This window comes from Methylobacter sp. (genome assembly GCF_004322395.1).
Classification (GTDB): domain Bacteria; phylum Pseudomonadota; class Gammaproteobacteria; order Methylococcales; family Methylomonadaceae; genus Methylobacter_A.
The window spans coordinates 1-57,671 of sequence record NZ_SCTW01000069.1; the positions used below are offsets into that span (position 1 = coordinate 1).

The window sequence follows — 57,671 nt, forward strand, 5'->3', positions numbered from 1 at the left end:
AAAAGGCGACCCGGTTGCCGCTTTGTTCCTGTGCTCCTCGCTTTTGTCGAGGGTCAGCAGAAGGGGCTCCTGCCCCTCTGCTGACGTGCGGCCTCCCTGCCGCACCCCTCACGGGCTGTTCTCGACAAAAGCTCCGGTGCTCGGTGCGGCAAACGGGAGAAATATCATCTGTGCCGTAACACCAGTTATTAAATCATAAGCAATCAGCGTCATCAGCGTTCTATTTTGACTGCTGAGTAGTTACGAAAACTATACCCGGTAGCAAAAAAGTTTCGTCCTGAGCCGATCTTCAATCTGTACGATCGATTCCGGCTCCCAATCCGGTATCGGAAAGGATGAAGAGATGAACAAGCTGCCGGGGCGCATTTCACGCCTGGCTTTCTCGCCCAATTCCGCCATAACCGCAGGGGAAAGAAAGGCAAACACCACATCATAACGGGTAAGAACGCAGCCCCATAAGCTGGCGCGTTTTACGGTCGCATTCGACAGTCTGCGGCAGCGCCAGACGGTGATGAGCCACGGCAGCGGCGCATGTTCCCATGCATCGACTATCAGGGATCGATGCTGAGCCAGCGGCACTGCCACTGATCCGACTCCGGCGCCAAGATCGGCGAACACCCCGGCATTTTCCCGCTTAATAATGGCTGCTACAGCATCTGCTACGATAGCCGAGGACAAAAATAGCGGCACATCGCCCTTAACCGTACCCCAGAACACCAGTGCCAGCAGCAGCACGGTCAGCAGATATAGCCAGGAAGGCAACTGCAAGGTGTGCATGGCGATTGCCGTGGGCAGAAACAGTAAATGGATGGGAAACCACCAATAAGGCTGGCATAAAAAGCCGCTGCACAAGGCGGCTGCTATGCCTTGTGCCAATGCCAAACGCAACGCGCCATGAAACAATGCTGGAGACATCCATGTCAGCGTGATTGTAAATGTCAAGCCCAGAGTTTGTGCGACAAGCGCTTTGAGTAATGTTATCACGCCTGTTGTCCCGGCAATTTTTATCACAATTGTGGGCTATAGGGCGGATTCAGTTCGTGCTCTATGAGTCCCGCCCCTCATTCTTATTTATAAAATTTGGCGGTTTGCCAAACGCGAAACAGCCTTACTTCTGCGTAGAATTCGGTTTAGTCGGGGAAATATCAGGGACAGGGACAGGAACAGGAGTTGGAACGGGTGCAGAAGATGGATTCAAGTTTTTCAAAATAATTTCTTTACTAGCCTTTTCCTCTAAAGCTTTTTGCCGGTTGCCTTCCCCAAAAAGCGTGGCGGTAATCATAAACAAGACGGTCGATATAACCAGAATTAAAAATCTATTCGGTTTTTCCAAAAAGAATAAAGGCCATTTGGGTTTAATCATCCCAACTATAAAAAAAAGCAGGGTCCAGAGCCCTGTGTGAAAAGCGATGGTTGTCAGCATTATAATTACTCGTTAACTTACATTTAGATAGATTTATATTATTATTAGTTGAGCGGTTATTTGCAACATGCCGCGGTGTTATTTTAACGGTTTTACTTTATCGGGGCCTGAATTGTTCAACATTGATTTTTCAGCGGCCCGCAATAAACAATTATAAATTGACACATTTCGTGTCAAAAAAGCTCTCATCTGTAGAGTTTTTTTATATAAAATCAGGAGAGTTCTATGGGCGGTTTTGTTTTAGCATTATTGATTTTTGCTGTGTTGATAGTATTTATGAGCGTCAAATCGGTTCCACAAGGCATGGAATATACGGTTGAACGCTTCGGTAAATATACTAATACATTGACGCCCGGCTTGAATATTATCGTGCCGATTATTGACCGCATCGGCAAAAAAATGATTATGATGGAACAGGTGATGGACGTGCCGTCACAGGAAGTCATCACCAAAGATAATGCCATGGTTACTGTAGACGGGGTCATTTTTTATCAGGTCATGGACGCCGCCAAAGCCGCTTATGAAGTCAGCCAGTTGGGCTGGGCCATTCTGAACTTGGTAATGACTAATATCCGTACTGTGATGGGTTCAATGGACCTGGACGAATTGCTATCGCGCCGGGATGACATCAATGCAAAACTGCTGTCCGTCGTCGACGATGCCACAACACCGTGGGGCATCAAAGTTACCCGTATTGAAATAAAAGACATCGCTCCGCCCAAAGATTTGGTAGAAGCCATGGGCAGGCAAATGAAAGCCGAGCGCTTGAAACGCGCGTCCATTCTGGAAGCCGAAGGTTTAAGGCAATCCGAGATTTTACGTGCGGAAGGTGCACAGCAGGCGGCCATTCTGGAAGCGGAAGGCCGTAAAGAAGCTTCTTACCGCGATGCCGATGCCCGTGAACGTTTGGCTCAAGCCGAAGCCAGGGCGACATTAATGGTTTCGGAAGCAATCGGCAAAGGCGACGTCCAGGCCATCAACTATTTTGTCGCGCAAAAGTACATTGAAGCGTTAAAAGATATTGGCATAGCTAACAACAGTAAACTGGTTTTTATGCCGCTGGATTCATCGAGTGTAATTGGAGCCTTGGGCGGTATTAGCGAACTTGCTAAAGAAGCGATGACTAAAAAGAGCTGATATGGCTGAACTAGAGATTGTTTTTTGGAACTGGTGGGTACTAGCCCTTATCCTGCTGGTAGTCGAACTGCTGGCTCCCGGTTTTTTCTTTCTGTGGATGGCCGCCTCAGGCTTTGTAACCGGATGCCTGCTATTACTAATGCCTGCGCTCAGCATAGAATTGCAGGTATCGATTTTTTCCGTTCTGTCCGTTGTTTTTATCACCTTATGGAAGCTTTACGGCAAAAAGCATCCGATAACGACAGACCATCCCTTATTAAATAAACGAGGCGCTCAATACATCGGCAGAGTCTTTAGCTTGTACAAACCGATTGAAAATGGCGAAGGAAAAATAAAAGTCGACGATTCAATTTGGAAAGTTCACGGTGAAGATTGCGACATTAGCACCAAGGTAAAAGTCATCGCGATTCGCGGTACAGTGTTTGATGTGGAAAGGGTTAAGGAGTAGCAATGCTTTTTAAGCAAACCTATCCATCATATTTTTCGGACCGCCGCAACAACACAAAAACGGCCCCTGTCCCGCCGTCTTTAGGCGGTGCGGAACAAAAAGCCTGAATGTCTTTATGTTGTCTTAGCCATAAATTGAGATTGTTTTTAAGTACAGGATGGTTGTCGGCCGAACGATAGCCTTTGCCGTGTACAATATGTACGCAGCGGCAGCCATCTTGCACGCAGTCATGCAGAAAATGCAGCAGTTGCCGTTTGGCTTCATTGCTATTCAGCCCGTGTAAATCGATTTCCGCGTCCAGTCCAAACTGTCCTTTGCGCAGTTTCTTTAAAATATTGTGCTGTAGTCCCTGAGCCAAAAAGCTTAATGAGTCTTCAATGCCCAGTTTTTCATTATCAAATTCAGTCGCTTCGATTAAATGCTCCTCCATGTTAAGGGGCTGTAATTTAGGATAGGGCTTGGACTTGTTACCTAATGTTAATAGCACTTTATCGTTTTTTACGGCATTTACTTTACCGATAGTTTGACGAAATAACTCGCTGTCTTCTGGAGGGAGATTTTTTTTTGTCACGAAAGCTGATTTTGTTGTGTATTGTTGCTAATATGTTTGATTTTATAGACTAATCCGCTTCAAGGCGATTGATAATGCATATTTTGTTAAGTAATGATGACGGGTACTTGGCTGAAGGACTCAATGCATTAGCCAGTGCGTTGAGTCCATATGCCGAAATATCGGTAGTGGCTCCGGATAGAAATCGCAGTGCAGCGAGTAATTCTTTAACACTGGAAATGCCGTTACGCGCTTACGAGGCGGATAATGGCTTTATTAAAGTCGACGGTACACCCACCGATTGCGTGCATTTGGCAATAACCGGTTTACTGAAAAGTGAGCCCGATATGGTTTTTGCAGGGGTTAATCATGGCTCCAATTTAGGTGATGATGTGCTTTATTCAGGTACTGTTGCAGCGGCAACCGAAGGCCGTTTTTTAGGTTTACCCGCTGTCGCTATTTCGTTGGTGGGCAATAATCCAAGCCATTTTGAAACCGCTGCACAGGTTGCGGTGACATTGATGCGGCAATTGATTAATAATCCTTTGCCGCAAGATACTATTCTTAATGTCAATGTACCGGATGTCTCTATTAAAGATTTAAAAGGCTATCAGGCAACCCGGCTGGGACAACGGCATAAATCTGAGCCGGTCATTAAGAGCGAAGATCCTCGCGGACGTATTATTTACTGGGTAGGCCCACCAGGCGCGGAACAGGATGCAGGCCCCGGAACTGACTTTTATGCCATTAATGCAGGTTTCGTGTCGGTTACACCGTTACAAGTGGATTTAACTCGGTATGACCGGATCAATGATCTAAAGGCATGGTTACCCAAGGAGTATGTTTTATGATTCAAAGTCTGCAAGGAATAGGCATGACCTCCTTGCGCACTCGTGAGCGCATGATTAATCGGCTGATGGACCAGGGCATCAGCAGCAATAAGATCCTGGATGTGATGCGCAACACACCCAGACATATTTTTATGGATGAGGCCTTGGCAAGCCGGGCTTATGAAGATACCGCGCTGCCTATCGGTTACAATCAAACAATTTCCCAGCCTTATATAGTCGCCAAAATGACAGAGCTGCTGCTGGCGTCGTCAGATCGATTAACCAAAGTGTTGGAAATAGGTACAGGCTGCGGCTACCAAACAGCAATTTTGGCGCAGCTGGTCGATCATGTCTATTCCGTAGAAAGAATCGCGCCGTTGCAGAAAAAAGCCAAAGATCGCCTCTGGGGCCTCAAACTTAAAAATGTCAGTTTTTTGCACAGTGATGGTGGCTGGGGATGGCCTGATCATGCGCCCTATGATGGAATATTAGTTGCTGCCGCACCGCCCGAAGTACCGGTAATGCTGTTGCAGCAAATGGCTGTCGGAGGCGTGATGATAATCCCGGTCGGCAATGGTGGTAGCCAGCAATTACAGAGAATAACGCGTACGGAAAACAGTTATGAAGTTGAAAAGCTCGAGCCGGTTGTGTTTGTCCCTTTTTTATCGGGAAGAAAATAAACGCGTTTTAAAGCTGTACTGAAAAACAGGGCTGCGTCTCGGCATAAAACGACAAAAAAAGTTATCAGCTTGAAAGAACGAATCTGCTGATTTACTACGTGAACAAGGGTAGGATGCGTATGAGGGCGTAGCCAGGCAGACAAGCTGCCCGGCGTACCTTTTTAATATCTTACTTCTTTTTGTTGCGTTCGTTCACTTCTTTGATAACTTCTTCCGCTACGTTTTTCGGGCACGGTAAATAGTGCGAGAATTCCATAGAGAACTGTCCGCGACCAGAGGTCATGGTACGTAAGTCACCAATGTAACCGAACATTTCGCTCAGCGGTACATCAGACTTGATACGAACGCCTGTTACGCCCGCATCTTGGGATTTAATCATGCCGCGGCGACGATTAAGGTCACCGATAACGTCGCCCACATGATCAGCCGGCGTAAAAGTATCAACTTTCATGATCGGTTCGATCAGTTGCGGTCCTGCTTTTGGAATCGACTGACGGAAAGCCGCTTTCGCAGCAATTTCGAACGCAATAGCAGAAGAGTCAACCGCATGGAAAGCACCGTCGGTTAAGATAACTTTAAAGTCCAGGCAAGGGAATCCGGCCAAAACGCCTTTATCCAACATGCTCTTAAAGCCTTTTTCAACCGCAGGCCAGTATTCGCGCGGTACGTTACCGCCGGTCACCGCTGATTCAAATACAAAACCGCTGCCTGGCTCGCCTGGCTCGATAATGTAGTTGATCTTGCCGTATTGACCTGAACCACCTGATTGCTTCTTGTGGGTGTATTCGTCTTCAACCGATTTGGTAATGGTTTCGCGGTAGGCCACTTGAGGTTTACCGACGATAACATCAACGCCGTGAGTACGTTTCAAGATATCGACTTTAATATCAAGATGCAGCTCGCCCATACCTTTAAGGATGGTTTCGCCACTGTCTTCATCGGTCTCAACGTGGAAAGACGGATCTTCCTGAATCATTTTACCCAGCGCGATACCCATTTTTTCGGAAGCCGCTTTGTCTTTCGGTGAAATCGCCAGTGAGATAACGGGATCAGGGAAGACCATCGGTTCCAATGTTGCAGGGAATTTTGGATCACACAGCGTGTGACCGGTTTGTACATTCTTCATACCCAATACGGCAACAATGTCACCTGCTTGAGCTGAATCAAGTTCATTACGGGCATCGGCATGCATTTCCACGATACGGCCAATACGTTCGGTTTTGCCGGTGAAAGTATTCAGCACCGACGTGCCTTTTTCCAATTTGCCGGAGTAGATACGCAAGAACGTTAACGCGCCAAAGCGGTCATCCATAATCTTAAATGCCAACGCGCGTAGCGGTTTGTCGGCATCAACGACAGCAAAGCTGCCTGTTGCATTACCTTCCAAATCAACTTCAGGCTGTGGTTTAACTTCTGTTGGACTAGGTAGGTAATCGATAACAGCATCAAGTACCAACTGTACGCCTTTATTTTTGAAAGACGAACCGCAGTAAGTCGGGAAGAAATCCAAGTTAATTGTACCCTTGCGAACACAACGCTTGATGGTATCAATATCGGGCTCTTCGCCTTCAAGATATTTTTCCATGACATCATCATACTGATCGGCAACTTGGTCGATCAATTTTTCGCGCCATTTCTCGACATCCGCTTCCATACCAGCAGGAATATCCTTGATTTCGTAGTTCATTGGATCGCCTGAGTCATCCCATATCCAGGCTTTGCGAGTCAGCAGGTCGACTACGCCGGAGAATTGGTCTTCTGTTCCAATAGGTAAGGTCATAACCAATGGCACCGCGCCGAGTACTTCTTCAACTTGCTTAACCACGCGATAGAAATCAGCGCCGATGCGATCCAGTTTGTTGATATAGATAACACGGGATACTTCAGAATCGTTGGCATAACGCCAGTTAGTTTCCGATTGGGGTTCTACGCCGCCTGAGCCGCAGAAAACACCGATACCGCCATCAAGAACTTTCAATGAGCGATAAACTTCAATAGTAAAATCAACGTGCCCTGGGGTGTCGATAATATTAAAGCGATGGTCTTTCCAGAAACAGGTAGTCGCAGCGGACTGAATGGTGATACCGCGCTCTTGCTCCTGCTCCATGAAGTCTGTGGTTGCCGCACCATCGTGCACTTCACCGATTTTGTGGATTTTACCGGTGAGTTTTAAAATCCGCTCGGTAGTCGTTGTTTTACCGGCATCGACGTGCGCGAAGATACCAATGTTTCTGTAATGCGATAAATCTGTCATGTTTTCACTCTAAAGTTGGGCATAAAAAACTTTTTTGGTGACCTCTTTACATAAGCATTCAAATTATCAATACTTATCAAAGGCTCGTACCGGGGCAGTGGGCTACATACCCCAGTCGCAACCTAAGACCGCGGTAGCGGTAGCCATCAGATTAAATAAAATGCGTCGGATACATGGAGGCAGCTCAAAGCCGAGTGAGGTGCATTTATTTGAGTCACCATCGCTGCTCACTCGTCCAGCTTCGAAAGTCCGCTATTTTAACCTAAAAACTTTGTAAAAACATATAAAACCATGCGTTATGTTGCAGTAACACTAAAATAAACGAATTTACGTGACCACGTAATGACAATATCTCGGATAAGAACCTGCATAGAACCTTGTCGGGTATAGCCCAAAGTATCTTTTTAAAGGCTGAGCAACATTCTTGTAGTTCGCTGCAATAGTTTTGATGATTTTGAAATTGTCGAACGAAAAGAATAGCCTTAACTTAATTATTCCATCTTATAAATTAAAATCATTTCGGGTAAAAAGTTGCCCCTTATGTTTCGGCGGCCGTCCAGAAGCGGTGCTTAAAGAATCGTTTGAAACATGGAATTTATCAGTCATAAATAATCGGACGCCACCGTAAAAACAGCTATATTTACTGACATGTTATTGTAAAATATCCGCTTGAAAACGAGGTGCTCCATATTATGAAAGTCGCTGATATCATGACCGCCAATCCGGTTACGGTTAACATGGATACCGAACTGTTGTTGATCAAAGAAATTTTTGATCACGTCTATTTTCATCATCTGCTGGTTGAAGATGATTCAGACAAAACCTTTATCGGCGTTATTTCGGATCGAGATTTATTAAAAGCTTTGAGCCCCTATATTCATACAGCCGCAGAAACCTTGCGCGATAAAGAAACATTAACAAAGCGGGCTCATCAGATTATGTCACGCCAAGTTGATACTGTGACACCTGCAACCGATTGCAATATTGCCGTACAAAAAATGTTGGATGCCGATATATCCTGTCTGCCTGTCATTAACGATGACAAGATTATTCTTGGCATCGTGACCTGGAAAGATTTCTTAAAAAATTATTTAAAACAACAACCGTCCGCAAACATCTCATCATGAAAACAATAAAAATTATTTTTTGTCATCATGAGTAAATATTTGCTTTGGCAAGGGTTAGGTTAAATCAAGTTATTAAAGGTAAAAAACTAAATGTCATCGAAGAACGACCCTCTAGACCTTCATTTAATCGAAATGGACATGGAAGTAATTTCCCCCAAAATTATAGAGGGACCCCATTCTCTTAATGAATGGACTCATGTGTTGTGCAATGAAGAAATGCCTATTTTTTCCAATACTGCGTTATGTATCCATGATATTTTGAACGATGATAGAAAAGGTGCCATGGAATTGGCATCTGTTATTTTGCAAGACCCCAATCTGACAGTTAAATTATTAAAAATCAGTAACACTCCCCATTACAATCCATCCCGTCAGAAAATGGTTACCGTATCCCGAGCCATTATTATGCTTGGTTCGGAGGTTATTCGTGAATTAACGTTGGTTTGCTCGTTTTTTGAATCAATTTTATCGTCAATCAACAAACAACAAGCCAACGAAGAAATAGCCCAAGCTATTCATGCCGCAGTACACGCCAAGTCGATAGCGATGGCGACAAACGATAAATCGCCAGAGGAGGTTTTTATTGCCACGTTGCTTAACCACATCGGCAGTATTTCTTTTTGGTGCTTTTGCGGTGAACAAGGAGAGAGCATTCAAAATCTGGTAAGCAAAGGCGATTGCACGCGTGAAGAAGCAGAGAAAAAAGTTTTAGGTTTTAAATTGACAGAACTGGGAGCTTCTTTAAGTAAGGCTTGGAAATTAGGCAGCTTGGTTGAAGAATCGATCAAGCCAAATGCATTGTCCAAAAATTCCAGAGCAGGTTTGGTTCATTTAGGCTATGAAATTACTGAGGCATTAAAAGAGGGTATCGGTTCAAAAAAATACGAAACTTGTATCAGAAAAATTGAAGTTCTTACCAAACAATCTAAACAAGTTATAAAGGAAAAACTTAAAATTAATACGAGCACTGCGTCTGATATTGCTTGTCAATTTGGAGCCACTGACGCTGCCATGCTCATTCAAAGCCATTTAAATCAGACTGTTGATATTGAAGAACTCTCGCCAATTATCGACAAAAAACAATTACAATTTCAGATTTCACAGGATATAACATCAATAATAAGCGACCAAGTTGATATTAATCTATTGCTGGAAACGGTGCTTGAGGGAATTCATCGCGGTATCGGCATGGATCGAACTATTTTTTCTCTGTTAGCTACCGATAAACAGTCTCTTCGAGAAAAGTTGTCTTTGGGGTGGCGCAAAGAAATATATGAAGACAAGGTCATTTTCAATCTCTCGGAAACGCCGCCCAATCTTTTTTTTCATGCCCTAGCCGGTACTCATGCATTTTGGGCTAAGCCCTCGGATAATGAAAAATTGTATACACTCCGGGATATTAACGCGATTGGAAAAAATGAATGTTTTATGATGCCTATCTTTTCCAATAAAACGCCAATCGGTTTAATTTATACTGATCGTGGACTTAGCAGCCAACCATTAACTAAAGAAGATTTTGATGCCTTTAAATACTTTACGCAACAGGCAAACATCGGTCTCACAATTTATCGTATGCAGCGCAGTTAATAAAAAAGGAGCTACATTTAACCAAACGGCAGTTATTGGGTTTGCCAAGCAAACGGCTTGACAGGAGCTTCACAATATTGATCAAGTAACTTTATAAAATAGTTGCGGTCAATTTCCTGAGCACCAAAACTTTCCAAATGTTTTGTCTGCACTTGACAATCTATCAGCTGATACCCCCATAACTTAAGCTGATTAACCAGGGTAACGAAGGCCACTTTAGAGGCATCGGTTCTGATGTGAAACATGGATTCGCCAAAAAAAACCTGCCCCAGCGCAACACCATACAATCCACCAACCAATTCATCACCAAGCCAAGTTTCAACCGAGTGAGCAAACCCTGCTTGGTGCAATTGATTATAAGCCGCATAAATTTCTGCTGTTATCCAGGTGCCGGTAGCATCTTTGCGGCGATCCGCACAAGCAGCAATAACTTCATTAAAAGCTTGATCAAAGGTTACCGAAAAAATATTTTTATGTAGGGTTTTACGCAAACTGCGGGAAATAATCAATTTATCAGGAAATAAAACCAAGCGGGGATCCGGCGACCACCACAATATAGGTTCGCCTGGGTTATACCAAGGGAATATTCCGTGCCGATAAGCATTCAACAGCCGATGCTGGGACAAACAGCCACCGACTGCAAGCAAGCCGTCCGGCTCTCGAAGGGCTTTATTCACCAGCGGAAAATCTTGCTCCGGGTTATTCGGGTCAAGAATAATCAGGCGCATAAGTCTGGCTTAACTTAAAATGTCTATGGCCGTCTATTTTATAAGCTGAAACTGCAACTCAACCAGTTAGTTCATCAAGAAATTTTTCTGCATCCAGAGCCGCCATACAGCCAACGCCCGCTGAAGTAATGGCCTGTTTATAAACGGAGTCCATCACATCTCCTGCCGCAAATACGCCTTCAACACTGGTTGCAGTGGCGTTTCCGTGTATACCGCTTTTGACTTTGATGTAGCCGTGCTCCATATCCAGTTGACCCTCAAAAATACCTGTATTGGGCGTGTGACCGATGGCTATGAATACGCCGTGTACATCCAGCTCTTTGGTTGAGCCATCCTGAACATTTTTAATTCTAAGGCCTGTAACGCCCATGTCGTCACCCAATACTTCATCCAGTTGATGATTCCATTCGATGATGACATTGCCGTTTTGTGATTTCTCAATCAGCTTATCGGAGAGAATTTTTTCGGAACGAAATTTGTCGCGACGATGCACGACTATGACCTTTGAGGCGATATTAGCTAAATAAAGCGCCTCTTCAACAGCCGTATTGCCGCCGCCAATAACGGCAACGGGTTTGTTTTTATAGAAAAAACCGTCGCAGGTAGCGCAAGCCGAAACCCCCTTGCCTTTGAAAGCTTCCTCGGATTCCAGGCCCAAATAACGCGCTGAAGCGCCGGTTGCAATAATCAATGCATCACAGGTATAAGTGCCGGAATCGCCAGTCAATGTGAATGGGCGGGCAGACAAGTCGACGGTATGAATATGATCGAAAATTATCTCAGTATTGAAGCGCTCGGCATGTTTAAGCATTCTTTCCATCAGGGCAGGCCCTTGTAAGCCTTCAATATCGCCGGGCCAGTTATCCACCTCGGTCGTCGTGGTTAACTGACCGCCTTGCTGCATTCCTGTAATGATGACCGGATTCATGTTGGCTCGTGCGGCGTAAATTGCTGCTGTATAACCGGCGGGACCGGAACCTAGAATCAAAAGACGGCAATGTTTGGAATTACTCATTAAAAAACCCTTTGCAGCGAAAGACAAAAAATTAATTATGAAGATGAAAGCATGTTTCGTAAACAGTTTTATCGGCATAGTCAACGAATTATCGCCAAAATGCGCATTGAAGTTTATTGGAGGATTATTAATGTGAAACATCTTATTATTGATCTATAATCATGTTTTATGAGTAATTTATGTAACGAGTTGTTGAATATGGCTGCTGTAATGGAAGAAAAGACCTTTCGCGGCTTGCGTGAAGTTGCTTTATTAGGCTTTATTGCAAGCGCATTATTTTTTTTAATTTCACTGATCACGTTTAGTAACGAGGACGCGGGCTGGACGCATAGCGGATCCGTGCAAACAGTCTCTAATGCTTGCGGCGTTTTTGGTGCTTGGATCGCTGATTTCATGCTCAGCTGTTTTGGTTTGGTCGCTTACCTGTTTCCGGTCATTATCTTCTGGCAAGGTTATCTGATCTACACTCAGGGCAGACAAGGCCGCGAAAAAATGATTATCGCGCTACAATGGCTAGGATCTATAGCAACCATTATTTCCGGGTCGGCATTATTAAATTTGTATCTACTAAGAATAGGAATTGAACTGCCCAGCAATACCGGCGGTATTTTAGGCCAGGAAACCGGCAATGCGTTGCTGGTAGTATTCGGTAACTCAGGCGCGACATTATTCTTGTTAATGGTTTTATTGGCCGGAGTTACCTTGGTTACCGGGCTATCATGGATAGGGTTGATAGATGCCATCGGTAAATGTACGGTAGTTATCTGCCGAGTTTTGTGCAGTAGCGTCCTGGGCTTGTTACAGGATCACTCGGTCAAGCGCAGCCAGATGCCGACCGGAAATCTGGAAAAATCCGAACTAAAGAGAAAAACCAGCGCAAAAGCCATAGCCATTATCGAAAAGCCGATAGAAAAACCTGTCAAAAACAGCCCTCCTTCCAAAAAACAGCCGACTATTAAATACGATGCCAGTAAAGGCGTCTTACCTTCGCTGGAGTTGCTGGATCATCGCGATACTCGCGTTATAGGCTATTCGCAAACCGATTTGGAAGAAATGTCGCGCTTAGTGGAAGATATTCTGGCCGATTTTAATGTCGTCGTCTCCGTGGTTGGCTTTCATCCTGGCCCTGTTATCACCCGTTTTGAATTACAACCTGCTGCCGGCGTTAAAGTCAGTCGCATCAGCACGCTATCCAAAGACTTGGCTAGAGCCTTGTCAGTCACCAGCGTTCGTATTGTAGAAATTATTCCCGGCAAATCCGTAGTCGGTCTTGAAATCCCCAACAGGGAACGGGAAATGGTAACCCTGCGCGAACTACTGGTGTCGGCACCTTTTGAAAAGTCCAAATCACTGCTGACCCTGGCTATGGGTAAGGACATCTCCGGCACGCCGATGGTTGCCGATCTTGGCAAAATGCCCCATGCCCTGGTTGCCGGCACCACAGGTTCCGGTAAATCGGTCGCCATTAACACCATGATACTTAGCCTACTTTATAAAGCGACGCCGGAGCAGGTGCGATTGATCATGATCGACCCCAAAATGCTGGAATTATCGGTCTATGAAGGCATCCCGCATTTATTGACCCCCGTCGTAACCGATATGAAGGAAGCCAGCAACGCGCTACGCTGGGCAGTTGCCGAAATGGAAAGGCGTTACAAACTAATGTCCAAAATGGGCGTCAGAAACCTTGCCGGATTTAATCAGTTGATAAACGACGCGACCGAAAGAGGCGAAACAATTAGAGACCCTATGTTTCAAATGATCAACCCGCTGGAAGAAGGGGAAGAGTATCCCACCTTAAGCACTCTACCCAGCATTGTCATTGTTATCGACGAACTAGCCGACATGATGATGATTGTCGGTAAAAAAGTTGAAGAACTGATTGCCCGCCTGGCGCAAAAAGCCCGAGCGGCCGGCATTCATTTGATCTTGGCCACGCAACGTCCATCGGTTGACGTATTAACCGGCCTGATCAAAGCCAACGTGCCAACCCGGATTTCATTTCAGGTTTCATCACGCATCGACTCGCGCACCATTCTCGACCAAGGCGGCGCCGAAACTCTGCTGGGCAACGGCGACATGCTGTTTTTGCCCTCAGGCACTAGCATTCCGGTACGCGCTCATGGCGCTTTTGTCGATGACCATGAAGTGCATCGGGTGGTTGAATTTTTAAAACAAACCGCACCGCCTGATTATCTGGAAGACATTACCCGCGAACCGTCCGATTCCGGTGATGGCTATAGCATGAGTGGTGGCAGCAATGGCAATGGCGATGCCGAAAGCGATGCCTTGTATGATGAAGCGGTGCAATTTGTCACAGAAACTCGCAAAGCTTCAATATCGAGTGTACAAAGACGCTTTAAAGTCGGCTACAACCGTGCAGCAACCATGATTGAAACCATGGAAGCGGCCGGCGTTGTCAGCCCTGCGGAAAGCAACGGTTCAAGAGTCGTGCTGGCTCCGCCGCCTGTAAGAGATTAACGATAAATATTATGTTCTGGAGCTGCCATCATACCGATGGCAGCTCCGGCCGAAATTCTTATCGCTGATCTTAATTCTCCAAAGTAGCTAATATAAGTTAAAGCAAAACGTTTCGGCCTTTATTTCGGAACTAAACAGATAACTTTCATTGTGATGGCTTCTGGCTTTTTCTTTCTATTAAAGTCTATTCTACGATTCTTTTGTCTTAACCGGATAGATGGACAATCCGCGGCAAGAACTAACAAAAGCAGTTTAAAATCGGTTAAAATAATAAATTCTGATAATAATCCCGCAATGGGTTGATAGCTTTCATGCAAACAAAATATAACACCGATGACTTGAGAATATGCGAGACGACAGAAGTCATTCCGCCTGCTCAGGTTCACACTGAAATGCCGATTAGCGAGGCTGCGGCGCAAACGACTTCACTAGCTCGACAGGACATACACAAAATACTGACCGGCCTGGATGATCGTTTAGTCGTGGTGGTAGGTCCATGCTCCATTCATGACCCGATAGCTGCGCATGAATATGCCCGGCTTTTGAAAGTGGTTAAAGACGAGCTGGAAGAAGATCTTGTGATCGTGATGCGAGTCTATTTTGAAAAACCGCGAACTACGGTAGGCTGGAAAGGACTGATTAACGACCCCGACCTGGATTCCAGCTTTAATATCAACAAAGGTCTGCGCATTGCCAGACAGTTGTTATTGGATATAAATGAGGCGGGCGTTCCGGCCGCAACCGAGTATCTGGATTTAATTACACCGCAATATGTTTCCGACCTGATCGCGTGGGGCGCGATTGGCGCCAGAACTACCGAAAGTCAGGGACACCGTGAATTGGCTTCGGGCGTGTCTTGTCCTATCGGCTTTAAAAACTCTACCGATGGCACTATAAAAATCGCCATTGATGCGATAGGTGCGGCAATGAGCCCACACCACTTCATCTCTCTGAACAAAGCCGGTCATTCGGCTATTTTTTCAACCACCGGAAATGAAGATGTACATATTATTTTAAGAGGCGGCAATGATCGCCCTAACTATGATGCAGTCAGTGTAGAGCAAGTCGCTGAAGGCTTGGTAAATGCAAAGCTAAAGCCGAATATCATGATTGACTTTAGTCATGCTAATAGCTTGAAACAATGCCAGCGGCAATTGATAGTCGGTGATGATGTCGCCAGACAAATCACCAATGGCGACCATCGGATTATGGGCGTGATGATCGAGAGCCATCTTAGGGCGGGCAGTCAAAAGGTTGTTGACGGGCAGCCGTTAGTCTATGGCCAAAGCATTACCGATGCCTGTTTATCTTGGGATGATACCGTCCCGTTGTTAAGAGAGTTGGCGCTAGCGGTGCAAAAACGCAGAACCGTGGACACCAACCGGAGTTTAAGCAAATGATAATCTATGTTAACGGCGAGACCCGTGACTGCGCCGAGAACAGCCGGGTTGCCGATATCGTTGCCGACTTGGGACTGACCGGCAAAAAAATTGCAATTGAATTGAATAAGGAAATTTTACCATTCCAGCAATATGATGCTCAGGTCTTACAGACCGGGGATCGTTTGGAAATTGTCCACGCGATTGGCGGCGGGCAAGATGATTCTTTTTTGCTTGCCGGAGTCAAGTATCATTCAAGATTGCTGGTCGGCACGGGAAAATATAAGGATCTGGAAGAAACACGTCTGGCTATTGAGGCCAGCGGCGCACAAATTGTGACGGTAGCGATCCGCCGTACCAATATCGGTCAGAATCCCGGCGAGCCTAATTTACTTGATGTCATTTCGCCGGATAAATATACCATCCTGCCTAATACCGCCGGTTGTTATACCGCGGAAGATGCGGTAAGAACCTGTCGTTTGGGCCGGGAGTTGCTCGGCGGCCGTAAGCTGGTCAAGTTGGAAGTGCTGGCTGATCAACTTACCTTATTTCCTGACGTGGCAGAAACTTATGTAGCCGCTGAACTGCTGGTTAAAGACGGCTTTGATGTGATGGTATACACGAATGATGATCCGATTGCCGCCAAAAGACTGGAAGATATCGGTTGTGTGGCAGTAATGCCGCTGGCCGCGCCGATCGGTTCGGGTTTGGGTGTGCGCAATCCCTATAATATTTTAACTATAGTTGAAAATGCCACCGTACCAATTTTGGTCGATGCCGGTGTCGGTACGGCTTCTGATGCAGCAATTGCGATGGAGCTGGGTTGTGACGGGGTCTTGATGAATACAGCGATTGCCGCCGCTAAAAATCCGATATTGATGGCCTCAGCCATGCGCAAGGGTATCGAAGCCGGCAGGGAAGCATTTTTAGCGGGACGTATGCCGCGCAAGCGTTTTGCTTCTGCATCATCGCCAATAGACGGTTTGTTTTTTAGTTAACTAGTGTAGGTTTGAAGCACTTGCTGCAAACCTGCTGTCAATATCTTTTATGCTCTCTCCCGAAAAAAATACCCCGCACAGAATCCGTAGCTTTATCCGTCGACAAGGACGAATCACCCAAGGCCAACAATTGGCTTTAGATAATCATTGGGACAAGTATTGCCTAGATCCTAATGCCGGCTATGATTTTAACCAGGTTTTCGGCCGTACTGCACCGTTGATTGTTGAAATAGGCTTCGGTACCGGCGACAGTTTGGCAAAGATGGCTGCCGCTAATCCCGATAACGATTATATCGGGATTGAAGTGCATAGACCGGGTGTTGGGCATTTAATGCTGCTGCTGGATCAGCAAGGCCTCACCAACGTCAGAATTTATTGCCATGATGCTATTGATATTATCGAGCACAAGATTGCCGACAATAGCTTAGCTGGCGTGCATTTATTTTTTCCCGACCCGTGGCCGAAGAAGAAGCATCACAAGCGACGTATCGTCCGTTCCAGTTTCGTTGAATTATTAGTCAGGAAATTAAAGCCGGGCGGCTATTTTCATGCAGCCACAGACTGGCAAAACTACGCAGAAAACATGTTACAAGTGCTGTCGAGCGGCGTCGGCATCAGCAATGCCAGCCATACCGGCGACTATTGCGAACGGCCTGAATACCGGCCATTAACAAAGTTTGAACAGCGCGGCATACGCTTGGGACATGGCGTATGGGATTTGATTTTCAGAAAAGAATGAAAAGAGGCTCAAAATTCGAAAAATTTGAATCTTATATCGCTTAACTCTCTGCATCCAGTTGCATGTCTTTAATAATGAGAGCCAATTCGTCGCGCTGCCGTTTTAACGGCTCCAATTCCGCTTCAAGGTGGGCAATGTTTTCAATAATGCTGCCTTTTGATTCATTAATTTTCCTCAGCATTTGCAGACGGCCTTCAATTTGTTTTTTATGATCCTTAATTTGATGCATCAATGGCGTTAAAACCCCATTACTCCAGGTTGTCGCATCCGCATGTGCTTGCCTGAGTATGTTTCTGGCCTTAGCAATCAAGGTGCTGTAAAGCTTGTTGATGACGATGCTTTGTTCTGACATCGTGGTTCTGGCACTGGAACGAAATGCTTCACCTTCATCAAAAATCTGTTCCAGTTCAATCTGGTATTGTTTGATTGAAAACAGCTGGGGTTCGATCTCTTTAAAGCCGTACTCGTCCTTAAATTTTTTGTGTATCGCTTTTACCAGACGCCGGGTTTCATTGGTAATATCAACAGAATCCTGCAATAGATCCCGTAATTCATCAAATAATTTTCGGATATTTTGCTTCATGCCGTAAGTTGTCAGACTCTTAGACATATCCTGTTTGGTAGTTTTGATGATTTCATCAACTTTTTCTTTGGCAAATGAGTCAATCAGCGTCTGGGCTTGGACAGCAAAAACCCGGCGACTGGCCTGGAAATTTTCGACATTAGCCATATAAAGATTTTGTCGATCCCGTGTTTCGGCCATCAATTTGCCAGTCATATCCTGGTTTTGAAAGTCGATTTTTTTAAATTCGTCAAGCTGTGCAACGGCATTGGCTAATGAAGCATTTGTTAAATTGGATGACTCATTAACTAAAAAACCGATGTCGCGAGCAATGGTTCCGAGAAGAATGTTTTTACGCTGTTTTAAAATATCATTGGCAAGGTAGTTTTCTAATGCCGCCAGACGACTTTTTACCAACAAATCCTCATCCGCCTTAACCTTAGCAAGCAAAGCTTGTTTGGCAGAGACAGGAAAAATGACACTCTCATCTATTTTTAACGTGGTCGCCGAGGTTTTTATTTGCGAGCGGATAGAATCATCATAGCCGTTTTCGCCAGCAAGGTCATCCCACATAGCATCAATTTTATTCATCACCACGGCTAATCCTTGTCTACTACCGCCGCGATTATGGCAAACATGATTATGCCACATTTCCAGGTCGCTTTTGGTAACGCCAGTATCGGCAGCGAGCACAAAAACAATAGCCTGAGCGCTGGGTAGCATGCTTAAGGTTAATTCCGGCTCGGTTCCCAAAGCATTTAAGCCGGGAGTATCCAATATCGATAAGCCTTCTATTAATAACGGATGAGGAAAACTGATTAAGGCATGACGCCAGCAAGGAATTTCAACTTTCTCCGGATTGATAATGCCTTGCTCCGCTGCCTCACGCTCATTCCACAAGCCCAGTTTATCGGCCACGTCCCGCTCAACCAACTTGGTGGCGACCAGTTCCTTAAACGCTTCCTGCATTTGCGTGGGCGAGTCGCAGTCTAAGTCGATCTGTGTCCATCGGTCTGGATTTTTTTTAAATTCAGACAGAGAAATATCTTCAAGACGGCTTTCAATATTAAGCAAACGGATATAATTACCGCCTTTTTCATCATGAAAAAGTTCGGTGGGTGACATGGTGGTACGCCCTGGTGAAGACGGGAGTAATCTGACGCCTGTTTCGGCAAAAAACAGGGAATTGATCAATTCAGTTTTACCGCGCGAAAATTCAGCAACAAAAGCCAGCGTAATCTTGTCCGATTGCAAGCCATTAAGAATATTTAAAATGGTTTCGTTACTGTGTGGATCGTTCATACCATAGCGGTTACGCCATTGGTGATACATTTCTATAGCTTGAACCAGTTTTGCACGCCACTGCGAATATTCGTGCATTTGCTCTTTAAATTCCATATTCCTCATGGCAGGCCTTTTGTTGCTAACATGATTTTATTTAAGTTAGTAGAAATGTCGGGTGACGATAATTTTGGGGTAATTGTAGTCTATATCCAAAGAACTGTTAGCTTAAGACAATTTTATTTTTTAGCCAAACTTATGTATTCGTTAAATACCGTAAAGACGCTGATAGGCTTGTATTGCTTCAAGTAGAGATGCGTCCACCTCGGCATCAACCGTTAAATATTCAATGATATTTGTCAAGCTGATGATAGCAATCACCGGCATTGCAAATTGATCTTTAACTTCCTGAATAGCCGAAACATTATTTTGGCCTTTTTCCTGTCTGTCCAAAGCAATTAATACGCCTGATGGTGTTGCATGTGCATTTTTTATGATGTCTACGGATTCCCTGACTGAAGTGCCGGCAGTAATCACATCGTCAAGAATGAGTACTTTACCCTGTAGCGACGCACCTACCAGACTACCGCCTTCACCATGATCTTTTGCTTCTTTACGATTGAAAGCAAAAGGAATATCTTGTCCAGTTAGCTGGGCATAGGCAATCGATGTTGCGCTGACCAATGGGATGCCTTTATAAGCAGGTCCGTAAAGAATATCCGGTTTAAGACCGGATTGAATCAATGCCTGAGCATAAAACTGCCCCAGCTTTCCAAGCTGAGCACCGGTATTGAACAAACCTGTATTGAAAAAGTAAGGACTGGTGCGGCCTGACTTTAGCTGGAACTCGCCGAATTTTAATACTCCGCACTCCAAGGCGTAGGAAATAAAGTCTTTTTGATAATCAAGCATGAGAATTATGAGTAGTGAGTTTGCAGGGGATTAAGGAATAAATTGTAACCACTCAACACCGTTAAATACAATGGAACGCAGATGACGCGGATGAATATAATAAACACAGATAATTTAAGAAAAATCTTATTTAATCATAATTATCTGCGTCATCTGCGTTCTATTTTTGTCGGCTAAGTAATAACTATGAATTTCTCTAAAATATTATCCAGAAAGTTCCAACCTTGTTCCGAGCAATAATAATGATTATATTGTCGGACAAGCAAGCTTTGTTTCACACAATCGGATAACGCAGGTTCCAGCGTAGCCACCCCAAGCCCGGTGGCAGCTTGATAAGCTTCCAGAGTAAACCCCTGCTTTAGACGCAAATGGTTCATGATAAATTCCAAAGGCAACTCGCTCATATCAATAACTTCTGTTCCGCCGCTTTGGTGAGAGTCGATCAAATATTTTTCCGGGCTTTTAGGCTTAAAACTGCGAATAATTCGATGCGGTAGCTCTTGAGTGATTTTCCCGTGAGCGCCCGCGCCTATGCCCAAATAATCGCCGAATTGCCAATAGTTTACATTATGTCGGCATTGCGAACCTTGTTTGCTGTATGCAGAAATCTCATATTGCTGATAACCGTGTTCCGCCAATATTTGCTGACACTGTTTTTGTGTGCTGAAAATTGTTTCATCATCGGGCAATTTGGGCGGAAACTTATGAAACCACGTATTAGGTTCCAACGTTAGCTGGTAAAAAGAAATATGCCTAGGCTTGAGGTCAATAGCGGTTTCTATATCTATTTTGCTGCTGTCAGGATCGGCACCCGGCAAACCAAACATTAAATCCAGGTTGAAATTATCAAAACCGGATTGGAGGGCAATCTCGGCTGCACGAATAGCTTCCTGCGCGGAATGAACCCGGCCCAGATTTTTTAGTAAGGAATCGTTAAAACTTTGTATGCCTATCGACAACCGGTTGATACCCAGCGCTCTGAATTCGGCAAACTTATGACTCTCGAAAGTGCCGGGATTGGCTTCAAGGGTGATTTCCAAACCCTCTTTAAGTTCCAGCTGTTGGCCTATGCCCAGTAATAACCGTTCAATCGATTCGGGTGAAAACAAACTGGGCGTACCACCGCCGATAAAAATACTGCTTATCGGTCTAGTGATGCTATACCGCTGTATATCGAGGGCCAAATCATTCAGCAATGCGGCGATATATTCAGTTTCAGGCGTGTCGGATTTAATCGCATGCGAATTAAAATCGCAATAAGGGCATTTTTGAATACACCAGGGAATGTGAATATAAAGGCTAAGCGGCAACAAGAGATTTTTTGCTATATGGTTTAAAATACTTGCCAGTTTAACACGCGAGCCTTTGATAGATAAAACGCTAGCCGGCTTTCAAAAACTTAAGTAGAACTTAATTTTGCTGAGTTACGCTGGGCCTATTTGTGGATAACTAACTATTTTAGCGAGAATATATGCGATTGTTATTGGTTGAAGACGACGAAATATTGGGCGATGGACTGGTTGAAGGCTTAAAAATGGAAGGTTATGCCGTTGACTGGCTAACCAACGGCAAGCTGGCCGACGAGGCGCTGAAACTCAACAGCTACGAACTGGTCGTGCTCGACCTGAACCTGCCGGATATGGAAGGCCTGGATATTTTGAAAGCGTTAAGAGCGCGCAAGGATGAAACGCCGGTGATGGTTTTGACCGCTAAGGATACCGTTCCTGATCGCGTACTGGGCCTGGATAGCGGCGCCGATGATTTTGTCATTAAACCGTTTGAACTGGATGAAGTTTGCGCACGATTAAGAGCATTGGCGAGAAGAAACGAAGGCCGTAGCGCCCCTAATATTGAATATAAAGGCATTGTTTTGGATCCGGCCTCGCATCAGGTTACCTGGAACGAGGAAAAGGTCGATCTATCGCAAAAAGAGTTCGAAATATTGAGCTTTTTAATGAGCAATATCGGCCGGGTCATTTCCCGCGCCCGGCTTGAAGAAAGCTTGTATTCATGGGATTCGGACGTGGAGAGCAACACCGTCGAAGTTCATATTCACCACTTGAGGAAAAAACTCGACCCGTCCATTATCCGCACCGTCAGGGGGGTGGGTTATATTATCGATGAAGATTAGGATTAACTTTAATAATGGAACGCGAATAAAAAAGGCGAAAGACAAAAAAACAACTTTTTGCCTTTGTCTTTCGCCTTTCGTCTTGTGCCTTTTATCAGAGTACTTACCAACCTAACCCGCATCATCCCTATTCCATTTTTCTAACCATCCAGTAGTCACCACCGAGAATTAATGAATTATTCGCTACGCCAACTGCTGTTATTTAGCCTGCTTTCCGCATCCATGTTGATCTGGGGAGTAACAGCCTATATGAGCTACAAAGTCACCCGCGACGAAGTCGCCAGTTTGTTTGACGCAGAATTGGCGCAATCGGCAAAAGTGCTGCATGTGTTTGTAGAAAGTCTGGTGCGTGAAGGTTCATTATCCAAACATTGGGCGCAAACACAGACCGATGAGCGGTTACATCCCTATACCGGGCGTAAAAATAAAAGGCAAAGCGCGTTTCAACTCTGGGCTAAAGAGGACGACTTGTTGATGCGCTCCGGCAGTTCGGCTGAATCCAAAGCGCACGTATTAAGCAAAAAAAACATTGATGATCAATTATGGGACGTATTTGACGGGCTTTTGGAAGCAAGTGCTTTAGGTCATAAATACGAAAGAAAAGTCGCTTTCCAGCTATGGTCCAAAAATGACGGACTGTTACTGCGTTCGGAAAGTGCGCCCACTTTCGCCTTTTCCTCTGCAACGCATGGTTTTAGCGAAACCGACATCGATGGACATGTGTGGCACGTGTTCAGTATTTCCAGCTCAAATGATGAATATATTATTCATGTCGGCCAAAAGGAAGAGATACGCGCCGAATTAACCGATGAAATATCGGCGCAATTGGTGATGCAATTCCTGGTCGGGTTGCCGATTTTAGGCATCGTTATCTGGATTATTGTCGGACATGCGTTAAAGCCGCTCAATCGATTGGAAATAGCCTTGTCCAGGCGGGAAGCCAGTTTTCTTAAACCGCTATCCAGTAAAAAACTGCCCAAAGAAATCATCCCGGTGGTCAATGAGATCAACAACTTGTTTGCCCAGCTAGAGCAGGCCTTTGAACATGAACGCCGATTTACCGCCGATGCCTCGCACGAATTAAGAACACCGTTGGCAGGACTGCTCACCCAGGCTCAGGTTGCAATGCGCACCGGTGACGAAAAGGTCCGCCATCAAGCGCTCAAGCGAATCGAGCAAGCCGTTAATCGCATGACTTATATGGTGCAACAGCTACTGACCTTTTCACGCATTGAATCCGGCACTGAGTATTTAGCCAAAGAAACCACCGTGCTCAGCCGTGAAGTACCGCGAATCATTGCGGAACTCGATCCGGAGGCGCATAAAAAAGGGATTCACATGGAGTACGATGAAGTCAATGCGGTAACTATCGTAGCAAATACCTTGCTAATCAATATCCTGGTTAGAAACATTATCGACAATGCGATCAAATATACGCCGATTCAAGGGACCGTAAAGGTTAGCCTGATAGGCACCGAACATCAATTACGGCTATGTATTGAGGACTCGGGACCTGGCATATCGCCGGATCAATATGAAAACTCGCTAAAACGATTCCATCGTTGCGTTGAAACCGCCAATAAAGTACAGGGTACCGGCCTGGGCTTTTCAATTGTTCAGCGCATTGCAACAATACATGACGCCGAGCTTGTCTTGGATGAATCCGAATTTGGCGGTTTAAAAGTAACGGTGATTTTTACTTTGCCGACCAGAGCCGCGGTTAAAAAGAATCTTAGTAAATTAAGTTTTTTTACTATCAAGAAAAGCGCTTGAGATGCTGATTATTCAAAAAGTGCAATGAACCTATGCTGGAAATCACCAACAGTCAGTCACGGGAAGAGCGGTTGAAATACCTCTAGCTCCGGTTTGCGTTAATGATAGCGTGCCGCATTTATCATTGGACTGAGCGCCGGTTGGCGCCGCATTCAAGGTGTAGCTGCTGGCAGTCACAGCATTAATAGTCAAATTATAATACGGTGTGCCCCCATCTACCGGACTGGTGACCGAGAAAATAGTTGGACTTCCGGTATTACCGTCAGTCGTACCAGCTCCTAAATAACTGTTCGTTTCTGTGAAATGGCGCTCCATTGCATTAGCGAACCCCAGTAACGCCCCTTTCGCATCCGCTCGACGCGATTTCATGACGCTATCCTGATAGCTGGGATAAGCGATACTTGCAAAAATACCCACGATTGCCACGGTAACCATCAGTTCAATTAAAGTAAAAGCTTGTTGTTTGTTCATGTTATTTAATAAATGAGTGAAAAATTAATATTGAGCACGAACGCTCTGTATTGCTTAACGTAATTGTCGCCAAGATTGGCGACTTCCACCGCCGGATGTCGACTCCGTCGTGCTCTCCAATGATCCCGAGGATCCACTGGTATATTTGTATTCAACAGTTCCCGCGCTTACTACACCAGGAGTCTTAATAATACCTACCGTTGATTTTTTACCGGATACCGATATGTTATCGTCACTACTGTTGACACTATTATCGCCGTTAGTATCAACAAGTTTAACCATATCTTCGATATTGATAATGCCATTACCTGTTAAATCGAAAGGCGTTTCATTAAGACGGTTACCTGTAAGCGCGTCCAACTCCATTAGCCAACTGCTGCCTCCAAAAGAGCATTTGCCGTTATCGGGCGTCATGGTGGCAAAAATAATTCGCCCGTTTCTTAATAGTGCCTGCACAACTACGCGCTCGCCGGCAGCGGTACTGGGCGGTGTTAGTAAATCCATGTACCAGCCTTTTTTGTCAGGATCGCCATGGACATTAGCGTCATTTTTGGATGTCACCCGTACACTAAAATTACCCTTGGTGCCTTCAACCAGAATGGATTGTTGTACCAGTTCTGAACGTACGGCATTGGGGGAGCTACTGCCGCATGTGTCGCTGGTGCCGGCGCGTTTTACGCAAAGGTCTTTAATGCCGTAAAAGCTTTGTGTTTGCGGTGATGCAGGTACGGTATTGTCACCGGTTTCAAAATATTTACCGGTTCCTACATAAACCAATACCCCGTATGTGCCTAATGAAGGTGGATGTAGACCTGCCTGCGGTTTGGCTGTAATAGGCTGGACAACTCCAGAGCTGTCTTTAGCTATAAATAGCGGCTTGGGGGTACTGCCGGTTTTGAATGCCACCTCCCACTGGCTTGCGGTGCTGCTACTGACATCGAATTTCCAGAGATTCCCTTTAAAATCGCCTGCGTAAATGGCATCAACGATACGATCGCCGTTAACGTCAACACAAATAGGCGTTGATAGACCATTCGGACTGCTGGCATCGCCGGTTTCCGTTGAGATTGATTTGATAAGCGCGCCGGTTTTTATATCGACAATATACAGTACGGCTTTTTGATTGACGCTGTTGTAACCATTACCGAATACCGCGGCAAAATTACCGTTCGCCATGCGCACGATCGAGGCTTGGCCTAGCATATAGCCTAAATGATTGGTAAAGCCATAGCGTTTATTACTGCCTGATAGATCATCTGTCAGATCAGTTGCCACGGGGGCGGAACTGGCGTTGATTTCCCATAACACTCTATTTGCAGTAAAGCTTGTTTCAGCGCTCGCATAGTTGGCCGGGTTCAGAAAAGTGACATCCAAAGCGAAGATGCCCTTGCCGCCGGCGCCCAAGGTTTCAACCAGTGCGGTCCGCCACTCTTTCTGACCGTTGCCATCGGCATCGAAATAAGCATCGCCGGCAATAGGAGCACCGTCGACAAAATATTTATGCTGACCGCTGCTTAAGTAGGTCGGGGAAGTGAATGCCGATAAATTGGCTAATACAGTGTGGGGCACATAAGCGAAAAGCTCGTTTCCGTTGCCGGTACCCGTGATATTGGCGTTAAAAACGTGCAGCATGCCATCGTTTCCGCCAATTGCCACCATCGGTGTTCTGGCCTTAAACGCAGCACTGTTACGAAAAGTTAAGTAATTACTGCCTTCGGCGCCAGGCAGTTTATCAAAGCCAAAATTGCGGTTACTGTTGATAAACCACGGGTCGGAATTAACCAAATCACCCAATAATGCGTTTGTACCCGTACGTTTGCGTAGCGAACCGAAGGGTTGTTCGTTAGTTTGGTCGCCACGCAGATAGTCGACTTGGTTTTCGGTAAGCAATGCCTGCTGAGTCGCATTCAAATTACTCCATAGAAATGAAATGCCCTTTGGTGTCGCTGTCGGGTTATAACTAAAAATCGAACGGTCATTCATGCCTTGTGCGGTTACCCGTTGCCCGGCATCCCAGGTTGGATTGCTGGCGATGCTGCCATTGGCATTGATCGAATAGGCGAGTAATTGGCCTGTCCAATCGCCACTGTTGAATTTAGCTTGGTAAACAACGCTGTTGGTGTCCAGGCGGGTTGAATTGGTGGTTACCGACGCTGATGACCCGGATTTGACCAGTACATCGTTAAGAATGGTATCCAGCGCATTTTCCAGAAGCGCGGGATTGGAAGCCCTGAAAAATGCATCGGGTATGCCATTGTTATCTTTATCCCAGGATTGGTTGGCAGGATTATCCGCCAAACTGGAATCGACAGTATCGAAACCGCCGTATTTGGCTGTGTACCACAGCGGGTTTTCCAGTAACTTGGTGCTGGGTGTGCCTTGGGTATAGCTGGTGGTCGTGGGACTTGTGACGCCGGATGGTAAAGCAGCGCCTAAATTGAAGTTGCTGCCTCCGGGACGCAAAATCGGCAGCACGACGCCATCGCTAGTGGTGCCGGTTATGGTGTAACCAAAGCGCAATGCATGCCCTGCAGCGGCTTGCAGTACGGAAGCTTCGACTTTGATGGTCGTATTCCCCGCACTGGGAGTGGCATTATTTGTGGCGCCCGGCGTGCAACTTGAACCTACACAGAATTTAAGTCCGGCGATGCCGTCCATGTCGTAATCATTACCCCAGGTTGAATCTTCCCAGTTGACTTTTAAACTGCCGGAAACCAATTTGCCGTCGGCATAGGTGAGGCTTTCCACCGTTAAATCGGTCATGCTGCAAATACGCCAGTTGCTGGTGGCGGCAGTTGCACTGGCCGTAGAATTGGCTTCGCAAGCAGGCAGCAAAGTGACGGTGCCGTTGCCGACGGGGATTTCAAACTTCGGTAAGCTTTCTGCAAGAGCTACGCTGTAGGTATTAACATTTTGTTTTCCGTCCCTATCGGAGCGCAAGTCGTGGGTGCGGGCGTAATAAGCCAAACCGGCGATATTATAGGTGCCTTCCAAACTGGGTACTTCAGGGCAAATGCCCGCCACCGACGATAAATTACTGACCGACTTGGAGCTGCACTGTTTATTGTTCGTAGTGCCATTGCTGCCGACCAAATAGTCGCCGCTAATGTTTTCTGCGGTGCCAACGGCGTCGGTTTCGGTTGCGGCATTGATGCCCAAATCGTTGCTGAGCTCATTGCCATCAAAAGAGTTAAGCCCCGTTGAAATCGCTATGACTGAATTGGTTGCGCACCATTCGGCGGCAGGCATCGGATCGACCCAGCTGACCTGGGGCAGTGAGGGAATGAAAGTGGAATCGCTGGTGTCAAAAGCCGTCGTCGGATTAGCCTTACCGGCCAGATAACGCAACGATTCCAAATAAGTTTCGCTTAAAGGGTTGCCCCATTCCACGCATTGCCCATTATTAAAACTGAGCAAACCGGGGCTGTTGCAGGAACTTTGGTAAACATGATTGGTGAAATCATAACTGCTGATTCTAAACCGGTTCAAGGCATTGATAATGCCGGCATCGGTAGTTGCCTGATTAAGAAATTGACCATTGGTTTTATCGATCTCGTTGGCGCTGCCGGTACTGTTGTCAAACATCTGGTTCACGTTGCGGCGTAACACACCGCCCGATTTGTTTTTATTCCAACTGCCGGTCATCAAGCCGAAATACACCGGTTTGCTGGCTTCGGCGTATTTTTGCAGCAAACCGGTGGGTTTCTTATTGCTGCCGTAAGTTTTGCAATTGGTTTCTTCCAGGCCCGATACGCAAACCTTGACCCGTACATTGAGTCCGGTGTCCGCATTTGCGCTTACCAAGTTGGCACTATTGGCCGGCCGTGTTCCTGAGCCCCACTGGCACTGGGTTACTTCGGAAGCTGCCCAGCTTGGAAAACTGCCGCTCGCTATCCGCAGCAGAGGGGGGTAGGTGGTGGTGCCGGCATCCTTGGCAAGGCCGGAGCCCTGAGTGAGGTTACACAAACTGATGGACGTTTGGGCATAAGGGACGTATTTTTGCATATCCGTTGTTGATGCCGCGGTAAATACCTTGGCGAAGGAATGCACATCGTAAGGTATCAAACTGCGTTCCAGTACCGTATCGGTAGTATCCGTGGATCGAAAACCGCCGTATAGCACTTTGCGGATAACGTCCATTCGCGTCATCGTGGCCCAGTTCAGGAAGTTGCCGCTCCATTGACTGCTACAGTGATGGCTGTTGGCGCCTATTGCGGCACTTGCCGGCTCAAAGCGGCTATTGGTGTAGGTGTAGCATTTTTGATTATCGAAATAGCCGTAGTAATCAAAAGTATCGATATAACTGGTGTCCAGTGTACCGTTGTTATCCAGATCGGAATAATCGGTATAAGCTTTGATGTAAAGCTGGTGATCGCGGGACATGGTGAGCATGACTCGTGGCGATGCCGCCTGCGAAATGGTCAATGGCGACTGGGCAATGTTTAAATCCACAGCAAAAGCTGTTGGCAGCATGCTCGAACAGGCGGCAAAGACAACCTGAAAAACGATATACAGGCATCTTTTAGTGTTGTTCGTTTTCATGAGAGCCGCTCCGATTGTGTGTGGCGATATTCGGGTTTGATAGAAGAATTAGCGTTTATAAACCGATTGCAGTACGACAACGGCAGTACTGGTACCACCAACTGCTCGCGCAGTGATCCGATATAATTCATTTTCGTTGTAATTCCCGGCATCCAGAGTGCTGCTGCCGATAGTGTTTAATTGTTGAATCACATAAAGAGGGGCACTGGCCGTATGGCTTAAAGAGGGCGCGCTGTAGGTTACCGTGTTGAAGCTTGACCAATCGTCGTTCTGTTGAGGCGGCGTGGCAACTTCATTGTATAAACCGTCGGTGCCTGTTGCTGTGAACGTGGGCAAAGTGGCTTGCTTCAAAAATGTTTCGCCGCCACGCAATGCCGCTTCTGCCGCTTGAAAAGCAATATTAGTGTCCCTGCTGTTTCCGGCCATTTTCTCTTCAAGGCCGGTTACTTGACTGGCGGTGATGCCGATTAAGGTGAGCAACAGCAACATAATCATACTGACGGGCAGCACCACGCCGGATTGATGCTTAAATGGGGAATATTTGTTTACCATTAATATCTTCCTTTTATGGCAACCGATTGCGTAACGCAATGGTTGAAGTAAAAACCCGCCTGATTCGTCGATCGGTCGGCGTGACCGTTGCGCCGTTGTATGTATAGGCTACCGGCTGAGCGGCTAATCCGTCATTCATGCTTCTTACTAAAACACTGACGCGGATGCTGACCACTTGATTCATATTGAGTCCGGCTGTGCCCGCAGGCACATAATAATTGGCCGTGCCATCCGGCGTTGCATCAGTATCTGCACCATATAAAATCTGCATATTCTCAACGCCCTCAATCAATTCGATAGGATTAGTTGTGCTTACAGATTTGGAATTATCCAACCGCCATAATGCCGGTTCACCGCTGGCATTGTTACGGATAAAAAAGCTGTATGATCGATATGCCAATAATTCTGCATCCGAACCGTAAGCCTTACTTAGTTTATTATCGGAATTTTGATTTTGGGCATGCGCGATAGTCTGGATTCCGCTGCCGGATGAGGCGTTCGTTGCTATGAAAATGTCCGTTGAGCTGCAATCGGAAATCATTAGCACATCATAAGCACTGATATTGCAGCTGTTAACTGCCGGTATTTGAATATTGGCGTTTACTGAAGCCAAATTACCGGTTAAGTAAGCGCAACTTGCGCCAAAATGATAAGTGATCGCATCGGTTCCGGCTACGCAATCATTGGAGGCACCGCATGCACTGGCGCTCCAATTATTGGCAACATTATTGATACCGATAAGCGGCGTGCTAAGACCGCCGGCAAGCGTAACAGGAGCGGGGTTCGGATTGGGATTTTGACGAGCGACTATAACGTTAGGAGTTATTGATCGGGTTGCACAACCCTGAAATCCCATCATGCGATTATCCCTTGTAATAAAATCCATTACAAACCGGCCATTTTCCTGAAGCCTGGACAGGTTTTCCTGCATTCTATAGGTCTGTCTGGAGCCGAGAAAAATTTGCATGATGCCGCCTATTAAGAACGCACCCAATAACATGGCTATCATGAGTTCTACCAGCGTAAAACCTGTTTGCGGGCTTTTAGGCCGTTTCATAACTGAAAGCTCACTGAGAAATTCGGGTCGGAAGTGTTGACTGCCCCATCACGGTTATCATCCCAATTAACGGTAATAGTAAAAACCCGAGTTGCAGCGACAACCGTTATCGTTCCTGTACCGCTGGGCAGGGTGCTGGTTAAGGCGGCATTCCACTGGAATAGGTCATTTTGAGCCATTTGCGCACCGGTACAGCCGGTCGTGGTTTTGCAGCTTGCCTGATCTGCGGCAGCTGTCGGGGCCATAGTTACAGTAAGGTATGTACCGGCTGTAATAACATTGCCGGTTGCCGGATTTATACTTTCATTTTTATTAGCCCGCATTCTGTCGGCCATGTCATAGGCCAACTGTGTAGCCTGGCTACGATTATAGGCGCTCAGGTTATTTTTGATGCTGGCAGCTTGAAGTCCTGCCAGCCCGAGTAAGCCGACAGCTAAAACAAGCGTCGCGATTAAAACTTCAATTAAGGTAAATCCGCTATTTTTATTCATAAGGCATCAGAGGCCAAAAGAGTTTTTGGTTAGATTAAGGACATGCTGTTGTTCCTTGATACGTTCTTGACCGACCTACAGCATTTATTTCAATTGCACGGGAATTCAGGGTGTCGGCTGAACTATCGCATAATCTGAATGTGTCGCCGATAGAGCTTAAGCTTAAGCCGCTGGGCAAATAAGCCGCAAAATCCTGATAGCCGGCAGTCCCGGTTCTTAAGGTAAAACCGTTCGTTAACGCCGGGTAGGTTTTTAATAAAGTATCTACAGTATCTAGTATGCCATCTCCGTCCAAATCGGTAAAAATATCCCAACCTGAATCCCAGTTTTGATTTGTACTTCCTTTCCTTCTGACGCTGACTTGCACACCTCGTTTAACGGCTTCACTACGCGCCAAATTTAACGAGGTAACCAGCTCATTGGCATAGGTCGTTAGCCGGGTGCTTCTTATGACTGAGCTAAAGCTTGGTATGGCTATGCCTACAAGAATAGCGACAATGGATATCGTGACTATGAGCTCAATCAAAGTAAAACCAAGGCTTTTTGTTAACTTGTTACTCATCAGCGATCAATCTCCATGCATTATCGGTTTTGAATACACCTAATCAAAATACAAAACATAGTATCTTTTATATTCAATTCTTAAATATTAGGCTAGGGCAAGCACAGCTAATCACAAGCTGTTGGTATTACGACGGCATTACTGCCGGTATCAAACGTCGCATTATAGGTTTTGAATAGAATTAATGAAGTAACTATTCAGCACATCAAGAAAAAAAGGAATAATTCCTGATTAGTAAAGCGCAAAACAAACTTGGCTCTGAAGTATCCCCACAAAATATTTATATGCCACCGAACGGCAGATCAAGGTCAATAGCGGCTCAAAACATTCGCCGTATTCGCTAATTTTTCTCGGCAAAATCGCCTGCCGCTATGTTGCGTTTGAACTATCGGATGATTATTTAAAACTGGCGCAGGCACTCTTAGTAGGCTATTTTGAAAAATTAGAGGAAAGATAATTCGTGGGAATACGTCAGAACCTGACCCCCTTTCTTTATGCATGCCGACGATTTCTGCCGGTTGCGGGCGCTCCTTGCTTCTCCCCTCATCCTTCCGTTTACCTTCTCCCCTGCCCGCTACCGCGACCGAGGCCTGCTTTCTGTTGGGCCCGGCCAACACACCACAACTATTTAGTTTTCAGATACTTGGCTTGAGCATCCCGTCATGGCGTTGGGGCTTCCCAACAATACCCGATCGGCCACGGTTCCACGATAAACTCGTATCCCTTTGTTGTTAATGGCGATTTTAATGTTGGCACGATCTTTTCACTTAGTTTGGGCATGGAGCGGAAAAACCTCTCCATGACACCTTAACAACATAATAACAATTCACCCCCAAACAGAGGAAAACGGTCATGAACATTCACACGCACCCCGGCATTTGCACATTCTCGGCCTGTTGGTCTAAGCGAGCATCGCAACGAGTTCCCACTTCGGAGACTCCGAAAAATACCATCCCAACATTTTCCGTCCTATGAGCACGAGGTCCCGAGTATGAAAAACGTTCATGAAAAATTAACGCAAGGATTTAGCGAACAACAGGCTTTCGCCTTGCTTTCTGCAACTGCGGAACATCTTGAAAACGGCCGCTCCCCGGAAGCGGAAACATTATTGACGTCGCTGATCGAAACCCAGGGCGCGCATTCCGTCTCGGCAAACGTACAAAGCCTGATCTTCGCCAAGGCATTGTTGAAAAATATCAACGAAGAAAAGGCCGAAGAGGCCAACCTGTATCTCAAGGAGTTCGATATGCCACAGATCGAACTATTCGATCTTTTGGCAAAACACGTGCCGCTGGTGAATATCCCGGGGCAAATCGTCAATGAGATGATCTGCCAGTTTCTCCGGCAAAGTGAAGAATATGTGCTTCTCGACATTGGCATCGGTTCCGGCCGGCAGGAAATCAGGCTGCTCGAAAAACTGGCCGCACATTCCTGCCGGAAATTGACTTTGATCGGTATTGAGCCGGCGGTTGAGGCCCTCAGGGAGTCCGAAAAAGCCATCCGGCAGAAAGCCGATGAACTCGGCATCGAATTGATGTTTTATCCCATCGGCAAGAAGATCGAAGATTTCAACAGGGAGGACTGGAATTTTCTGGAAAACTTCAGGGGAAAACTGGTCATCAACGAGGCGTTCTCTCTGCACCATGTGGTCCGTCACCACTCCCGAGGCGATCTCAAGGACCGGGTGATCGAGCGATTATATGGACTGGATCCGGTGTTCTTCGTCCTGACCGAGCCCCATTCCGATCATGAAACCCCGAGCCTGAGCCGGAGATTGGCCGAGGCTTGGTCCCATTTCGGCGCGACCTTCAGGTTCATCGACCAGTTATCCGAGCTGGATGAGCATCAAAAGGCTGCGCTCAAAACCCGGTTCTTCGCCAGGGAGATTGAGGATATTCTTCAGATGGATGATTCCCTGCGGGTGGAACGCCATGAAAAAGCCGAGCAATGGATTTCGAGGCTTCAGAAAACCAAGTTTCGCACTCTGGATTTGAAAGACTTCATGAGGAACGTCGGTCTTTCTGCCGGAAGCGCTCTGAAGCTCTCCGTCCGACAGGATTATCTGAGTCTCGATTTCGAAGATCAAACTATTGTCTCGATCATCGGTGCTCAAGCGGCGTAGGACAGGGGGTATCGACATGCGCGCCAAGTTATGAGATCAAGAAGCGCAGAATCCTAACTCCCTGCAAGCCTTATGGAGTTGAATCACGGGTTCTGGCAGGGTTTGCAAAGCACGCCGCCGGGGACGCTTCTTACTGACCTGCTGGCATAAAGGCCAGTTCGCTTCTTGCCGACGGTGAACTTCGAGGATCCAGGCATCCACTTGGTTCCTGACCATTTTCAGGAGGCGCCAAGGCTCGGCTGGTCGAGTCGGCCCCCTTGGGTGCCGAAGAGCTTCTGGATAACGAAACGGAACGGGTAGAACTTGAAAACGAGCTGGAGCAGGCTCCCTATCGAGCTCGGTTGTTGCCAGCACGGTTTCATGAGCGAACCGGAAAAACCGTGGCCTTTTCAACGATCAAGCGTTGGCTGAAAGAACGTCATTGGGTTTGGAAACGCTGCCGGCGAAGTCTTAAGACGAAACAAGATCCTGTTGCCTTCGAGGAAGGACAGCGTGCGCTGCAGGTCCTGAAAACCCAGGAGGTCGCTGGCGAGATTGATTTGTTTTTTCTGGACGAAAGCGGTTTCAGTGCCGGTACCTGTCTCCCTTACGCATGGAAACCCCAGGGAAAAACGCTTGCGCTACCGGCAAATAGTCCAGGCCGCGTGAACGCCATCGGATTGGTGAGCTTGCAAGGCGCCAGTTATTTTCATACGGTCGAAACCACGGTGACTTCGGCGAATATCACAGAGGCCATGGCCGGTTTTATATGTTTCCGAATCACCGAAAAATTGACGGTAGTGGTCATGGATAATGCACCTTTTCACCGAAAAGCCGAGCGAGAAAATCAAGCACTTTGGTTGCTAAGTGGCGTGTGGGTCTGGTTTTTGCCGCCTTATTCGCCAGAGTTAAATCTTATTGAAATTCTATGGAAGAAAATCAAATACGAATGGCTGCCCTGGGAAGCTTACGCCAGTTTTCAGACGCTTCGCTCCGCCTTGCTGGACGTCTTGCATAACTATGGCGAAAAATACCGGGTTAATTTTGTATGAGTGCTTACGTAGCTGTAAATTTCACTACATTGTTAATTTTTGCCCCCTTATTCAACTTTATTTCCAACAAATTTGAAGATCAAAAAACCGCAACAAGCCGAAATGACCAGCCTTAAGTGAGAGAACAACAAACTTGAAAAGGAAATATACAAGATATTTCAGGTTTCACCCGCTACAACTGCCTACGCCACATCATTCACTGAATTCGGTACTGTATAAATACGCCGAAAACATGATTGGCATAATTTTCAGGAACGGCATTTAGAAAAAGATGATTGCCGATCAGAGGCGAGAGTCCATCATAGTGCCAGTCTTGTGTACCGCTGTGTTCATAACGATGGTAGAACCGCATTGATACATCCTTGTGCAGATTCCACCTTAAGCCGGTTTCCAAAACTTGCCGGGTAAAAGTAATGGCCGGAAATGTATTATTAATTGCCTGGCTTCTGATTTCCGGATTGGCGAAAGCCAGATTGGATACTGCATCATAGCCAACATCAGTGTGCGCCCAATTGTATGAATAACGCATGTCGATGTCGAACGGGTCAAATTGGTAACGAAAGCCGAGCCCTACTAAGTGGTTGATGTCGTCAACGGATTCTTTCCAGGCCGCAACATAAGGAAAGCGTCTACCGCCGGCATTGGGGTCGGCCGAAAAGCCGACGTCGTTGATATTGCTCAATCGGCTTTGCTGCTTCTGAAAACTGTAGAAAGCATAGGCATTCAATCGCGGCGAAGGCTGATAGTTACCCTCCAAGTTGGCCGAGATGGTCCGGGCGCTTTGTAGTCCATAATGGGCGTTATAGTCATTGTTTATCCAGTTGACGGAAGCAAGTAAATCCATGTCGTCCCGCAGCAGAAAATTGGCCTGGGCTTTAATCTGGTTCTGGCGCCGGTCACTCAGGTCGTATTTTCTTAAATCGGCGAGCGTATACGGTGTTACACCATTGGGCAGCGCTGATTTGAATCCGATAAGCGAGTCGGTGTAGAAGGGCATATAGGGATTGTAATCATAATGGCTGCCGTCCCGAATCGCGTATTCGTAAGATAAGCGTAAAGTCGACCAGGATAATGAGCGATTGGATAAATGAATCTTCAGATGATTTTCATCGGTCCGGGCGCGTTCCCGGTAGGCAGGGTCATGTTGTTCAAAGTGATAGCTAAAACCCGCTGTAGTTTTGTAACTAAGCCGGTAATCACTATCGAAAAACCACTCCATAACCTTTTGCGCAAAAGGAGTGCTGCGATACCGAAATGAGTTTTGCGGCGATGCCGGCCTGAAAACCTCGCCGCCTTCCGAACCGTCTTCGAGGACATAGCCGAATTGATTGGTCAATGGATTAAACGCTGTATAGTTAGTATCGTTATCTTCGTCGTAATGGCGAAATTTTGCTTTTAGCGTTAAAGGATCCCATGGCGTCAATTGCAGGCCTATTTGAAACAGCTTGTTGGTGATCTTCGCATTGGCCGTCTTTTGCGATAGCGATGCTGTGGAATTCCACTGGTCCATATTAATGCCGGTAAAAGTCGAACCCGAATTGATGGTCGAAGGGAGCAGATCATCATCCTGATGCATTTGCGACCACGATAAGGTTGAGGTCAATTGCCCCTGTAGCGGCAATCTATAGGCGAGGTCGGTTTTGACTTGGTGGAAAGTGTTATCGGGATACAAATCAAAGCGGCCGCGTTCGACGATAAAGTTAGTGTCGGGAAGATTGGTAAAAGGGTTATCAAACGTTAATTGACCTTTATTATTCGCAAAAAACGAGCCGGTATAGTTCAGATTGAGTTCTAAACCGGTATTCGCGTAGCTAAAACCGGAACTTATTTCGTTGGTTGTATAATCGATGGGCTCGATGGTTTCGACCATACCGCCCGAGTTTTCGGTGCTATAGAACGGGGGCAGAAACGATCCGCCAAAAGCCCGCTTGCCCTGACGCGTTTGATGGGAATAATTGGCGGAAAATTTAGTACTCAGTGTCGGCGTATAATCAACGCCGATATTGCCTTCCTCCCTGTTTATGCCAAGACCGGGATTATAAGCCGATGCCAAGGCTTGCCGGATCTGCTCCCGGCTATTGTTACCGGGTATCAGTCCGAGTGGTAATGTCAGGTTTTCGCTGCCGACGCCTTGAAACAAAGTCACGGCATTGTCGGTATAAGTATGCGGTGTTTGGTTGAAAAAGCCGTTAATCTTGAAACTACCGAGCTGTCCTGTCGATAATTGATAATATTGATCGTTACGTCCGACGCCGCCGCCTTGAGCCTCCAGAAAATATCCTTTGCGTTCCTGCCAACCCGATAATGCGAAGTAATTGAGCAAGGGCCCATTGCTCCAATCGCTGTAATCACTGAATTTCGAAGTCGTTTTATTACCGCTGCCGAATAAATAGCCAAAATCCAGGCTGCCCCGGTATCGCCAGTCTTCATTCAGTTTTTTATAGCTTAAAGGTTCATAAGGGGTATCGTACAGTAACCCGCTCGGCGTTCTGGAAGGGTGTTCTTTGATAGCGGAAAGCCCCGCCTGTGATTTTGTCCGTGTGATATCTGTTCTGGTGGGATTGAGATTGTTCCCGGCTGGGCTGCCTGCGCCTATGGCTGACGATGCAAACATAAGCGATGTACTAACGATTATTCCGCTAACACGCCTAAAAATAATGTAGCGGCTACCGCCGTATCGGTATCGGCCGGTAAAGATCGGCAGCCGCGTCGCTGCCAACCTATCGGTGAAACAGTACGCCCGACGAATGATTGGATCCATGAATCTGGGCATGGCAGTTTTGACAGCTTCGGTTAATGAGGCGCGCATCCGGATTGGATCCGGCCGCCAGATTCGCGGTCGTCAACAAATCGTTGGGATGTCCCCGATTGGTATGGCAAGACTGGCATAAAAACGGTCTGGCACTGACCAGTAATGACTCGTGATTAGAGCCATGCGGCTGATGGCAATTAAGACAGCTTTCCCGAACCGGCGCATGCTCCCAAATAAAAGGGCCGCGCTTTTCCTGATGGCATTGATAACAAAGCTGATTGACCGTATCGGCTTTAATCAATGCCGATGTGCTGGAACCGTGGGGATTATGGCAATCGGTGCAGGTTACTTTTCCTTCGGGTAAAGGCATATGTGAGCGTTTCCTGAACTCGGCACGTTGTTGCTGATGGCAGCTATAGCAGGTCTGGTTTATGCCGTCTTTGCGCAGCAAACCTTTATCAGAAAACTGAGCCATTGGATTATGACAATCGCTGCAACTCAGATCGTTCATTTGATGAGCGGATCCTGACCAAGCGATACGCTCTTTGCCTCGATGACATTGCAGACACATGGAATTCTGTTGGTTGATCGTAGAACCTGACAGGCGAGTGAATACCATGATTTTCGATTTATCGGCGGGATCCGACACATGTTCCGATCCGGGACCATGACAGGTTTCACAGCCCTGGATCTGTGGATTTTCCGGCGCGGCAAGATTAGGAATGCGCGCATGGATCGTATGAGACCAGTGGTTAGTTTCAAGTTCATGACAGCTGGAACAAACACTTTCTCCAACATAATGGGCTTGGATTTGAGCTTTGTTCAGTTCCGGCTTTAACGATAACGGTGATAATGGCGAACAACTCATTATCGCCACTATGCCTGCGATTAAACTTAGATAAACTAGACTCATACGCGTGATGAGGAATCCGTCATTAATTACCGCCTTCTCATAATATAAAAATGATCCAATCCACTAAACCAGCAATGCTCAAACCTCATTGCTGGTTTAGTGGATATTATTGTACTTAGGGTATAACGGTAGAACTTATTAAGGTAAACATCACCGGATTAGAGTCTGTTACCAATGTCATTTCGGCACTTACCCGACCTTGGCTGATGCCATTTTGTACCAGCTCGACAGAAGGAATAGTCAATCCCCCTGTTTCAGGGAAAAAAGTCGCGGCATTGTCTGAGGACGCGGTAGTCGGCGCGGCCCTTTCTAATACGAAGCCAATACCGGTTGGACTAGTGTCGAGAGGGATTTGTCTAAGAGTTGCTTGGAATTTATAATTGCCGATATTAACGACAGGGAGTGTCAGAAGAGAGTTATCGGACAAGGTGGCAACAGACAAGGTGGCTCTGGGGAACCCGGCATTTTGCCACGCGAGCATGGCGGTTCTTTGCTCTTCATCGAGCAGCGGGATACCACTAGAAGCGGGCGGCATCGTCATCAGGTTCACGGCTCTTTCGATAGCACGAGTAGCATTCGGTAGCGTTGCCTCATAAGTATCCCAATTGACAGACGACGGTGCGCCGTTACGAGCCGAACCGACCAGATTGGATGAATGACAGAACAGGCAATTGGTTGCGAATACTTTCTCCCGAATGCCGTTTGCACCTTCATAGACCGGATCAATAGCGAAAGCATGGCCTGTGATAAAAAAAAGAAATAGTATGGTGAACGTGCTTTTTATATTCATAAGGGTACCTCCTCTATGTATGCTTGAATTAATAGAGCCACTAACATTCACTTTCCTATAACACAAGCCTATGCAGGCCATTGAAACTTAAAACAATTCCTTTTAGAAATTGAATTAATAGAGGTTCCTTTAATAGAGTATTGACATAAAATTGGACATATTGCCCAGACAAATTGCCAGCGAGTTTAAGGACGTTTCGAAAAATACTGTTTGCCGTTCTCTCGCAACAACCTGGATACACGCTTTCGAAGATAGGACGAATTTTTAGAAATTCCCTTAAGATGGTCTCGTCTTCGTTACAGCGAGTTCGATGTTCCACTGCTTCAGAAGAATCCTGTTATCACCAAAATGATCAACGATCTATGCACGTCACGGTCTTCTATCCGATAGGCTTTATTCGGTGTTTTATAACTCATAAAGCACAGAAAAAATTACCTGTAAAATTATTTTGTTCCCAAAAAGCAGTATTGTTCAATACGTATGATTACACACCTTCTAAGTCCTATTTAACCGTCCTAAAGCCGGTACCGATACTGGGATAAAGAAAATGGGGACGGAATCCAATGCCCTCTTTCCTCCACATCAAAGGGCTTGCCATAAATTGGCTAGCACTAAGCTCCAGAATTGGACTCTGAAAGCTAGAGCTTCGCCTTTGAAAACTAGGTGTATTCATGATGATTTGATGTGGCCTGCCTAACATCAACTTAAGCCATCCGGTTCCTCAATAACCGGATTAACCAGCGTTCCGATGCCTTCAATTTCAATACGCGCGGTCTGTCCCGGCAACATATAGCCGCGTGGTTTCATTTTTACACCAACCCCGCCGGGTGTGCCGGTGCTGATTACATCGCCGGGTTCCAGCGTCATCGCTTGCGTTAAATAGGCGATCATCTCGTAACAGTTAAAAATCATATACTTGGTATTGGAATTTTGCCGCAACTCATCATCAATCCAGGTTTTAAGAGTCAGGTTATGCGGATCGGGGATTTCATCAGAGGTAACGATCCACGGGCCAAGGGGACCATGGGTATCGAATGATTTGCCCACTGTGAACGTCGGCGAACGAAATTGCCAATCGCGCACCGAAACATCATTGGCAATAGTAAATCCGGCAATGACTTGATGAGCCTTTTCGACAGGCACATGGCGGCAACGCGTGCCGATAACAAAAGCCAGCTCCCCTTCATAATCCAACTTATCGGACACTTTCGGCCGATGTATCGCATCGCCTGGCCCTATCACACAGGTGCTTTGTTTGGTAAAAAAACTGGGATACTCCGGTTTATCCAGACCGATTTCTTCGATATGGTCGGCATAGTTCAGGCTGATAGCTAAATATTTTCCCGGCCTGGGTACCGGCGCATGCAGTTTGATCCGATCCAGTGCGATGCGGTCATTGCCGCTGTCGATTTGCTGGCGCATCGCATCCAGCGCGCTGGAACCTGCGCTCAGAAATTCGAGCATCGTTGCAGGGATTTTAGTATTATTTTTGCTGTCGACGACAAAGTCACCAACGACAGCGCCTACACGGGTTTCGTTATTATGAGTAAAAGTTACCAGTTTCATGAGTTAAGCTTATCCGTACGATTTGAAGTGCCGATATTGTAAACATAAGAGTTTGTGCAAAAAAAAGATATAATCAGTAATTTTTCAATTTAAGAGGATCAGAAAATGAACGAAAACTGGATTGCTCCGTCCATCCTGTCAGCCAACTTCGCCAAACTGGGTGAAGAAGTCGATAACGTTTTAAAAGCGGGCGCCGATGTTGTGCATTTTGATGTGATGGACAATCATTTCGTGCCCAACCTGACCATCGGGCCTTTGGTTTGCGAAGCGTTAAAAAAACACGGCGTTACCGCGCCGATCGATGTGCATTTGATGATTGAGCCAGTTGACCGTATTATTCCCGACTTCGCTAAAGCCGGAGCCGATATTATTACTTTCCATCCCGAAGCCTCTGTGCATATAGACCGTACCCTGCAACTGATTAAGGATTCAGGTTGCAAAGCTGGCCTAGTGTTTAACCCAGGCACACCGCTGCATTATTTGGATTACGTGATGGACAAACTGGACATGATTTTGTTGATGTCGGTTAACCCTGGCTTTGGCGGCCAGTCTTTCATCCCTTCATCGCTGGGTAAATTGCGTGAAGTCAGAAAAAGAATCGACGACAGCGGCTTGAATATCCGTCTGGAAATCGACGGCGGCGTTAAAACCGACAATATCCGCGCGATTAAAGAAGCTGGCGCCGATACCTTTGTCGCAGGTTCGGCGATTTTCGGCCAGCCGGATTACAAGAAAGTGATCGATGACATGCGTGCTGAGTTGGCTAAAGCAGTTTAAAAATTGGTTGCAGGTTGGGTTAACGCTAGCGTAACCCAACAGTCCAGTTTGCATATACCTAATTGAATAACCAAAATGACCCCAGAACAATTCAATCACTATGCCCGGCAGGGTTACAACCGCATCCCGATTTGCCGCGAAGTGCTGGCCGATTTGGACACGCCTTTGAGCGCCTACCTGAAATTGGCCGACGGCGCTTATTCCTATTTGTTTGAATCGGTACACGGCGGTGAGCAGTGGGGTCGCTATTCGATCATCGGCCTGCCCTGCAAAACCATCGTTAAAATTACCGGCAATCAAATCCGTCTGGAACAAAACGGCGAACTGCTGGAAACGGTAACACACGATAACCCGCTGTTCTGGATAGAGCAATTTAAAGAACGATACAACGTTCCCGACATTGACACCCTGCCCCGCTTTAATGGCGGTCTGGTCGGCTATTTCGGCTATGAAACCATCGGCTATATCGAGCCGAAGTTACGTGGCACGGAAAAATCCGACCCTCTGGGTAATCCCGACATTCTGCTGATGGTGTCGGAAGAAATGCTGGTATTCGATAACCTGTCCGGCAAAATGCTGTTGCTGACTCACGCCAATCCTGAAGAAAACGACGCCTATAACCGCGCCGTCGCACGAGTGAATGATTTGGCCGTCAAGCTGCGCGAGCTGCAAGCCAAACCGAAAAACCATCATATTCCCAAACAGGTCGAAGAATCCGATTTTATCTCGGGCTTTACTCAACAGGGCTTTGAAGATGCGGTGTTGAAAGCCAAGGAATACATTACCGACGGCGACATCATGCAGGTGGTGTTATCGCAACGCATGTCCATCCCTTACACTGCCTCGCCGCTTAATTTGTATCGCGCTTTACGTTGCTTAAATCCTTCGCCGTACATGTTTTACCTGAACCTGGACGATTTCCATATCGTCGGTTCGTCGCCGGAAATCCTGGTCAGGCTGGAAGATGATATGGTCACGGTTCGTCCGATTGCCGGCACCCGTCGGCGCGGTACGACGCCGGAGCAGGATATTGAACTGGAAAAAGACTTGCTGGCCGATCCCAAAGAACTGGCCGAGCATTTAATGCTGATTGACCTTGGCCGCAATGATGTGGGCCGGGTCGCCGAAATCGGCACCGTGCAGTTGACCGATAAGATGATCGTCGAACGCTATTCGCATGTCATGCACATCGTCTCCAACGTCACCGGACAGTTACAGCAAGGTGAAAATGCATTTGATGTGCTGGCAGCAACCTTTCCGGCCGGAACCGTCAGCGGCGCGCCGAAAATCCGCGCGATGGAAATTATCGACGAGCTCGAACCGGTCAAACGCGGCGTTTATGCAGGCGCAGTCGGCTACATAGCGTGGTCGGGAAACCTGGATACCGCGATCGCGATCAGGACCGCTGTTATCAAAAACAACATGTTACATATACAAGCCGGTGCCGGTATCGTTTACGATTCCGTACCCAGAAACGAATGGGATGAAACCATGAATAAAGGCCGCGCAATTTTCCGCGCTGTGAGTATGGCCGAAGCAGGCTTGGAAGGGGAACAACTATGAGTGCCGTCAAAGTAGTGATGGTCGATAACTACGACTCGTTCACTTACAACCTGGTGCAGTATTTAGGCGAGTTAGGCGCCGACGTCACCGTAGTGCGTAACGATCAGGTCACCGTAGAAGACGTGAAAAAATTGGCGCCCGATAAACTAGTGATCTCTCCCGGCCCTTGCACGCCAAAAGAAGCGGGCATATCGGTTGAAGCCATTTTAAAATTTGCAGGAAAAACTCCTATCTTGGGCGTTTGTCTCGGGCATCAAAGTATCGGCTATGCGTTCGGCGGCAAAATCGTCCATGCTAAAAGCATCATGCACGGCAAAACTTCGCTGGTTTACCATCATAATCAAGGCGTATTCAAAGGGCTTAGCAACCCGTTTACCGCCACCCGTTATCATTCACTGGTCATTGAACAGGAGAGCATTCCCGATTGCCTGGAAATCACCGCCTGGACACAAAATGCGGAGGGCGAACTGGATGAGATCATGGGCGTAAGGCACAAACAGCTGGATATTGAAGGTGTGCAATTTCATCCCGAGTCGATTTTGACTGAACATGGGCATGATATGTTGAGGAATTTTTTGGAAAGATGATTGTTGTTACTCTATCTCCCGATTAGAGAGCCATAAATGGTTAAAATTGCGTTTATTCCTGAGGAGAAAAAGCAATGCTAAAACGGATAACGCTCAAAAATATGACCGTCTTTTCAGAGACCGATCTGAAATTTGGACGGAATTTGAATGTGATTATCGGCGAAAACGGCGCAGGTAAAACACATTTGCTTAAGATGATCTATTCGGTATTAGCCGTAAGCGCAGAAGAAGGACGCAAGCCAAAGACTTCGATTCCCACTAAGTCGTTTTTACAAACACGGCTTGCCGATAAATTGGTTAATATTTTCCGCCCCGAATCGCTAGGCCGTCTAGCGAAGAGACAACAAGGGCGGCAGCGATGTGATATTCATTTAGTCTTTGAGCAAAGTAATTGTGATATAGCGTTTAGCTTTGCCGGCAATAGTAAAACTGAAGTAAGTATCGAAAAGTTGCCGGAGGCCTGGATAGATGTTTCTCCTGCATATTTACCTACGCGAGAATTGTTAACCATATTTCCTAATTTCATCTCAGTTTACGAAGGCCACTATCTTGAGTTTGAAGAAACTTGGCGAGATACCTGCCTTTTGCTCGGGGCATTAATACAAAGAGGCCCTAAGGAAAAACGAATTCGTGAACTTCTTGAACCTTTAGAAATAGCAATGGGTGGGGCAATAGAACTTGATAAAAACGGGCGCTTTTATTTAAGAAATGATAGCGGCCGCATGGAAATGCCATTGGTTGCCGAGGGCTTACGCAAGTTAGGTATGCTTGCACGCTTGATTGCAACTGGAGCACTTCTGGATAAAGGCTACCTGTTCTGGGATGAACCTGAAGCCAATCTCAACCCCGTGCTCATAAAACAAGTAGCAAAAAGTATTTTGGATCTGTGCGATTCCGGTATCCAAGTTTTTATTGCTACACATAGCCTTTTCTTGCTACGGGAGCTTGAAATATTGCTGTCTGATAAAAACCATAAAAAAGTTAAATCAAAATTCTTTGGACTTCATCAAACCGAGGACGGCGTTAAAATCGATCAAGGTTCCAGTATAGATGACATAGGTGATATAGCTGCACTAGACGAAGAGCTGGCACAATCTGACCGCTTTCTGGCAGTCGATTGATTATGCAACGTTTTAATGTGGATGGATTAAATTTTGATTTTCCTGATAATTGGCAGGTCAGCAAATACGATGACTGGTCATTTTATCGGAATCAGTTCTCACGAATGTGGAACGGTATCAAGTCTTTGGATTTGCTTGCTATTGATTTAGATAAAACAGCATGGTTAATTGAGGTCAAAGATTATCGTGTCAATTCCCGCACAAAACCTTCTGATTTGTCAGAAGAAGTCGCGCACAAGGTTTTTGATACATTGGCGGCAATCATTCCAGCAAAAATTCATGCAACCAATCCTGATGAAAAGCAATTAGCCCATGCGGTATCGGCTTCACGTAAGTTGAGAGTCGTCTTGCATCTTGAGCAACCGGCGAAGCATTCAAAGCTGTTTCCACGCGCCATCAATCCTGCGGATGTGCAACAAAAAATTCGGCAATTACTAAAAGCTGTTGATGCACATTCACTGGTTGTTGACATGGTGTCAATGAGAGGACTCGATTGGAATGTGAGTTAACAAGTAGCACCACATAAATAATTGTAAAGAGTCCCTAATCAGAGCAAGGACTCACCAACTTAAGACATGAAAAACTTCGTGTCCTTCGTGTCTTCGTGATTAATCAATCAGGAGTGCATCATGAGTCGTATCGTCTGGCTATTTCTAAGCGCAGTATTGTTTACTTCAGCCGCTCAGGCAAAGCCGCTATCCCCTGAACAAGTGCCGGAGCCTCTCAAACCCTGGATAGCCTGGGTATTGCAGGATAGCCCTGAACCCGCCTGCCCTTTCATCTATAACAGTTACGAGCAACAGCGCTGTAGTTGGCCTAGCCAAACCCAACTGGATTTAACCGCCGAAAAAGGCGCTTTTTCGATGAGCTGGACGGTGTATCGGGATAGCTGGATCAGCTTGCCGGGCGATAAAACACATTGGCCGCTTAATGTGACTGTTGATAACAAAACCGCGCTGGTCATGGATAAAGACGATATCCCCTCGATTAAAGTGACCATAGGCTTACACCAGATCAAGGGCGAATTCTTGTGGAACGCTATTCCTGATAACTTAAAGGTACCTGCGGATACCGGATTGGTTGACCTGCGCATTAATGGACTGACCATACCGACACCGGCTCTTAAAGACGGACAGCTGTGGTTAAAGGAAAGCGAGATAGGTTTAAAGAGACCGGAAAACATCCAAAACAATCTGGACATTCAGGTATTTCGAAAGATCATCGATGAAGTTCCTGCACAGGTTTTAACCCGGCTGGTGCTGGAAGTCTCCGGGGAGCAACGTGAAGTTAAACTGCCCCGGCCTATTTTGGAAGGCTTTATTCCGCTGAGCTTGCAAAGCCCACTGCCCGCCCGGCTGGAACCCGACGGGCAGTTACTGATCCAGCTACGCCCCGGCCACTGGCAACTCGACATACTGGCGAGAAACAGCAAAGAGCTGAATGAGCTCAAGGGCGACCAGCCGGCCGGCCCTACGGGACAGAATATAAAATGGCCGGAATCGGAAATCTGGGTATACGATGCACGACCCGAACTGCGCGTTGTTGAAATCGAACAGTTAGCGGCCATCGATCCCAATCAGACCAATTTGCCCGACGACTGGAAAAGTCTCCCCGCCTATAAAATCAGTCAAGGCCAGTCCATGGTTTTTAAAACCATACGCCGAGGCGATCCGGAACCTGAACCCAATCAACTCAATCTAACCAGAAAACTATGGTTGGATTTCGAAGGCAAAGGCTACACCGTCAATGATACGATTACCGGCAACATGACCAGGGGTTGGCGGCTTAATACTTTGCCGCAAACACAATTGGGAAAAGTCATCTTAAACGGCAGCAACCAGTTTATTACTCAGGATATAACCGGCAAGCAAGGCGTGGAAGTCCGAACCGGTACGATAACACTGGATGCCGACAGCCGTGTCATCGGTCCCGTTAGCGCGATCAGCGCAGTAGGCTGGGAACAGGATTTTCACAACGTCAGCGCCGAACTGAACCTGCCGCCGGGCTGGCGTTTGCTAGCGGCCGGCGGCGTTGACAATGTGCCTGACAGCTGGATTTCCCGCTGGACATTGCTGGACTTGTTCCTGGTTTTAATTGCAGCGCTGGCAACAGGCAGGCTGTGGAATCCTTACTGGGGCGGTCTTGCGCTGGTAACACTGGTGTTAATCTGGCATGAACCGGGCTCGCCGCATTTCGTCTGGCTGAATATTCTGGCTGCGATTGCATTGATCAAGGTATTGCCTCAGGGTAAGTTTTTAAAATTCATGTGCTGGTATCGCAATGCTTTCTGGCTGGCGTTAATTATCACGACCTTGCCGTTTATGGTCGCGCAGGTGCGCACCGGGCTTTATCCGCAATTGGAAAAACCTTGGCAAACGATCAACATGCAGGAGCCCCAATATGGCGTTGCCACTGAAATGAATGCACCGGCACCAGCGTATGAGGCGATGAGTAAGATGGAAGAAGAGATGTCGAAAAGATCAATGGCATCAAAATCTCCGGTATCGCCTCATCCAGACACGGCAGTCAATTTTGACCGCATCGACCCTAAAGCCAAAATACAGACTGGCCCCGGCTTGCCTCAATGGCAATGGAACACAGTATTGTTGTCATGGAACGGTTCGGTTGATGCGGGGCAACAGTTGCACTTATGGTATTTAACGCCGACGTTGACCATGCTGCTCAATTTCATCCGCGTAATTTTAGTCGCAGCGCTGGCCCTGCTGATGTTCGGCGTGGCGGAAAAGTTCAGGTTGAAAGGCATCCGGCCTTCGACGCCGTTGCTGCTGGGCTTTTTGCTGTTGCCGATGCTGTCCATGCCGTCACCCAAAGCATATGCCGATATTCCTGATAAAGCCGTGCTCGACGAGCTTAGAAACAAGCTGGTGGAAAAACCGGTGCCGCCGGACTGTTTGCCGAGTTGCGCGCAAATTCCACAGATGAAAATAACGATTACCGATAAGGAATTGAAAATTGCGCTGCAAGTTCACGCCCAACAATCCGTGGCTATTCCTTTACCCGCCGAATATGAACAATGGTTTCCTAATCAAATCCTTGTTGACGACAAAGCAGCACTAGGGCTTTACCGCGATGACAACGGCTTGTGGATTAACCTCAGCGAAGGCGAGCATCAGGTTGTGTTGAATGGAGTTACGCCTTTATTAAGCAAATTCACGCTGCCTTTGCCGTTAAAGCCAAACTGGGTCGGCATTCAAAATACCGGCTGGCAAGTCATCGGCATACAGGACAATAACCAAGTTGACGATCAACTGCAATTTAGCCGGATAAACCGGACTGCTCAGCAGCAAAGTGAATCGACACTGGAGCCTGGAGCCTTGCCGCCGTTTGTCAGGATTGAGCGCACCCTGCAACTGGGCTTGGATTGGCGTGTTATTACCCGTATCATCCGCGTTTCACCAGATGGTTCCGCCGTGTTTTTGTCCGTCCCGTTGCTACCGGGGGAGTCGGTCACTACGTCAGGCATCCGGGTTAAAGAGGGCAAAGCCGAAGTGAATATTCCGGCACAGCAACCCGAACTGCTATGGGAGTCTACGCTCGAAAAATCCGAAAAAATCGATTTTGCCGCGGCCGAAACCGAACAATGGATAGAGGTATTGAAAGCGGATGTCAGCCCAATCTGGCATCTTGAAACATCCGGCATAGCAATGATACACCTGAATAACGACGGGCAATGGCTGCCGGAATGGCATCCCTGGCCGGGCGAAAAAATCACCCTGCAAATAACCCGGCCTGCCGCAGTAGAAGGACAAACCTTGACCATCGACAGCAGCCGGTTAAGCATCAAACCAGGGCAACGCAACCAGGAAAGCGAATTGAATATCAGCGTGAGAAGTTCGCAAGGATCGCAACATACGCTAATTCTGCCCGAAAAAGCCGTATTACAATCTGTCGCTATTAACGGACAAAACCAACCGATCAGGCAAGAAGGCAGAAAGCTCACCGTGCCGATCAATCCCGGCAAGCAGGAAGTCTCAATCAACTGGCGTGAAGCGATCGGCATAACAAGCATCATGTCTACGCCGCAGGTAGATTTAGGACTATCGAGCGTTAACGCGAACCTGAATATCGGCTTGGGGCAGGATCGCTGGGTATTGTTTGCTATGGGGCCGAAATTGGGGCCCGCGGTTTTATTTTGGGGTGTGCTGATTGTTATTGTTATGTTGTCTTTGGGAATGGGCAAAATCCGGCTGACCCCCTTAAAAGCCTTGCAATGGTTTTTATTATTGGTCGGGCTTAGCCAAATCTCCCTTGAATCGGCAGGCATTGTTATTGCGTGGTTAATACTATTAGGATGGCGCAAGGAGCAGCAAGTTTCCGGCTTACGCTATTTTAATGCTTTGCAAGTTATCATTGGCGTATTAACCCTGGTATCGTTGGGCATGTTGTTTTTAGCGGTCGAACAGGGATTGCTGGGCTCGCCCGATATGCAGATCATCGGCAACCAGTCCTCAGCGTATAACTTAAACTGGTATCAGGACAGAAGCTTGGCGAACTTACCAATAGCAACGCTGATTTCAGTACCGCTGATAGTGTATCGAGTGTTGATGCTGGCTTGGTCACTCTGGTTGGCGGTGTCGTTGCTGAACTGGCTGAAATGGGGTTGGGAGTGTTTTTCAAGTAATGGACTTTGGAATAAGGCAGTAGCTAAAAAAGAAGCTGTAGCCGTTGAGCCGGAAAGCAAATGGTTAGCGGATAAGCCAAAAGAAAAAGATCAATAGCGCCGCCCTTCATGCCAAATATAAGTAATAACGTCGTCACGGCAGAAAATGCCGGTATTCGATCGCAATGCTGAATCAGGCCAAAAATCTGGCCAGACGAGACCGCTTTTTGAGCTATTTTTTAAAAAATGGCGTTTTTCATACATTCACTCTAGCACATCCCTGTGCTCTGGATCCCGGCATTCCCTGCCGGGATGACGTGTTATATAGATGCCTATGCTTTCCAGGAAAGTGCCTCCTACACGAGAGCTTTCTAAAAAAATGGCCCAATATAACCAAACTCTTAAACCCAACAAAAGCATGTCAACTTTCCACTTTCAGCAGTTCTCCGTATTGCAAAAAAACGCCGGCATGAAAATATGCACCGATGCCGTTCTATTCGGCGCTATGGCCCCGGTCAATCAGGGCGACCACGTGCTGGACATCGGCACCGGAACCGGCGTGCTTGCGCTAATGGCAGCCCAGCTTGGCGCAGTAAAAGTTACAGCAGTGGAATTGACCGAAGAAGCTTTTAAAGAAGCCGATATTAATTTCAACAATAGTCCATGGCCGGAGCGACTTGAAGCGGTGCATCAAGATATTCAAAGCTTTGCCTTAACAGTCAACCGGCAATACGACCTGATCGTCAGCAATCCGCCGTTTTTTGAAAACCACTTAAAAACCGTCAATGTTCTTAGAAATACCGCCCGGCACACCGACCAACTGCCCTATGCCGATTTGATCGGTATAGCCGAACAATTATTATCTCCACAGGGTTTGTTTTATCTGTTGATTCCCTCTCATGCAGTCGCAAAGTTTTCCGCTCAAGCTTTAGCAGCGGGGTTTTTCTTGATTAATCAAACCGATTTTCAAGGCTATGCGCATAACGAAGCCAAAGTATCCGCGCTGACATTCAGCCTTACAGAGGAAACGTTTACGGCAAGGTTGCTGACGATTTATGAATCCAACAATGTTTATAGCCAGGATAGTGAAACTTATTTAGCAAATTTTCTGTTGCGGTTTGCTAAAGGCAAGTTTAAGCGGCCTACCTGAAGCGCTAACAAATTAGGTTGGATTATGAAGAACCAAATAATAAAACGACAAAATTGCTCTGTGCGGAAAATCAGCAATTGTTCGATCAATATCGGATGATGAAAAAAGGAACTTTCTTTATTTTGAAAATCAAGAATCGATTCCAACGTAAATTTCGCCGTTAGGTCGATCCGGAAGCTCTGTGGGCATACACATCCCTGTGTAGCTATATTACAGTTTTTAAATGTTAACCTGATCAGTTAACAATACGATGTCCGCGGTTTCTCATACAGTTTGCATAGGCTCTTTTGTATGTTGATTCACTCTCAAAACCTTGTTTAGCGCCGCCGCCAATACCACCGGCTGCCGCGCCTATCGCTGCGCCTGTTCCAGGATTTCCAACGATTGCACCTACTGCCGCGCCGCCGGCCGCGCCAATTAAACCGCCTACGCCTGCACCGATAGCGGTTTCTTTTGCAGTACCGCCGGATGCATGATTCGCCAAATTTTTGCACTCAGCCATATCCTGATTGATTCGATAGGCATTAGGATCGTTATAGGCATCAACGGTTGGCGTCCATCCGCCTTGGCTGTAGCAACCAGAGATTAAAACGCTGCCTACAAAAACGATAGTAGTTGTTATTTTTTTCATATTGATTATTACCTGAAAATTGTTTTTTTAGAGAATACTTCATTTTTATGAATAAAGTATGAACACCATAGCACTATAGTGAGCTAGTGCTTTGCAAATACATTTATCATAAAAAATCCAATTCCTGCAATTAATAAATAAGTAATGTTACTGACTGGCAAAGTTTCAGGGATAATCTGATCAGCAAAATATCTCAGCTAATATCAAAAATTAGAGAAAGCGGCCCCGTTGAATCCAAATCAAGAGTTATAGCTCTTTTAGAACCTGAAGCGGAGATTTGTTAACCACATTTCTTACGCCCCAATATCCAGCCAGGCCCACAAATAAAGCACCGGTTAGCGGCACAATTCCCCATAAATAAAAATTACTCCTGTACTCCATATGTATGACATAGGTGTACAAAACATAGAGTATGGTTTCCGAGATGACGACCGCTAACAGACCGGAAGTCAGCCCGAGCAGGTTAAACTCAATGATGTGAGTTTTTCTTAAAAATGAGCGATTGGCGCCCAGTGTCCGCATTAACGCGCCCTCATGAATACGGCTGTCCAACGTTGCATAAACGGCGGCGAACAACACCGTGATTCCAGCCATCAGCGCAAGATACAGCAGATAATTTATGGCTTCAGTCAATTGGCTCAGTATGGTTTGAAATTGGCGCAAAATTAAATCGACTTCCAAAAGGGTTGTACTGGGGTATTTTTTTACCAGTACATTTAAAAAATCTTTTTGGCTCTCCGGCAAATAAAAGCTGGTGATAAAAGTACTGGGGAAAGCATCCAGTGTGCCGGGCGAAAAAATCATGTAAAAATTCGGCTTCATGGTATTCCACTGAAGCTCGCGGACGCTAGCAACGGTGGCTATAAGCTGCTGACTGCCGACGGTAAAAGTTAACAGGTCGCCCAGTTTGATTTTCAGGCTATCGGCCAATTTCTGCTCGACAGAAACCTGCCCGGCTTGAGCATCTTTCCACCAACTTCCGGCAGTGATTTTATTATCCTCAGGCAGTTCTTTTGTCCAGGTAAGGCTTAATTCCCGATGCGTGGCGCTTTCGCCTTGCGAGTCTTTGCTGACGATTTGTTGAACCGGTGTGTTGTTGATGGCTACCAGACGACCCCTGACTACCGGATAAAATTGGCTGCCGTTGATTCGTTGCTGTTGCAGATCTTGTTGAAAGTTTTGTTGTTGATCGGGAAAAATATTCAGCGCGAAATGATTGGGCGCATTAGCGGGCAGCTGTTTGTGCCAGTCATTGATTAAATCGGTACGCACGGTAAAACTGAGCACCATCGCCACTAAGGTAATGGAGAAAGCTAATATTTGACCGACGCTGCCCCGGCTGTTTTTTAATAATCCCTGCAAACCGAAACGCCAGGTCAGACCAAGATGCGGCAACAGTCTCCGGCTAAAGCGCAACAAGGTATAAAGCAAAAACCCGAGCAGTAGCAAGACAATCAAGCCGACGCCGATAATAGTCGCGGTCAGTTTAAGGTCATCGGTATAACGCCAGATCAATATGCCGAGAATGCCGATTGCCGATCCGTAGATCAGCCATGCACTACTTGGCAAAGGTTCCAGCTCACGACGCAACACTCGCAACGGCGAAACCTTTTTAAGGCGCAATAGCGGCGGCAGCGCAAACCCCAACAAAATAGCCATGCCGACAATAAATCCGAAAAAGACCGCCAATAAACCCGGATTGGCGACTTGCTGGGGTAATAGCGATCTTAATAAGTGAAACAACCCCTGCTGAGCAATCCAGCCCAACAGACAGCCAATAGCGCTGGCTAGTAAACCTAAAACGACAAACTGGCTGCCGAAAAGCCAGAGTATTTCATTCTGCTTGCAGCCAAGACAACGCAATATTGCAGTGGCGTTAAAATGCCGTTCGGTATAACGCCGCGTCGCCATCGCAATCGCTACGCCGGAAATTAAAATGACAACAATGCTGGATAAGCCCAAATAGCGTTCCGCGCGTTCCAATGCCGAACCCAGTTCCGGGCGGTCTTCATGTATATCCATGATACGCTGGGACGGATTCAGCTGCGGCTTGATCCAATGATTGAGCTCGGTTAAAGCTTTGCTGTCGCCGCTGAATTGGAAGAAATAATGCACATGACTGCCCGGCTGCAAAATACCGGTAGACTGCAAATCTTCTACATTGATCATCACACGCGGCGAGAAGCTGTAAAAATCGCCGCGCTTGTCAGGTTCGTAAGTAATGATGTTGCTGACGGTCAGCTGTTTTTCTCCGACATGTAATGCATCGCCCGGATTCAGTTTAAGCGCCGATAAAATGCGTTTTTCAACCCAGGCTGTTCCAGGTTTTGGACCGGAGTGTTCGACGGTTTCAGCCGAATAATCCGAGGCGGTGGCTTTTAAATATCCGCGCAGTGGGTAAGCGGAACTGACCGCTTTAATACCTGCGAGTATTAGCTCGTCATGCTCAATCAACACGCTGGAAAATTCGACCGTTTGCGCTTGAGCAAGATTAAGTTGCATTGCTTTGGACAACCATTCGGCAGGGATCACGGTCGGGCTTGCGACCACCAAATCGGCCGCCAAAAATTCCGCGGCCTGAGTGGTCATGGTTCGTTGCAATCGGTCTGCAAATAGCGATATGGCTGTCGAACTGGTGATAGCAATTATCAAGGCCAGTATCAGTATGGTTAATTCGCCGGAACGGCTGTCACGCCATAACATCCGTAATGCCAAATTAAAACGTGTCATAAATGAGCCTAAAACCTAAAAATCAGTAGATATCCCCTAATCATTTACCGCACCAATTTTTCGGAAACACCCTGTGCTAAGTTTAAGCAGTCTATCGTCTCAAAAAATTTAAGTCATTACTTTCCATATAATGAAATAACTACAGTCCACGAAAGGCACGAAAAGCACGAAAAATTTAGAGCCGTATATTTCTCTGTTTACAGAGTATCCTAAATCATTTACTTGTCTTTGCTGCCCCTAAGAAAACTATGTGACTGGATACTAGCTCCATGTTGCTCTGTTCCAGTTTTTTCGTGCTTTTCGTGCCTTTCGTGGACAGTGAGTACAATTGATATATAAATCCTCGCACCAACAATAAAACCATCGCGCATAAAAAAGGCTGGATATTCTCCAGCCTTTTTAGTTTTAACGATTAATGCAACAAGCCTTGCAAGAGTGCGTTCAATTTATGCACAAAAGCCGCCGGATCATCCAACTGACCGCCTTCGCTTAAGATAGCCTGATCGAACAAAATATGAGTCAGGTCGGCAAAACGAGTGTCATCCTGCTCTTCTTTCATACGAACCACTAAAGGATGAGTTGGATTAAGTTCGAAGATCGGCTTTCTGCCCATCCCCATGCCCAAACCTTGTCCGGCCTCTTTCATGATTCTTTCCATATTCAGGCTCATGCCGTAGACATCGGCAACCAGACAAGCGGGAGATTCGGTTAAACGATGGCTCAAACGCACTTCACTGACTTTCTCGCCCAGCACGTCTTTAATTTGTTTGAGTACCGTTTCGAAATCTTTATTCACTTCCTCCTGGGCTGCTTTGTCTTCTTCGGCATCCAAAACACCCAAGTCCAGGTCGCCTTTGGCGACAGACTGCAAATGCTTGCCGTCGAATTCATCCAGGTTAGACACCAGCCATTCGTCGATACGATCCGACAGCAATAACACTTCAATGCCTTTCTTGCGGAAAATTTCCAGATGCGGGCTGTTTTTTGCAGCCGAGAAAGTATCTGCGGTTACATAATAAATCTTGTCCTGCCCTTCTTTCATGCGGCTGACGTAAGCTTCCAGCGTAACATCCTGCTTGTCGGTATCGGTATGGGTTGAAGCGAAGCGCAGCAATTTGGCGACGCGCTCTTTGTTGGCATGGTCTTCAATCGGGCCTTCTTTGATGACCGGGCCGAATTGGGACCAAAATTTCTCGTATTTTTCCGGCTCAGTCTTGGCCAAATCTTCTAGCATTCCCAGCACTTTTTTAACGGCGCCCGATTTGATGGTGCTGATTTGCTTGCTTTGTTGCAGAATTTCTCGCGATACGTTCAACGGCAGGGAATTGGCGTCGATAACCCCTCTGATGAAGCGCAAATAGCGCGGCATTAACTGCTCGGCATCGTCTGTGATAAACACTTTGCGTATGTACAATTTTACGCCGTGTTTGGTGTCCCTGTCCCACAGGTCAAAAGGCGCGCGTGACGGTACATAAAGCAACAACGTGTATTCATTGGTGCCTTCGACTTTGCTGTGTACATGGGTTAACGGGTCTTGGAAGTCGTGACCGACATGCTTGTAAAATTCGTTATACGCCTCATCGGAAATTTCCTGACGGGCTTTGGTCCATAACGCGGAAGCCGAATTAACGGTCTCTTCGACGATTTCCGCCGGTTTTTTCTCTTCGCCTTCTTCATCGCCCATTGATGGCGCGACTTCTTTGTCCATCACGATAGGCAAGGAAATATGATCGGAGAATTTTCTGACGATAGAGCGGATACGATAGCCGTCCAGGAACTCGCTTTCATCCTCTTTCAAATGCAGAACGATTTCGGTTCCGCGTTGGGCTTTTTCTATGGATTCGAGCGTGTAATCGCCTTCGCCTGCCGATTCCCAACGTACGCCTTGGCTCTTGTCGGCGCCGGCCTTGCGGGTGGTTAAAGTCACCTTATCGGCAACAATAAATGCAGAATAAAAACCTACGCCGAACTGGCCGATTAATTCGCTGTCTTTAGCTTGGTCGCCGGTTAGCGCCTGAAAAAACTGTTTAGTACCTGATTTTGCGATGGTGCCGATATGTTCCTGGACTTCCGCACGGGTCATGCCGATACCGTTATCGATAATGGTAATAGTGCGCTTGTCTTTGTCATATTCCAGGCGGATTTTCAGCTCACTGTCGCCTTCATATAGGCTATCATTGGACAGCGCCTCAAAGCGCAGTTTATCTGCTGCATCCGACGCATTGGAAATCAATTCGCGTAAGAATATTTCTTTGTTGCTATATAATGAATGAATCATTAAGTGCAATAGATGCTTAACTTCAGTTTCAAATCCTAATGTTTCTTTTTTTACTTCAACAGTCATGTTTATTAATCCTGATTAATTATAAGATTAGCGCTAATATTGGGACATGTTGTTCTTTTTCAAGCCCAAACTGAACAGATGAAATTTAAATTTAAAATTAATTTCTTATGGCATTGAATCTCTCTTCAAAAAAAATATTGGTCGTTGAAGATCAATCAATCATGCGCGAAACCATTAAACATATATTGGTTTTATTTGGCGCCCGGTTCATTGTTGAGGCAGAATCCGGCATCAATGCAATAACGGCGATGAGGATTGACAAGTTTGATATTGTGCTTTGCGATTACAATCTGCTCAGAGGGAAAAACGGTCAGCAGGTTCTGGAAGAAGCCAGACATTTTAAGTTATTGCCGGTTAAGTCCATTTTTATCATGGTCACTTGTGAACAGAACCAAGAGATGGTGCTAAGCGCTATCGATAACAAACCCGATGACTACCTGATTAAACCCTTCAACCAACAGCAATTATTAAACCGCATTGAAAAATGCTATGCTCGAAAGGAATACTTGGCCAGCATTGAAAATGAAGTAGACAGCGGCAATCTTTATCAGGCCATACGTAATTGCGAACAACTGCTTCAGTTGGATGATAAAAAAATGCGCATGCAATTATTGAAAATACATGCCGAATTAGCCATTAAGATTGGCGATTTTAAGAAAGCCGAGGAAATTTATCAGAATATTCTGCAAGAAAGAGATTTACCTTGGGCCAGATTGGGATTGGGCGTTGTTGCTTTTTTTCTTGGCGATTACGAACAAGCTATCAACACTTTTCAGTATCTTATCGAGCATTATCCAGTGATGTTGGAGGCTTATGATTGGCTGGCAAAAGCGCATGAATTGATGGGTAACGATGAGCATGCTGTCTCTTCCCTTAATTCAGCCGTTACGCTTTCGCCACTATCCATCTTAAGGCAAAAAAAACTGGCTTCGCTGGCTGACAAAACCCAAAACCTCCCTGTTGCCAAGAAAGCCTACACAGCCACCATTAAATTGGGCAAAAACTCCATACACAGATCATCCGGCGACTATTCGGGCTTGGCCAATTTCTACTTAAAAAGCAATGCCACCAACGAAGCGCTAAAAATATTAGGTGAACTAAATCAGCAATTTCACAATGATCCTGAAGCAAAACTTAGGGCTGCCCTGTTAGAAACCGAAATTCATCAGACAAAAGGCAACAAAGCACTGGCTCAGCAGTCTTATGGAAAAGCATTTAAATTAAACGAGCAATTTAACAAACGGCTATCCCGAGAACTGCGGC

44 protein-coding genes (1 of these 44 running past the window's edge) are annotated in these 57,671 nt (G+C 46.4%); 22 read left to right on the forward strand and 22 right to left on the reverse strand.

Annotated elements, in window-relative coordinates; genetic code table 11:
• Positions 1 to 249: 249 nt before the first annotated feature.
• Positions 250 to 984, reverse strand: a complete 735-nt coding sequence (locus EPO18_RS10040) for a hypothetical protein (RefSeq protein ID WP_292433228.1) — start codon at positions 982 to 984, stop codon at positions 250 to 252.
• A 124-nt stretch (positions 985 to 1,108) separates the two neighbouring features.
• A complete protein-coding gene (locus tag EPO18_RS10045) occupies positions 1,109 to 1,423 on the reverse strand; it encodes a hypothetical protein (RefSeq protein ID WP_292433229.1) in 315 nt (104 codons plus the stop codon).
• Between the two features lie 225 nt (positions 1,424 to 1,648).
• Between EPO18_RS10045 and EPO18_RS10050 the strand changes: the two genes are divergently transcribed.
• Positions 1,649 to 2,560, forward strand: a complete 912-nt coding sequence (locus EPO18_RS10050; RefSeq protein ID WP_292433230.1) for an SPFH domain-containing protein — start codon at positions 1,649 to 1,651, stop codon at positions 2,558 to 2,560.
• A 1-nt stretch (position 2,561) separates the two neighbouring features.
• Positions 2,562 to 3,008: an NfeD family protein gene (locus EPO18_RS10055; RefSeq protein WP_292433231.1), complete on the forward strand. Its 447-nt coding sequence runs from the start codon at positions 2,562 to 2,564 to the stop codon at positions 3,006 to 3,008.
• 19 nt (positions 3,009 to 3,027) lie between these two features.
• Here EPO18_RS10055 and EPO18_RS10060 read toward each other — a convergent pair whose 3' ends face one another.
• The gene (locus EPO18_RS10060) at positions 3,028 to 3,579 is read right to left on the reverse strand and encodes a Smr/MutS family protein (RefSeq protein ID WP_292433232.1); all 552 of its coding nucleotides are present in this window, start codon (positions 3,577 to 3,579) and stop codon (positions 3,028 to 3,030) included.
• A 74-nt stretch (positions 3,580 to 3,653) separates the two neighbouring features.
• Here EPO18_RS10060 and surE point away from each other — a divergent pair, with 74 nt between their 5' ends.
• Positions 3,654 to 4,409 (forward strand): 5'/3'-nucleotidase SurE, encoded by a 756-nt coding sequence (surE, locus tag EPO18_RS10065; protein ID WP_292433233.1) that lies wholly within the window; start codon positions 3,654 to 3,656, stop codon positions 4,407 to 4,409.
• Positions 4,406 to 5,068, forward strand: a complete 663-nt coding sequence (locus tag EPO18_RS10070; RefSeq protein WP_292433234.1) for a protein-L-isoaspartate(D-aspartate) O-methyltransferase — start codon at positions 4,406 to 4,408, stop codon at positions 5,066 to 5,068. Before surE ends, EPO18_RS10070 begins: the two co-directional genes overlap by 4 nt.
• Before the next feature lie 169 nt (positions 5,069 to 5,237).
• On the opposite strand, the gene fusA is transcribed toward EPO18_RS10070, so the two are convergent.
• Positions 5,238 to 7,322, reverse strand: coding sequence for an elongation factor G (gene fusA, locus EPO18_RS10075; RefSeq protein WP_292433235.1), 2,085 nt, complete (start codon positions 7,320 to 7,322; stop codon positions 5,238 to 5,240).
• Positions 7,323 to 8,014: 692 nt separating this feature from the next.
• Here fusA and EPO18_RS10080 point away from each other — a divergent pair.
• Together EPO18_RS10080 and EPO18_RS10085 are read left to right on the forward strand one after the other, a co-directional pair.
• Positions 8,015 to 8,449 (forward strand): CBS domain-containing protein, encoded by a 435-nt coding sequence (locus tag EPO18_RS10080; protein ID WP_292433236.1) that lies wholly within the window; start codon positions 8,015 to 8,017, stop codon positions 8,447 to 8,449.
• A gap of 90 nt (positions 8,450 to 8,539) precedes the next feature.
• Positions 8,540 to 10,036, forward strand: a complete 1,497-nt coding sequence (locus EPO18_RS10085; RefSeq protein WP_292433237.1) for an HDOD domain-containing protein — start codon at positions 8,540 to 8,542, stop codon at positions 10,034 to 10,036.
• A gap of 32 nt (positions 10,037 to 10,068) precedes the next feature.
• Here EPO18_RS10085 and aat read toward each other — a convergent pair whose 3' ends face one another.
• On the reverse strand, positions 10,069 to 10,764 hold the full coding sequence (gene aat, locus EPO18_RS10090) for a leucyl/phenylalanyl-tRNA--protein transferase (RefSeq protein WP_292433238.1): 696 nt from the start codon (positions 10,762 to 10,764) through the stop codon (positions 10,069 to 10,071).
• A gap of 58 nt (positions 10,765 to 10,822) precedes the next feature.
• The gene (gene trxB / locus EPO18_RS10095; RefSeq protein WP_292433239.1) at positions 10,823 to 11,779 is read right to left on the reverse strand and encodes a thioredoxin-disulfide reductase; all 957 of its coding nucleotides are present in this window, start codon (positions 11,777 to 11,779) and stop codon (positions 10,823 to 10,825) included.
• 198 nt (positions 11,780 to 11,977) lie between these two features.
• Between trxB and EPO18_RS10100 the strand changes: the two genes are divergently transcribed.
• From EPO18_RS10100 to trmB, 4 genes are all read left to right on the forward strand, one after another.
• Entirely contained in the window at positions 11,978 to 14,260 is a 2,283-nt protein-coding gene (locus EPO18_RS10100) for a DNA translocase FtsK (RefSeq protein ID WP_472850887.1), read from the forward strand.
• Between the two features lie 311 nt (positions 14,261 to 14,571).
• The gene (locus EPO18_RS10105) at positions 14,572 to 15,660 is read left to right on the forward strand and encodes a 3-deoxy-7-phosphoheptulonate synthase (RefSeq protein WP_292433240.1); all 1,089 of its coding nucleotides are present in this window, start codon (positions 14,572 to 14,574) and stop codon (positions 15,658 to 15,660) included.
• Positions 15,657 to 16,637, forward strand: coding sequence for a sulfur carrier protein ThiS (gene thiS, locus EPO18_RS10110; protein ID WP_292433241.1), 981 nt, complete (start codon positions 15,657 to 15,659; stop codon positions 16,635 to 16,637). Before EPO18_RS10105 ends, thiS begins: the two co-directional genes overlap by 4 nt.
• 49 nt (positions 16,638 to 16,686) lie before the next feature.
• Positions 16,687 to 17,376: a tRNA (guanosine(46)-N7)-methyltransferase TrmB gene (trmB, locus tag EPO18_RS10115; RefSeq protein ID WP_292433242.1), complete on the forward strand. Its 690-nt coding sequence runs from the start codon at positions 16,687 to 16,689 to the stop codon at positions 17,374 to 17,376.
• Between the two features lie 40 nt (positions 17,377 to 17,416).
• On the opposite strand, the gene EPO18_RS10120 is transcribed toward trmB, so the two are convergent.
• The 3 genes from EPO18_RS10120 to hemW all read right to left on the reverse strand — a co-directional run bounded on the left by EPO18_RS10120 (position 17,417) and on the right by hemW (position 21,444).
• Entirely contained in the window at positions 17,417 to 19,345 is a 1,929-nt protein-coding gene (locus EPO18_RS10120) for a dynamin family protein (protein ID WP_292433243.1), read from the reverse strand.
• A 141-nt stretch (positions 19,346 to 19,486) separates the two neighbouring features.
• Positions 19,487 to 20,131 (reverse strand): orotate phosphoribosyltransferase, encoded by a 645-nt coding sequence (pyrE, locus tag EPO18_RS10125; protein ID WP_292433244.1) that lies wholly within the window; start codon positions 20,129 to 20,131, stop codon positions 19,487 to 19,489.
• 173 nt (positions 20,132 to 20,304) lie between these two features.
• Positions 20,305 to 21,444 (reverse strand): radical SAM family heme chaperone HemW, encoded by a 1,140-nt coding sequence (hemW, locus tag EPO18_RS10130; RefSeq protein WP_292433245.1) that lies wholly within the window; start codon positions 21,442 to 21,444, stop codon positions 20,305 to 20,307.
• A gap of 158 nt (positions 21,445 to 21,602) precedes the next feature.
• Between hemW and EPO18_RS10135 the strand changes: the two genes are divergently transcribed.
• A complete protein-coding gene (locus EPO18_RS10135) occupies positions 21,603 to 22,262 on the forward strand; it encodes a response regulator (RefSeq protein WP_292433246.1) in 660 nt (219 codons plus the stop codon).
• Between the two features lie 171 nt (positions 22,263 to 22,433).
• A complete protein-coding gene (locus tag EPO18_RS10140) occupies positions 22,434 to 24,035 on the forward strand; it encodes an ATP-binding protein (protein WP_292433247.1) in 1,602 nt (533 codons plus the stop codon).
• A gap of 42 nt (positions 24,036 to 24,077) precedes the next feature.
• Here EPO18_RS10140 and EPO18_RS10145 read toward each other — a convergent pair whose 3' ends face one another.
• Genes EPO18_RS10145 through EPO18_RS10170 form a run of 6 tightly spaced genes read right to left on the reverse strand, consistent with a single transcriptional unit; the run spans position 24,078 to position 31,710 of the window.
• Positions 24,078 to 24,506 carry a type IV pilin protein gene (locus EPO18_RS10145; protein ID WP_292433248.1) on the reverse strand — a complete coding sequence of 143 codons (429 nt, stop codon included), beginning with the start codon at positions 24,504 to 24,506 and terminating at the stop codon, positions 24,078 to 24,080.
• A 54-nt stretch (positions 24,507 to 24,560) separates the two neighbouring features.
• A complete protein-coding gene (locus tag EPO18_RS10150) occupies positions 24,561 to 29,048 on the reverse strand; it encodes a pilus assembly protein (protein WP_292433249.1) in 4,488 nt (1,495 codons plus the stop codon).
• A 48-nt stretch (positions 29,049 to 29,096) separates the two neighbouring features.
• Complete coding sequence (locus EPO18_RS10155) at positions 29,097 to 29,600, reverse strand: pilus assembly PilX family protein (protein ID WP_292433250.1); 504 nt, start codon at positions 29,598 to 29,600, stop codon at positions 29,097 to 29,099.
• A 13-nt stretch (positions 29,601 to 29,613) separates the two neighbouring features.
• Positions 29,614 to 30,657: a PilW family protein gene (locus tag EPO18_RS10160; protein ID WP_292433251.1), complete on the reverse strand. Its 1,044-nt coding sequence runs from the start codon at positions 30,655 to 30,657 to the stop codon at positions 29,614 to 29,616.
• Positions 30,654 to 31,148 carry a type IV pilus modification protein PilV gene (pilV, locus tag EPO18_RS10165; protein WP_292433252.1) on the reverse strand — a complete coding sequence of 165 codons (495 nt, stop codon included), beginning with the start codon at positions 31,146 to 31,148 and terminating at the stop codon, positions 30,654 to 30,656. The genes EPO18_RS10160 and pilV overlap by 4 nt, the downstream gene beginning before the upstream one ends.
• Positions 31,149 to 31,182: 34 nt before the next feature.
• Positions 31,183 to 31,710 (reverse strand): GspH/FimT family pseudopilin, encoded by a 528-nt coding sequence (locus tag EPO18_RS10170; protein WP_292433253.1) that lies wholly within the window; start codon positions 31,708 to 31,710, stop codon positions 31,183 to 31,185.
• Positions 31,711 to 32,701: 991 nt separating this feature from the next.
• Between EPO18_RS10170 and EPO18_RS10175 the strand changes: the two genes are divergently transcribed.
• Complete coding sequence (locus EPO18_RS10175) at positions 32,702 to 33,832, forward strand: GRAS family protein (protein WP_292433254.1); 1,131 nt, start codon at positions 32,702 to 32,704, stop codon at positions 33,830 to 33,832.
• Positions 33,833 to 34,089: 257 nt separating this feature from the next.
• The gene (locus EPO18_RS10180; RefSeq protein WP_292433255.1) at positions 34,090 to 34,863 is read left to right on the forward strand and encodes an IS630 family transposase; all 774 of its coding nucleotides are present in this window, start codon (positions 34,090 to 34,092) and stop codon (positions 34,861 to 34,863) included.
• A 196-nt stretch (positions 34,864 to 35,059) separates the two neighbouring features.
• Here EPO18_RS10180 and EPO18_RS10185 read toward each other — a convergent pair whose 3' ends face one another.
• The 4 genes from EPO18_RS10185 to EPO18_RS10200 all read right to left on the reverse strand — a co-directional run bounded on the left by EPO18_RS10185 (position 35,060) and on the right by EPO18_RS10200 (position 40,884).
• Positions 35,060 to 37,477 carry an MtrB/PioB family decaheme-associated outer membrane protein gene (locus EPO18_RS10185; RefSeq protein WP_292433256.1) on the reverse strand — a complete coding sequence of 806 codons (2,418 nt, stop codon included), beginning with the start codon at positions 37,475 to 37,477 and terminating at the stop codon, positions 35,060 to 35,062.
• A 106-nt stretch (positions 37,478 to 37,583) separates the two neighbouring features.
• Complete coding sequence (locus EPO18_RS10190) at positions 37,584 to 38,483, reverse strand: DmsE family decaheme c-type cytochrome (RefSeq protein ID WP_292433257.1); 900 nt, start codon at positions 38,481 to 38,483, stop codon at positions 37,584 to 37,586.
• A 160-nt stretch (positions 38,484 to 38,643) separates the two neighbouring features.
• Positions 38,644 to 39,318: a cytochrome c gene (locus EPO18_RS10195; protein WP_292433258.1), complete on the reverse strand. Its 675-nt coding sequence runs from the start codon at positions 39,316 to 39,318 to the stop codon at positions 38,644 to 38,646.
• 699 nt (positions 39,319 to 40,017) lie between these two features.
• Positions 40,018 to 40,884, reverse strand: coding sequence for a fumarylacetoacetate hydrolase family protein (locus EPO18_RS10200; protein WP_292433259.1), 867 nt, complete (start codon positions 40,882 to 40,884; stop codon positions 40,018 to 40,020).
• A 105-nt stretch (positions 40,885 to 40,989) separates the two neighbouring features.
• Here EPO18_RS10200 and rpe point away from each other — a divergent pair, with 105 nt between their 5' ends.
• The 7 genes from rpe to EPO18_RS10235 all read left to right on the forward strand — a co-directional run bounded on the left by rpe (position 40,990) and on the right by EPO18_RS10235 (position 50,703).
• Positions 40,990 to 41,661 carry a ribulose-phosphate 3-epimerase gene (gene rpe / locus EPO18_RS10205; RefSeq protein ID WP_292433260.1) on the forward strand — a complete coding sequence of 224 codons (672 nt, stop codon included), beginning with the start codon at positions 40,990 to 40,992 and terminating at the stop codon, positions 41,659 to 41,661.
• Positions 41,662 to 41,736: 75 nt separating this feature from the next.
• Positions 41,737 to 43,224: an anthranilate synthase component I gene (gene trpE / locus EPO18_RS10210; RefSeq protein WP_292433261.1), complete on the forward strand. Its 1,488-nt coding sequence runs from the start codon at positions 41,737 to 41,739 to the stop codon at positions 43,222 to 43,224.
• Positions 43,221 to 43,811 (forward strand): anthranilate synthase component II, encoded by a 591-nt coding sequence (locus EPO18_RS10215; protein ID WP_292433262.1) that lies wholly within the window; start codon positions 43,221 to 43,223, stop codon positions 43,809 to 43,811. Before trpE ends, EPO18_RS10215 begins: the two co-directional genes overlap by 4 nt.
• A 74-nt stretch (positions 43,812 to 43,885) precedes the next feature.
• The gene (locus tag EPO18_RS10220) at positions 43,886 to 44,932 is read left to right on the forward strand and encodes an AAA family ATPase (RefSeq protein WP_292433263.1); all 1,047 of its coding nucleotides are present in this window, start codon (positions 43,886 to 43,888) and stop codon (positions 44,930 to 44,932) included.
• Positions 44,933 to 44,934: 2 nt separating this feature from the next.
• Positions 44,935 to 45,441, forward strand: a complete 507-nt coding sequence (locus tag EPO18_RS10225) for a hypothetical protein (protein WP_292433264.1) — start codon at positions 44,935 to 44,937, stop codon at positions 45,439 to 45,441.
• A 120-nt stretch (positions 45,442 to 45,561) separates the two neighbouring features.
• On the forward strand, positions 45,562 to 49,671 hold the full coding sequence (locus tag EPO18_RS10230) for a hypothetical protein (RefSeq protein WP_292433265.1): 4,110 nt from the start codon (positions 45,562 to 45,564) through the stop codon (positions 49,669 to 49,671).
• Positions 49,672 to 49,932: 261 nt separating this feature from the next.
• On the forward strand, positions 49,933 to 50,703 hold the full coding sequence (locus tag EPO18_RS10235) for a tRNA1(Val) (adenine(37)-N6)-methyltransferase (protein ID WP_292433266.1): 771 nt from the start codon (positions 49,933 to 49,935) through the stop codon (positions 50,701 to 50,703).
• A gap of 235 nt (positions 50,704 to 50,938) precedes the next feature.
• On the opposite strand, the gene EPO18_RS10240 is transcribed toward EPO18_RS10235, so the two are convergent.
• The 3 genes from EPO18_RS10240 to htpG all read right to left on the reverse strand — a co-directional run bounded on the left by EPO18_RS10240 (position 50,939) and on the right by htpG (position 56,408).
• A complete protein-coding gene (locus tag EPO18_RS10240) occupies positions 50,939 to 51,334 on the reverse strand; it encodes a glycine zipper family protein (RefSeq protein ID WP_292433267.1) in 396 nt (131 codons plus the stop codon).
• 246 nt (positions 51,335 to 51,580) lie between these two features.
• Positions 51,581 to 54,064: an ABC transporter permease gene (locus tag EPO18_RS10245; RefSeq protein ID WP_292433268.1), complete on the reverse strand. Its 2,484-nt coding sequence runs from the start codon at positions 54,062 to 54,064 to the stop codon at positions 51,581 to 51,583.
• Positions 54,065 to 54,476: 412 nt separating this feature from the next.
• Entirely contained in the window at positions 54,477 to 56,408 is a 1,932-nt protein-coding gene (htpG, locus tag EPO18_RS10250; protein WP_292433269.1) for a molecular chaperone HtpG, read from the reverse strand.
• Positions 56,409 to 56,515: 107 nt separating this feature from the next.
• Here htpG and EPO18_RS10255 point away from each other — a divergent pair, with 107 nt between their 5' ends.
• A protein-coding gene (locus tag EPO18_RS10255) for a response regulator (RefSeq protein ID WP_292433270.1) crosses the window boundary here: on the forward strand, positions 56,516 to 57,671 show its 5' portion. Its footprint extends 461 nt past the window's final position; the window shows 1,156 of its 1,617 coding nt (coding positions 1-1,156); the start codon lies at positions 56,516 to 56,518; the stop codon falls past the right edge of the window.

Coding starts and splice junctions, on each gene's coding strand:
- EPO18_RS10045 (WP_292433229.1), bottom strand. CDS start 1,423: ATGCTGACAACCATCGCTTTTCACACAGGGCTCTGGACCCTGCTTTTT.
- EPO18_RS10050 (WP_292433230.1), top strand. CDS start 1,649: ATGGGCGGTTTTGTTTTAGCATTATTGATTTTTGCTGTGTTGATAGTA.
- EPO18_RS10055 (WP_292433231.1), top strand. CDS start 2,562: ATGGCTGAACTAGAGATTGTTTTTTGGAACTGGTGGGTACTAGCCCTT.
- surE (WP_292433233.1), top strand. CDS start 3,654: ATGCATATTTTGTTAAGTAATGATGACGGGTACTTGGCTGAAGGACTC.
- EPO18_RS10070 (WP_292433234.1), top strand. CDS start 4,406: ATGATTCAAAGTCTGCAAGGAATAGGCATGACCTCCTTGCGCACTCGT.
- fusA (WP_292433235.1), bottom strand. CDS start 7,322: ATGACAGATTTATCGCATTACAGAAACATTGGTATCTTCGCGCACGTC.
- EPO18_RS10080 (WP_292433236.1), top strand. CDS start 8,015: ATGAAAGTCGCTGATATCATGACCGCCAATCCGGTTACGGTTAACATG.
- EPO18_RS10085 (WP_292433237.1), top strand. CDS start 8,540: ATGTCATCGAAGAACGACCCTCTAGACCTTCATTTAATCGAAATGGAC.
- aat (WP_292433238.1), bottom strand. CDS start 10,764: ATGCGCCTGATTATTCTTGACCCGAATAACCCGGAGCAAGATTTTCCG.
- trxB (WP_292433239.1), bottom strand. CDS start 11,779: ATGAGTAATTCCAAACATTGCCGTCTTTTGATTCTAGGTTCCGGTCCC.
- EPO18_RS10100 (WP_472850887.1), top strand. CDS start 11,978: ATGGCTGCTGTAATGGAAGAAAAGACCTTTCGCGGCTTGCGTGAAGTT.
- EPO18_RS10105 (WP_292433240.1), top strand. CDS start 14,572: ATGCAAACAAAATATAACACCGATGACTTGAGAATATGCGAGACGACA.
- thiS (WP_292433241.1), top strand. CDS start 15,657: ATGATAATCTATGTTAACGGCGAGACCCGTGACTGCGCCGAGAACAGC.
- trmB (WP_292433242.1), top strand. CDS start 16,687: ATGCTCTCTCCCGAAAAAAATACCCCGCACAGAATCCGTAGCTTTATC.
- EPO18_RS10120 (WP_292433243.1), bottom strand. CDS start 19,345: ATGAGGAATATGGAATTTAAAGAGCAAATGCACGAATATTCGCAGTGG.
- pyrE (WP_292433244.1), bottom strand. CDS start 20,131: ATGCTTGATTATCAAAAAGACTTTATTTCCTACGCCTTGGAGTGCGGA.
- EPO18_RS10135 (WP_292433246.1), top strand. CDS start 21,603: ATGCGATTGTTATTGGTTGAAGACGACGAAATATTGGGCGATGGACTG.
- EPO18_RS10140 (WP_292433247.1), top strand. CDS start 22,434: ATGAATTATTCGCTACGCCAACTGCTGTTATTTAGCCTGCTTTCCGCA.
- EPO18_RS10145 (WP_292433248.1), bottom strand. CDS start 24,506: ATGAACAAACAACAAGCTTTTACTTTAATTGAACTGATGGTTACCGTG.
- EPO18_RS10150 (WP_292433249.1), bottom strand. CDS start 29,048: ATGAAAACGAACAACACTAAAAGATGCCTGTATATCGTTTTTCAGGTT.
- EPO18_RS10155 (WP_292433250.1), bottom strand. CDS start 29,600: ATGGTAAACAAATATTCCCCATTTAAGCATCAATCCGGCGTGGTGCTG.
- EPO18_RS10160 (WP_292433251.1), bottom strand. CDS start 30,657: ATGAAACGGCCTAAAAGCCCGCAAACAGGTTTTACGCTGGTAGAACTC.
- pilV (WP_292433252.1), bottom strand. CDS start 31,148: ATGAATAAAAATAGCGGATTTACCTTAATTGAAGTTTTAATCGCGACG.
- EPO18_RS10170 (WP_292433253.1), bottom strand. CDS start 31,710: ATGAGTAACAAGTTAACAAAAAGCCTTGGTTTTACTTTGATTGAGCTC.
- EPO18_RS10175 (WP_292433254.1), top strand. CDS start 32,702: ATGAAAAACGTTCATGAAAAATTAACGCAAGGATTTAGCGAACAACAG.
- EPO18_RS10185 (WP_292433256.1), bottom strand. CDS start 37,477: ATGTTTGCATCGTCAGCCATAGGCGCAGGCAGCCCAGCCGGGAACAAT.
- EPO18_RS10190 (WP_292433257.1), bottom strand. CDS start 38,483: ATGAGTTGTTCGCCATTATCACCGTTATCGTTAAAGCCGGAACTGAAC.
- EPO18_RS10195 (WP_292433258.1), bottom strand. CDS start 39,318: ATGAATATAAAAAGCACGTTCACCATACTATTTCTTTTTTTTATCACA.
- EPO18_RS10200 (WP_292433259.1), bottom strand. CDS start 40,884: ATGAAACTGGTAACTTTTACTCATAATAACGAAACCCGTGTAGGCGCT.
- rpe (WP_292433260.1), top strand. CDS start 40,990: ATGAACGAAAACTGGATTGCTCCGTCCATCCTGTCAGCCAACTTCGCC.
- trpE (WP_292433261.1), top strand. CDS start 41,737: ATGACCCCAGAACAATTCAATCACTATGCCCGGCAGGGTTACAACCGC.
- EPO18_RS10215 (WP_292433262.1), top strand. CDS start 43,221: ATGAGTGCCGTCAAAGTAGTGATGGTCGATAACTACGACTCGTTCACT.
- EPO18_RS10220 (WP_292433263.1), top strand. CDS start 43,886: ATGCTAAAACGGATAACGCTCAAAAATATGACCGTCTTTTCAGAGACC.
- EPO18_RS10225 (WP_292433264.1), top strand. CDS start 44,935: ATGCAACGTTTTAATGTGGATGGATTAAATTTTGATTTTCCTGATAAT.
- EPO18_RS10230 (WP_292433265.1), top strand. CDS start 45,562: ATGAGTCGTATCGTCTGGCTATTTCTAAGCGCAGTATTGTTTACTTCA.
- EPO18_RS10235 (WP_292433266.1), top strand. CDS start 49,933: ATGGCCCAATATAACCAAACTCTTAAACCCAACAAAAGCATGTCAACT.
- EPO18_RS10240 (WP_292433267.1), bottom strand. CDS start 51,334: ATGAAAAAAATAACAACTACTATCGTTTTTGTAGGCAGCGTTTTAATC.
- EPO18_RS10245 (WP_292433268.1), bottom strand. CDS start 54,064: ATGACACGTTTTAATTTGGCATTACGGATGTTATGGCGTGACAGCCGT.
- htpG (WP_292433269.1), bottom strand. CDS start 56,408: ATGACTGTTGAAGTAAAAAAAGAAACATTAGGATTTGAAACTGAAGTT.